The sequence below is a fragment of the Microcella alkalica genome (assembly GCF_014137945.1).
GTDB lineage: Bacteria > Actinomycetota > Actinomycetes > Actinomycetales > Microbacteriaceae > Microcella > Microcella alkalica.
This window is the reverse complement of record NZ_JACGWX010000002.1, coordinates 1-57,671: the sequence shown is the minus strand read 5'-3', so window position 1 is coordinate 57,671 and position 57,671 is coordinate 1. Positions and strand designations below refer to the sequence as shown.

Genomic DNA, 57,671 nt, shown 5'->3' with positions numbered 1-57,671 from the left:
CTTCTTGGTACTCGTTGTCCACGCAGACCGTCACGTTTTCAGCGGTCACAATCTGGTAGGGAACTTCGATGTCAAACGGGATACCGTCGGGACCTTCGAGCAAGACGGCGAGCGCCACCTTCATTCCGATTCCACCCTGAGCAGGAGGCGAACCGATGCTCACACCCGGCCAGCCGTCGAGGAGCCGCTCCCTGAAGTACTGAGAGGTCTCACCGGAGATAGGAACCTGCAACCCGGCGGCCTCGAGTGCCTTCACACAGCCCGACTCGCCGTACCCGCACCACAGCCCATCAACATTTGGGAAGGATCCCAAAGCCGCAGCTGTTTCCGTCTGCGTTACAGGACTGGACCACATGCCTTCGTACTCGGTCAGAACATTCATGTCGGGGTAGTTCTGCAGTGCGGCCATGGCCGACAAATAGTGAACGTTATCCGTCGACGTGCCGACGATGCCACGGGAGAAGAAGATGTCGCCCGTCCCTCCCATGAGCTCAGCGAGCAAAGTCATGGAGTTGAACCCCATGAACGGCTCCTCAGCACCAGTGGGAACGGTGGTGATGTACGACACGTTGTACGCGCAGGGCTCAGTGACCGTCGCGTCATACGAGACGAACGTGACGCCCTGCGAGCAGGCTTCCCTGATGGCCGAGTTGAGCGCAGTCGGCGACAAGGCGTACATGACAACTGCGTCCGCACCCGCAGCCACCATCGACTGTAGTTGCGAGATCTGCCCCTGCGGAGTCGCGTCATCCGTGAGCTCCGTGCGAACCTCAACACAGTCGCTGTAAGGTGCCATCTTCGCGACCGCCGAACCGAGGTTTGCGGCTTCCTCTTGCCACGCGTTTCCAATGTTCAGCGCGTTCATGTAGACGATGTACTTGTCACCCCCGGCGCGAGGCGCGTTCGCACCTTCCGCTACACAGTCGGACCCGCCCCCACCGGCGTCGCCTCCACCCGAATCGACTCCTGTCGCGCACGCAGAGAGAGTGAGCATTGCTGCGCTCATCACTGCGACGATACTGATTCCAGCTCTCTTGGTGAATCGCATTTGTATTCCCTTCATCTTTGAAGAGCGCGCCATCGAAACCGCAGCGCGCCGTCTAAGGTGCCGACTGAACGGCAGGCCGTTCTTGGGTTTTCCTCAATCCAGCGAAGACGCGCTTGAGGGCTCCGCCATCGCGACGCATGAAGCTCAACGCGATCAGAATGATGACCCCGTATAGGACGTCTTTCCATCCCTGGGAAAGCCCTGTAGCGCCTATCACCACGGTGATCGTCGTCAGCAGTACCGTCGCCATCAATGTCGACTGCCAGAAGCCGAAACCGCTTCCGATGATCGTCCCGCCAACCAGTACAGCGGCGATCGCTGGCATGAGCCAGGCGTCGCCCAGACTCAGGCGAGCGTTCCCTGAGAAACCCAGGAGCATGATCCCGCCGACTCCGGAGGCTAATGCGCCGACCACGTAGACGCTCACCTCGATACGGCGAACTGGCATACCGGCGATGCGCGCCGCAGCTGGGGAACTGCCGAACAGGTGCACACTCCGGCCGAATCTGCTGCGGGCTTGAATGACATATCCAAGCGCCCCCACGATCAGGAAGACGACGATGGGAATACCGATGCCGAAGATCTTTCCGCTGCCGCTGAATAGTTCAATCAGGATCGGTGGCGCAGAGGGTGCCTGACGCCCGAAGGTGAATCCGATTGTGAGGCCGATCAAAATTCCGCCCATCGCAAGGGTGACGATGAACGCAGGAATCTTGAACCTCGAGATCAGGTAGCCGTCGAGGAGCCCGACCAGGGCGGATGCGATCAGTGCCAGGAGGACCGCGAGCCACGTCTCCACCCCATACACGCTCGTCGAGAGAGCCACGATGGTCGCCGATAGGGCGACGACGCCGGGGATGGACAGGTCCAGCCCGCCAATCAGCATGATGAGGCCCTGCCCGAAAGCGAGCACCGCGACGAAAAGACTCTGCGTGAGGATCGCTTCCGCCGCCGTCCAGGACGGCAGGCCCGCGCTGAAGAGTCTGCCCGCGAACAGCGCCACGACAGCCAGGAGTATCAAAGTGATGGGCCGGGCGACGCCTGGTGAACTCCACACGGAGAGCCGCTCCCGGGAAATCGTAGCGAGTGATTCAGTAGGTGTTAGGGTCATGGTCGCTCTCCTCCCGAAACGCTTACCGTCGGCGCCTCCACTTTCGGTGTGGTTTTCACTGCTTGGACTTTTCGTTGCTCGCTCTGCGTAGCGACAGCACCGACGAGTACGGCAGCAATAATCAGCATTCCCTCGAACACTCTCTGTACCCATCCGCTGATGCCCAGCACGAATAGCACTTTTGGGATGACCGTGAGGGTCAGGGCGCCCAGCATTGTGCCGAGGACAGAGCCGCTACCGCCGGTGAATGCCGCGCCACCGATAGCGACAGCGGCGAAAGTCGCCAAAAGGTAAGACGATCCGATTGTCGCGTCGCCGGTTTGGACCACGGCCGCAAGCACGGCGCCGGCGAGCCCGTAGAGGGTTCCGGCCAAGGCGAACACCCCGAATTTCACGCGGTCGACAGCGACCCCCGACAGCCGCAACGCCTCCGCGTCCTGACCGACGCCATACGCGTGAACCCCCATCCTCGTGTTTCGGTACAGCAACCACAGGAGCGCAATCACCATGAGGAAGATGATGCTGCGCGGCACCACCAGTTGCCCGGTGAAGAAGTCGATGATGCCCGGATCAATCCGTCCGCCCGGGGTGGGCAGAATGACGAGCGCCAGCCCGCCAAGGATGATGAACGTGGCCAGCGTGACCGCGATCGCCGGTAGCCGCATCACCACAACGAGGAATCCGTTGAACAGACCGACAACGGCGCCAACGAGCACGGCGAGGGGAAGCCCGAGCCAGCCAAGCTCACTCAACCAGGTCGCCATGAGGACGTTGGTCACTGCGACGACACCCGCGGCCGATAGGTCGAATTCGCCCGTGAATATCACGAGCGTGACGCCGCTCGCCGCGAGAACCAGCGGCAAGGAGAGCAACAGCCAGCTATTGATGAGGAAGACGCTCAGCCCGCCGAGCTGCAACACCGACCACGCGATCAGAAAGACCGCAAGCACCAGTGCCGCACGGACCGTTCCGTTTCGTAGCACTCTGGCAACGAATCCACGTCTCTCCATCAGATGCTCTCCGCTTCCTGCAGTGTCTTGCCGACGGCATGGCGCATGACCGCGTCTTCCGTCATGGCTGATCCGGTCAACTCAGCAACGATGCTGCCCCCGTAAACGACGAGCACGCGGTCGCACATCCCGATCAACTCGGGGATCTCTGTGGAGTAGAAAAGGATCGCGGCACCACCAGCCGACGCTTCCCGCAGCGTCTTGTAAACCTCGAGCTTTGCGGCCGGGTCGATGCCGCGAGTCGGGTCAAACATCAGCATGATGCTCGACCCGGTCAGCGCAGTCCGAGCGAGGATGGCCTTCTGCTGGTTGCCGCCCGAGAGGCTGCCGATCTGCCGCGCAAGATAGTCGGGCCGAATGTAGTGCTCCTCCGCAGCCTGCCCGCTCCGGCTCTGCTCGGCGCGACGACGCACAAGTCCAAAGCGCGTCAGGGACTTCAGGATAGGTACGGAGATGTTCTGCGTGGTGGACATGTCTGCGAAGAGCCCCTCGCGCTTGCGCTCCTCTGGAACGAGTGCCACACCGGGGCCTGACCGCATTGCGGAGCGCGGTGATGCGAGGTCGGCGGGCTGGCCGTCGAGGGACACTCGGCCGGAGGTCAACCCTGTCGCGCCCGCGAGAGCATAGAAGATTTCCCGTTGCCCCTGGCCTTCTAGGCCCGCCACACCGACTATCTCGCCGGGACGAACGTCCAGAGAGACATCGACCACCTGCTCACCGACGGCGAGGCTCTCAACATGCAAGGCCGGCGCTGCAGACGTGTCGACGCGGTTGAGGGGGGGCGGGAAAGCGATGTCGATCGACCGACCGATCATCTGAGAGATCACGTCGTCATGGTCGAACGCGCCTCGCGTGAACTGTCCGACAATGCGGCCGTTGCGCATGATGCTTCCTAGATCGCAGAGCTCTTCGATCTCTGCCAGCTTGTGAGAGATGTAAAGCACCGCTGCGCCTCGCTCCGCAGCCGCCCGCACGTGCTTGAAGATCCACGCGGTGTCAGGGAGCGCGGCGGTCGGCTCATCAAGAATGAGGAGTCGCGGGTCCCCGTTGAGGGCCCGTACGATTTCCAGACGCTGCTGCGCGCTGAGCGGCAGCTGCCACGCGGGGGTGGACGGATCGATGTCAGTCACGTCCCACTCTTGCAGGATGTCCGCCGCGCGAGACTGCAGTGCCCGACGCCGCAGCATACCCAGCTGCGTCGGTAACTCATCCACGAGGAGGTTTTCTGCAACGGTGAACCGCGGAAGAAGCGTGAGCTCCTGGAAGGCGGTTCGAATCCCCACATTTCTCGAAGCCCTCAGGTGCCCCAGCCTGAGCTGCTCTCCCCCGATGGTGACGTCCCCGGCATCGGGCTTGACCATTCCAGAGAGTACTTTGACGAGCGTGGACTTTCCCGCACCATTTTCTCCGATAAGACCATGTATTTCGCCAGCCTCAACCTCAATATCGGCACCGCTCAACGCGATGGCGTCACCATACTTCTTGGCTAATCCTGACACTTGTAGTAGGGACACCATTGTTCCTTAAAGTTTGTGGGATAACTGAATACACGCGATTTGCCGCCAAAGATGACTGCCGCCTGTGAATCTGCGAGGGGCGCCTGGCTTGCGCACCCCCCGGCATCGCGCATTACCCGCCGACTGGGAGCGCCTCATTATCAGAATTCAGGTGCTCCACTGTGGTGAATACCAACTCGGAACTCCCTACATTCTCGATATCATGCAGGAGATACTCGCCTACTCCGAAATGGAAGTGTCGAGTCTCACCCGCTTCGTACGACACATCGCGAGTGGTGCCGTCGAAGGTGTGCTGTCGACTCGTACCGGCGTTCACTGCCGTCCAGAAGTAGTCGAGAACGTGCCGATGCGCGTGCCACCGTTCGCCTGGGGCGAGACGGATTTCCCAGACACGCACGCGATCGTTCTCGCTGAGAAGTCGAGATCCCACGTGCCCATCGAAGGCATGTGTCTCGAACTCCTCCTTAAGGTCATCGGACCATCCCTCGAAATCGACGCCGATGACGGTGCCGGCGAGGGGCAGGTCACTCAAGAACTTGACGTCGTTAGCCATTGGTCAGCACCACCTTCAGAGCGTTTGTCTTGGCTGCATTCTTGAACGTGTCGTAACCCTTCACGGTCTCCGAGAGCGGCATGCGGTGGCTGATCAGCGCAGTGGCGTCCAGGGAGCCGGTCTCAATCGCTCGCATCAACTGGGGAATCTTGAGGGTTGACGGTATGCCCGTGGTGATAGTCACCTGCTTCGCCCATAGAGTCTCGAGGTGGAGCGTCACGGGCTCCTCGTGAACGCCGATGTTGGCGATACGTCCCCCCGACCGAACAAGGTCGGCTGCCAGCTCGAAAGGCGCCGGGAAGCCGGCTGCCTCGATCGTGACGTCTGCGCCGAGTCCGCCCGTCAGCTCCATCACGAGCTCTTTCGCGTCTTCCGGAGCAACTGCGTGCGTGGCTCCGAGCTCGAGTGCCTTCTTGCGCCGAGATTCGACGAGATCCACGACAACTAAATTCGCAGGGGAGAACAGCCGCCCCGTGAGCACGGTCGACAGACCGACCGGGCCTGCCCCCACTATGACGACGGTGTCGCCCGGGGCGACCTGGCCCGCCAGCACACCAGTCTCGAATCCGGTCGAGAGGATGTCGGTCAAGAAGACGACCTGCTCATCGCTCAGCGAGTCAGGGATGCGATACATGGAGTTCTGCGCGAATGGTACCCGCGCGAACTCGGCCTGCACACCGTCGATCAGGTGACCCAGCGCCCAGCCGCCGTTCAGGCACTGCCCGTACTGGCCGGAAGTGCAGAACCGGCAATGCCCACAGGCCGACACGCACGTGGCGAGAACGCGATCACCCGGCACCACGTTGTGCACAGCCGGCCCCACCTCTTCGACGATTCCTACACCTTCGTGACCGAGGATCGTGCCGAGGGGAGTGTCGGGGACGCCACCCTTCAGAATATGGGTGTCGGAGCCGCAAATCGTGGTCGTAGTCACCTTCATGATGACGTCCGTGTCCTGCTCGATCTTCGGATCAGGGCGTTCCGTCCACTCAATGCTGTCGGGACCGTTGTAAACAAGCGCTTTCATTTCTTACCTCCTACATCAGTGCACGGCATGACGCCGCACGGTTCTAGTACGCGGGCTGAAGAGCGCCTTCGAGCAAGCCGAAGCGCAACCTGCGGTCGTGGGGCGTCCAGGTGTTGTCGATCTGAGCGGCGCGGCCCATGATCTTGATGCGATCAAGCAAGGCATTTCCTACCTCTAGCTGTCGGGGCTCCCAGGCTCGCAACGCACCGTCGATGTCCCCCTTCGCGGCCAACAGGGCGTCGGCGAGTGCCCAGGCCTCCGCAGCGGCCTTCGCTGTGCCTGCGGCGGCGTGCGGCCGCGCGACGAATGCCGAGTCGCCGATGGTAACGGCCCGACCGAACACCATTCGTGGCGGGCGGAAATCCATGATTGGTTGGATGTAGGGTTGCGCCGTTGATCGCACTAACTCCGTCGCCGCCGGCGCGAGTGTGGATGCAGCATCTTTCATTTCCTCGACGTACCGCTCTTGCACTTTGCCAGGGTGCACAGATACCTCGCCCCGAAACCCGAAGGTGTCGGTCATGATTTCATCGAGTTCAGTTGTGCCCGGAATATTGCGATACCAGACATAGTTCAGGAGACGCCCGCCGACCTCCACCGCATCACCGGGTCCGGGAATGGGGTACATGCAGATGTGGGTCTGGTCGGCGAATGAGTAGGTGAGGGAATCGCCCAGAACCGCCCGTGTTTCTGAACTCAGCTGCGTCTCGGGCACCGTCCCACGCCACCCGATGTACCCTACGTAGTCGAGCTGGTGGTCTGGCAGAAGACGTTTCCGACCCACCGACGTGATGCCGTCAGCAAAGATAGCGAGGTCTGCGTCTGCGCTGCGGCCGTTGGCGAACCTCACGGACACCGAGTCGGAACTCTGGTCGAGACCGACGAAAGTGTGCCCGAGGTGGTAGTTCTCGCGACCAAAGTCTGACAGGAGCGCGCGGTAGAGAGTTCCCCAGGAGGTGAAGCGCCACTCGACCTCTTCCTCGAACTCAACGCTGTTGCCGTCCCCGATGACGCGCATGACGCGGGAGTGAGTGGAGATCTGCCCCGGGGTGAGCTCGCTGCGCTCCTTAAACCAGCGGAGCACCTCCGGCTGCAACACGATCCCTCCCCCGCGACCATCGAGCTCGCCGGGGGTGCGCTCATACACATCGACCTCGAACCCCAAATCGCGAAGGAGAAGGCCTGTCGTGAGGCCTCCGATAGATCCGCCGATTACGGCGACTCGCTTCCCGGTGTAATTCACCGTGACACCTCTCCAGTGATCGTCGTTGATCCCACGTCACACACGACGTGAACTGTTGACGGTCAGTATTCGAGTGTTCCACCTTGCGAGTCCATGTGGGCCAACATCATCTTGTCTGGATGACACTGTGTTGAAACACAAAAGGGCCTTGATTCCGCAGTACTTGGGAAGGCCGCCCGTCACCAATAAGTCACGGCCGGGTCACGATTGTGCGTTGATGCGCCGAATCGCGAGGGCCATCTGAAGATCGACGAGGAAGGAGTTGTCGTGGAGAGAGTTCTCGAGCCGGTCTTCCAGAGCCCTCAGCCGGTACCCGACGGTATTGACGTGCACCAACAGTCGCTCAGCCGCCCGACTCGTTGACCGGTCCTCCCTCAGCCACACGGTCAGCGTGTCAACAAGCTCCTCCGCCCTGCGAGGATCAATGTCGTCCAGTGGGCCTAGCAGGCGGTCAGCGAATTGACTGAGGGCTTTCGGATCACCATGCGAGAGAAGGAGTGCGGCAACACCCAGATCACCGATTCGGGAGACCGTGTCCGGTTTGCGACGAGCGAGGAGATCGAATGCGCCGTGGGCGGCTCGATAGGCCGCAGCGACTTCCGCAATATGGCTCACGTCCCCCCAGACGAGGGCGGAGGCTGAGCGATCAGGATTCCGTCGTCGATGGTCTGCACGGATGACCTCCACCACCTCTTCGGCGGAGAGCGAGCCCTCAGATGGCACCAACAAGACCACGTCGTCGCCCGTTGTGCCTACTAGGGTGCCAGGAGAGATCTCCCTAACAACCCCGGCGGCGGTGTCGCCCAGTCCGTGCCGCAGACCATCGGCCCCCGCCGATGGGTCCTGTCTGAGGACCACGATGGTGTGATTGGCAGCCAAGTCGTACCCGAGCGCTGCGGCGCGCTTGAGGAGGGCCGCGCGATCGGCGGGGGTAGTTTCCACCAGCATGTCGGCCACGAGATCTTTGGACAGGCGGAACGATCTCTGCGCAACGTTTCGCTGATTCGAGATCTCGAGCGCGACGGCCAGCGCGAATCCCTCGAGACCGAGCCGTCCGACGTCATCAAGCTGGAACCTGGGGCGTCCCACCCAGAGAAGTGCGACGACCTCATTTTGGAGCGTCACCGGGGTCACCCAGAACGAAGCGCCCTCACCATCGAGAGACGGGAACTCTGCAGCGCCAGACCGCTTCGACAAGACGTTCGCCAGTAATTCTGCGGCCGTTGGTACCTCCCGTTCGGCGCGGTGCGGAGGTGAGACGTAGATTCCGCTTGTTGCCGTTGCGACTACTTTCCCGTCCGTGTCTTCCACGGTGACTGAACAGTTCAACAATTCGGCGAGCATGGAGACAACGCCCGAGATGCCTACGTCGTTCGCCATAACCTGAAGTAGCCGACGGTGCTGGTGATCCACGAGTTCGAGATTTCGACGCTGCCGACGCAGCACTGCGTTGGCCGCATGTAGTTTGTCGATGGTGGCCTGTAGTTCCTCGCGGGTGTGAGCGGCCTTGATCGTTGCTCCCGCGTGGACGGCGAACATCTCGAGCAAGTTCACCTGCTCGTCAGGGAAGTGCCGTGGCGCGCGCGAATAGCCCACCAGGACACCGTTTGTGCGATCGCCCTCTCGGAGTGGGGTGGCAATAAGAGAGGCATAGCCCTCGGCGAGTGCCAGCTCACGCCAGTTGACCATCCCCTCAGACCGTGAAATGTCGGGGACATCGACGGTGCGGCCGGAGACAAAGGCCTCCACCGAGGGACTCGGGGTCGAGGTGCCGCTCCGGTCGACAGTGAGCGGGTGGTCGGCGTGTAGGTGTTCAATGTATTGACCAGAGAGACCGGCAGAACCGGCGACCATCAAGCGTGACTGCGTGGAGTCGGGCAGCATCACCGCGCACATGTCCATGCCGAGAAGCTTGCGGGCGCGCTCCGCGACTTGGCTCACGACGCTAGGGATGGAGTTCTCGAGATACCCAGACCTCGCGACTTCGACGCCGGCGATCGCCCACTCACGCCCGCCTTCGGCATTCGGCAAGGCACCCTGGACAGCAACAGGGCCGTTGGTGTTCATTCTGTCCACCTACCGACTTGAGGTCAGGCGAGGGCCTTTTCGGCCGAACCGCGCCCGCTCGTGCTCTCCCAGTGCTCCACCACTGGCGCACCGGCGATGAGCCCGTCCGTGAGCTCGACCCAGCGTATGAAGAGTTCCGACTTCACGAACCCCTCAGTGTGGTCCTCCAGCCGCTCCCACTCAAGGAGCAACACGAAAGTGTCCGGGCGCTCTACCCCGCGACGACACTCGCCGCGGATGAACCCGGGTGCCTGGGGGAAGATGTCCGTGAGCGCAACGGTTGCGGCTTGAGCGAAACGGTCGGCATGAGCGCCGTTGACCGGAATGAAGGCGATCTCTAGTGGCACTTGTCCTCCTTGACAGTAGCCTTGCGCATACTCTGAGCGCGATCATACTGGCGTTGGGACGTCGATGAGACGCTCGACCGAAAAACGAGGAGTGGGCCATGGGCGTTCCCCATCGAGTGGGAGTCATCGGGGGAGGTCGAATGGGTGCGGGGATCGCTCACGCGTTCCTCAGTTCCGGAGCCCACGTCACAATCAGCGAGGCAACCGATCATGCCGCTCGCGCGGCTCGCGAGCGTGTCTCGGCGAGCCTGCGGCGGGCCCAGGAGCGCGGTACTCTGCGCGACTCGGTGGATCACGTGACCACTCGATTCAGGACTGTCACCACCATCGAGGCGCTGAGCCAATGTGAGCTCATCGTGGAAGCGGTGCCGGAGACCGTGGCTCTGAAGCAAGAGGTCCTGGCGGCCGCGGAGGCAGTCGCACCCACCGGAGTATTAGCGACCAATACAAGTTCGCTCTCGGTCAGCCTGATTGCTTCTGCGCTCCGGCGTCCGCACAACCTGGTAGGGCTTCACTTCTTCAACCCGGTACCCGCGAGTGAACTGGTGGAGATCGTCGTTGGATCGACCACCCCGGACTCGCTCGTGAACTTGGCGGTGACGTGGGTCGCGGGGCTCGGCAAGACTTCGATCGTCGTCAAAGACCTGCCCGGATTCGCCTCATCCCGCCTGGGCGTTGCCCTAGCACTGGAAGCGATGCGGATGGTGGAGCAAAACGTGGCGAGCGCGGCCGACATCGATACCGCAATGACGCTCGGCTACCGGCATCCAATGGGTCCGCTGCGCACAACAGATATTGTCGGTCTCGATGTCCGCCTCGCGATCGCCGAGCACCTCACTCTTGAGCTGGGGCCGCGCTTTGCACCGCCCGAGATACTGCGGGCGAAGATTGCCGCGGGCGAACTCGGTCGCAAGACAGGTAAGGGGTTCTTTGAGTGGAAATAGTGCGAATAATGCTCTTGGAAAGAGTATGCGCCATCGCGGCGGACAATACCTGACCTGCGCGGCGCGCTTTCATATCACCTGGCAGGAGGGGAATTTTCCCGACTTAAGGGTTACGCTCAGGGACACCCATTATCGAACTTCGCTGTTCAGATTAAGTGTGTCGAATGTGCCCGTTATGCGGCTCATCGCATTTGGGGGTGTAGCAACGGTCTAAAGCCTCCGGCCTCGAGCAGGGATCGGGCGATGTAGTTGGTGAGGTTGCGGAAGCCGAGGGCGGAGCCGCGGAGGTGCTCGAGACGGCCATTGATCGCCTCGGTCGGCCCGTTCGAGGTGCCGGGCCGGTCGAAGTAGGCGAGCACGTCGGCGGCGCGCTGTTTCAGCGTCCGGCCGAGGGCGATGACCTCGCGGAGCGCCCCGGGGACGCCGACGCTGACCGTGTCGATCAGCTCGATCATCAGCTGCTTGCCCGCGGCTCGGTCGGGGTCGCGGTAGGAGGCGACCATGTGCTGGTAGATGCCCCAGGTGACCTCGACGGCGGCATGCCGCTCGTCGGCGAAGAGCGCGTCGAGCCGCTGCTGCTGGCGCGGCGTGTGGAACGCGGCACCGGTGTGGAGGGTGCGGCGGGCGGCGTAGAGCGGATCGCCCTTGCGGCCGCGGTGGCCGTGGATCTGCTGCTGGACGCGCCGCCGGCAGCTGTCGAGCGCGTTGCCGGCGAGGCGGACGACGTGGAACGGATCCATGACGGCCACCGCCTCGGGCAGCTCCTCGACGGTGGCGGTCTTGAAGCCGGAGAAGCCGTCCATCGCGACAACTTCGACGCCGTCTCGCCACGCCTGAGGTCGGGCGGCGAGCCACTGCTGGAACGCGTGCTTGGAGCGGCCCTCGACCATGTCCAGCAGCCTGGCTGGCCCCGTCTTGTCGCGGATCGGGGTGAGGTCGATGATGACGGTCACGTAGCGGTCGCCGCGGCGCGTGTGACGCCAGACGTGCTCGTCCACGCCCAGCACCGCGACCCCCTCGAACCGTGCCGGGTCGTCGAGCAGGCGGCGCCTGCCCTCCTCGAGCACGGCGGTGTTGGCGGTGTGCCAGGCGACGCCCAGGCCGGCCGCGACGCGCGAGACGGTGAGATGGTCGAGCACCAGCGCGTCCAGCGCCCAGCGCAGTCCCGCGCGAGAGATCTTCGCACGCGGCTCCGCCGCCGCGGCCGTGTCCTGCCGCCAGACGCGGCCGCATCCGCTGCAGCGATACCGGCGCAGGCGCAGCAGCAAGGTCGTCGGCCGATGCCCGAACGGCGCATGCGCCAACCTACGCGTGACCGTGTCGCGCGGCACGCCCCGGCAGCCGCAGGCGCGGCACCAGTCGTCGGCCTCGATGACCCGGCAGGCGAGCACCGCCCGGTCGCGCTCAAGCCGTTGACCCGTCACCTCCAGACCGAGCTCGTCGAGCCGGCAGAACGTGGTGAGGCAGGGCGCGTCGAAGGTAGCGTTGAGCACGTCGAGGTCTTTCGGACGGTGAGCGTAGGAACTCCCATCCTGGAAGACCTCGACCTCTACCCCGGCAACGACGCGGCACGGAGGTCTACACCCTCAACTGCGAAGAGCCCGTTATGCTGAGTTCTCTTTGCAGAGAAAAGTTAGGGTGACCTCTTCAACGAAAAAAGCGATACGACAACTCGCTGTCCAGGCGTATGCTCGGGGACTGTGACGGAGCTCGAATATACCCCGACGCCTTCCGCGATATCTCGTGCGCTGAGACGCGCTGAAAATGGGGTGGCGCTCGACGCGACCGAGGCTGAAACCCTGCTGCACGTGCGCGGCGACGACCTCGACCGGCTGCTCGCCGTCGCCTCCCGCGTGCGCGATGCCGGGCTCGACCGGTCGGGGCGACCCGGCGTCATCACGTACTCGCGGAAAGTATTCATTCCGCTCACGCACCTGTGCCGCGACCGCTGCCACTATTGCGTCTTCGTGCAGACTCCGAACCAGCTCGCCGCGCAGGGCAAGGCGCCCTACCTCAGCCCCGACGAGGTGCTCGAGATCGCCCGGGAGGGGGCCGCGCTCGGCTGCAAGGAAGCGCTCTTCACGCTCGGCGACCGCCCCGAGGATCGCTGGCCCGCCGCCCGCGAGTGGCTAGACGCGCACGGCTACGACTCGACGATCGACTACCTGCGGGCGATGGCGATCCGCGTGCTCGAGGAGACCGGTCTGCTTCCGCACCTCAACCCCGGCGTCATGACGTGGGAGGAGATCCAGCGCCTCAAGCCCGTCGCGCCCTCGATGGGCATGATGCTCGAGACGACCTCGCGGCGCCTGTTCGCCACGCGCGGCCTCGCGCACTTCGGCAGCCCCGACAAGGACCCGGATGTCCGCCTGCGCGTCCTCGAGGACGCCGGCCGCTCCTCCGTGCCGTTCACCTCCGGGCTCCTGCTCGGCATCGGCGAGACCTACGCCGAGCGCGTCGACGGCCTGTTCGCGCTGCGCGCGACCTCGCGCCGCTTCGGGGCGATCCAGGAGGTCATCATCCAGAACTTCCGCGCGAAGCCGCGGACGGCGATGCGCGCGGCCGATGACCTCGACCTGCAGGAGTACATCGCCGCGGTCGCCCTCTCGCGCCTCGTGCTCGGGCCGGGTGCTCGCCTCCAGGCGCCGCCCAACCTCACCGACGCCGAGGAGCTCGGCCTGCTGATCCGCGCGGGCATCGACGACTGGGGCGGCGTGAGCCCGCTCACGCCCGACCACGTCAACCCCGAGCGCCCGTGGCCGCAGATCGACGAGCTCGCGCGCCTCACCGCGGTCTCGGGCTTCACGCTGCGCGAGCGGCTCACCGCGCACCCCCACTACGTGCGCGCCGAGGAGCCCTGGCTCGACCCGCGCGTGCTGCCGCACGTGCGCGCGCTCGCCGGGCCCGACGGCCTCGCCGACGAGTCGGTGCTGCCCGTCGGCCTGCCGTGGCAGGAGCCCGACCCCGACTGGGCCGGCTCCGGCCGCGTCGACCTGCACACCGCGATCGACACCGAGGGGCGCCGCACGGCGGCTCGCGGCGACGTCGACGCCGTGTACGGCGACTGGGACGAGCTGCGCGAGGCCGTCGGCGACACGACCAGGGTGCCCACGGCATCCCCCGCCCTGTCGGCGGGCGTGCGCGCAGCGCTGCGCCGCGCCGAGACCGACCCGGCCGGCCTCACCGATGCCGAGTACCTGACGCTGCTCGAGGCCGACGGCGACGACCTCGACGCCCTCGCCTCGCTCGCCGACGACGTGCGGCGCGATACGGTCGGCGACCCCATCGGCTACGTCGTCAACCGCAACATCAACTTCACCAACGTCTGCTACACCGGCTGCCGCTTCTGCGCCTTCGCGCAGCGGCGCACCGACGCGGATGCGTACACGCTGTCGATGACGCAGGTCGGCGACCGCGTCGACGAGGCCTGGGCCCTCGGCGCGACCGAGATCTGCATGCAGGGCGGGATCCACCCCGACCTGCCCGGCACCGCCTACTTCGACCTCGCGCGCGAGGTCAAGCGCCGGCAGCCCGAGATCCACCTGCACGCCTTCAGCCCCATGGAGATCGTCAACGGCGCGACCCGCACGGGGCTGTCGTTCGCCGAGTTCCTCACGGCCGCGAAGGAGGCCGGGCTCGACACGATCCCCGGCACGGCCGCCGAGATCCTCGACGACGAGGTGCGCTGGGTGCTCACGAAGGGCAAGCTGCCCGCCGCGACGTGGGCCGAGATCGTCTCGACCGCGCACCGGCTCGGCATCCGCTCATCGAGCACGATGATGTACGGGCACGTCGACAACCCCACGCACTGGGTCGGCCACCTGCGCACGCTCGCCGCGCTGCAGGACGACACGGGCGGCTTCACGGAGTTCGTGCTGCTGCCCTTCGTGCACGCGAGCTCGCCCGTCTACCTCGCGGGCGTCGCGCGCCCCGGCCCGACCGCGCAGGAGAACCGCGCCGTGCACGCCGTCGCGCGCCTCATGCTGCACGGCCGCATCGACCGCATCCAGACCTCGTGGGTCAAGCTCGGCACCGCCGGCACGCAGCTCATGCTGCAGGGCGGGGCGGACGACGTCGGCGGCACCCTCATGGAGGAGACCATCAGCCGCATGGCGGGCGCCGACAACGGCTCGGAGAAGACCGTCGCCGAGCTCGAGGAGCTCGCCGCCGCGATCGGCCGACCCGCCCGGCAGCGCACGACGACCTACGGCACCCCGAGCGACGAGCGCCTCGCGGCCGCGCGCGCCCACCGCACCGAGGGCTACGCGGCGACCGGTCGGCGGCTCGCGCTCACGATCGCCGAGGTGCGCGCGGGCGCATAGGCGGGCCATCGGCGTGACCGGCGGCGAGCCGCGCGCACGGCGTCGACGGGGGTGCAGTGCTCGCGCCCGGGACGGGCCGGTGTCCGCGGCGAGTCAGTCGTCGAGGAGGGCGCGCGTTCGCGGCCCGAGAGCGAGGGATGCCACGGCCCGCAGCTGATCGAGCGTGTCGACGTCGTGGCGCAGACCCGACCCCGCCGGGAGCGCGAGCTCGACGTAGCCGGCCGCGCGGTGGCGCGCGGCTGAATCGGGGCCGAACCGCGGGGCATGCGGCACGCCGACCCGCGCGACGATGAGCGAGGTTCCCGAGCCCTCGGCGTCGGGCACGAACGCCCGCTCGTGCAGCGCGGCCGCGGCGAGGGCGTCGTCGAGCTCGACCGGGCGGAGCGCCGGGAGGTCTCCGAGGAGCACGGCCGTCGGCGCGGGGCCCGCACCGGCTCCCGCGTCAGCACCCGCGCCCGCCTGCGCGGTCGACATGCGCAGCGCCCCGAGCCCCGCGAGCACCGCCGCGAGCAGCCCGCCACCCGGATCGGCGATCACCCGCACGCCGTCGACCGGCTCGGCGAGGGCGCCGACGACGACGACCTCCCCCACGAGCGACGCGGCCCGCGCCGCCGCGACCGTGTCGAGCGCGAACGCCGCGGCGAGCGCGGAACGCCGCGCCTGCTCCACGTCGAGGCGGGTCTTGCCGCGGTCGCCGCCTCGCACGGGGATGACGAGACCGACGCGGACGGCGCCGCCGCGGGCATCCCTGCCCGCCGGCGGCGCCGACGACGGCACGCGGTCGACCGGTCGCTAGTGGGCGACGGCGACGAGGCCGAGCTCGGCCGGCGAGGCCAGCAGCTCGTGCCGCGGCGTCACGCGCACCGTGTAGCCGAACGAGCCCGAGCGCGACAGGCGCACGGTGCCCGCGAAGGTCGCCGGCTGGCCGAGGTCGTGCGAGACGAGCTCGAGCCGCTGGCGCTGCACGTCGACGAGGTCGTCGCCGTTGCGGGCGCGGCCGTGGACGACCTCGACGAGCACGTCGTCGGGCGTGAGGTTCGCGAGCTCGATGTACGCGCGCACCTCGAGCTCGTCGCCGAGCTGCGGCGACTCGACGCCGCCCGACTCGACGTGGGCGACCGACACGCTCGGCCACTCGGCCCGCACGCGCTCCTTCCAGGCCGACAGGTGCTTGGCCGGGTAGTGGTCCTCCTGAGAGATGATGCGCTGCGCCTCGGCGGCGGGCATGTAGAGGCGCTCGACGTACTCGCGCACCATGCGGTCGGCCGAGAGCTCCGGCGAGAGCGTCGAGAGCGTGTGGCGGATGCTCTGCACCCAGCGGCGCGGGACCCCGTGCTCGTCGCGCTCGTAGAAGCGCGGCGCGATCTGGTGCTCGATGAGGTCGTACATCGCGTCGGCCTCGAGCTTGTCGCGCTCGGCGCCGTCGCCCGCAGCGTCGGCGGTCGGGATCGCCCAGCCGTTCTCACCGTCGTAGTACTCGTTCCACCAGCCGTCGAGGATCGACAGGTTGAGCGAGCCGTTGAGGGCGGCCTTCATGCCCGAGGTGCCGCACGCCTCGAGCGGGCGGAGCGGGTTGTTCAGCCAGATGTCGGTGCCGGGGTAGAGCAGTCGCGCCATGGCGATGTCGTAGTTCGGCAGGAAGACGATGCGCTCGCGCAGCTCGGGCGCGCTCGCGAACTGCACGAGGCGCTGGATGAGCGCTTTGCCGCCGTCGTCGGCCGGGTGCGACTTGCCGGCGATCACGAGCTGCACGGGGCGCTCGGGGTCGGTCAGGAGCGCCCGCAGGCGATCCTCGTCGTGGAGCATGAGCGTCAGGCGCTTGTAGGTCGGCACGCGCCGTGCGAACCCGATCGTCAGGACGTCGGGGTCGAGGAGCGAGTCCATCCACGCCGGAGCGGCGATGCCGGGGTTCTCCTCCTCCCACGCGGCCTTGACGCGGCAGCGGGCATCGGCGACGAGCTGCTCGCGCATCGCGCGGCGCACGGCCCACAGGTCGCCGTCGGTGATCGCGGGGCCCGCGAAGTCGGCGGCCGAGGTCTCGAAGTGGCCGAGCTTCTCGTGGACGAGCCCGACCATGAGCGGGTCTGTCCAGGTGGGTGCGTGCACGCCGTTGGTGACCGAGGTGATCGGCACGTCCGCCTGGTCGAAGCCGGGCCAGAGGGCGCCGAACATGCCGCGCGAGACCTCGCCGTGCAGCTGCGACACGCCGTTCGCGCGCTGCGCGAGACGCAGGCCCATGACGGCCATGTTGAAGACCCCCGAGTCGCCGCCCTCGTAGTCCTCCGCGCCGAGCGCGAGCACGTCGGCGACGTCGACCCCGCGCAGGAGCTCGGTCGAGAAGTAGCGCTCGATCAGGCCGAGGTCGAAGCGGTCGATGCCCGCGGGAACGGGCGTGTGGGTCGTGAAGAGGGTGCCGGCGCGCACGACCTGCAGCGCCTCGTCGAAGCTGAGCCCCTGGGCGATGAGGTCGCTGATGCGCTCGAGGCCGAGGAAGCCGGCGTGGCCCTCGTTGGTGTGGAAGACCTCGGGCGCGGGCGTGCCGCTGACCTCGACGTAGCGCTTGATCGCGCGGACGCCTCCCACGCCGAGCAGGAGCTCCTGAAGGAGGCGGTGCTCGCCGCCGCCGCCGTAGAGGCGGTCGGTCACGCCGCGCAGCGCTTCGCTGTTCTCGTGGATGTCGGTGTCGAGCAGGAGGAGGACGACGCGCCCCACGGTCATCTGCCACACGTGCGCGTGCATCGCCTCGCCGCCCGGCAGGGCGAGGGTGACGAGAGCGGCGGCGCCGTCGGCGTCGCGGAGCAGCTGCATCGGCAGGCCGTCGGGGTCGAGGACGGGGTAGCTCTCCTTCTGCCAGCCGTCGCGGTCGATCGCCTGGCGGAAGTAGCCCGCCTTGTAGAACAGGCCGACGCCGATGAGCGGAAGCCCGAGGTCCGATGCGCTCTTGAGGTGGTCGCCTGCGAGGATTCCGAGGCCGCCGGAGTACTGGGGGATCGCCGAGGCGATGCCGAACTCGGGCGAGAAGTAGGCGATGCGCTCTGGCGCGTTCTGCAGCGACTGGTACCAGCGCGGCTCGCCGAGGTAGCAGCGCAGATCGTCGCGCAGCGCCTCCGCGTCGGCCACGAACGCGGAGTCGTTCGCGAGCTCGTCGAGTCGAGCCGGGTCGATGCCGCCGAGAAGGGCGATCGGATCGTGCCCGAGCTCGTCCCACCGCTCCGGGTCCATCCGCTCGAAGAGCTGCCGCGTCGGCTCGTGCCACGACCAGCGGAGGTTGGCGGCGAGGTCGCCCACTGCGGCCAGCGCGGTCGGCAGAACGGTACGAACGGTGAAACGGCGGATGGCCTTCACGACATCACTCCTCGAGCGCGGGCAGGGTGGCGGATGCCCACGAAGGGACAGCCTAAGCGAGGGGATGCCGGTGGCCGCAATCGCGCGGGCTCGAATCTGCAATCGGTTCCAGGCGAGACGGCCTCGTGCGGGGCTGCGTCCGCGCCCCGGCCTGCGGCGCCGTTAACGAGGAGCAGGACCGGTCTCCGTCATGGGCGACGGATCTCGGTCCTGCATCTCATCCGCCGCGTTCGGGTCGCTTCGGATGCTGCGCTCGACGTCGGGAGCTTCGGGAGGCCTCCGACGCGATGAGCGCCTCCTATGACAGTACGCATCTGCGCGCCGCGCGCAAGAGAAGTGACGCGGATTCGCGTACCCCTGCCGGGGTACATTTCTGTCCCCCCTATTGCCGACATGCGCGGCCAGCCTCGAAGAATCCTCCGCGGGTTCTGGCAGAGACCTGCACATCCGCCCTCCTCCGACCGCCCACCGGGGGTAGCGTCGAGGGGTGGCCCAGAGAGAGCACTTCCCCTTCAGCCCGAGGATCGGCCGGATCCCCATCCGCCACCTCTCCCCCCAGCAGCCCGAGAACCTCTGGCCGAGCAAGGCGTACGCCGGCGAGGTCGTCCCGTTCGCTGCGACGATCTTCCGCGAGGGGCATGACGTCCTCGGCGGGGACCTCGTCCTGCTCTCCCCCGACGGCGAGACCAGCGAGCATCCCCTCGCGATGCGCGTCAAGGGAACCGACCGCTGGGAGACCGAGGCGCTCATCGACCACGAGGGCCTCTGGCGCTGGCACGTGCGCGCCTACACCGACGACTGGGCGACCTGGCTGCACAACGCGACCGTGAAGATCGGAGCGGGCGTCGACGTCGACGTCATGCTCCTGGCCGGTGCGCAGCTGCTCGATCGCGCCCGCATCATGGCGAAGGGCACCCCGGATGCGACCGTGCTGACCCAGGCCCGCAAGGCCATGCAGAACGCGAAGCAGACGCCCGCCGCCCGCCTCGCCGTCGCCACCGACGCGCGCGTCGTCGCCGCCGTCGCGCGGCACCGACTCATGAGCCACGAGACGCTGAGCGACGAGCAGCTGCTCCGCGTCGAGCGCTCGCGCGCCGGGCTCGGAAGCTGGTACGAGTTCTTCCCGCGCAGCGAGGGCGCGAAGCGGAAGAAGGACGGCTCGTTCACCTCCGGCACCTTCCGCACGGCGACCCGACGCCTCCCCGCCGTGGCCCAGATGGGCTTCGACGTGCTGTACCTCCCCCCGATCCACCCGATCGGGCGCGTCAACCGCAAGGGGCCCAACAACACGCTCACCCCCGGCCCGAAGGATCCGGGCAGCCCGTGGGCGATCGGGGCCGCGGAGGGCGGCCACGACGCCGTCCACCCCGACCTGGGCACCGTCGACGACTTCACCGCCTTCCTCGCCGCCGCGAAGAAGAACGGCCTCGAGGTCGCGCTCGACCTCGCCCTGCAGTGCGCGCCCGACCACCCCTGGGTCACCGAGCACCCCGAGTGGTTCACGACGCTCCCGGACGGCTCGATCGCCTACGCCGAGAACCCTCCGAAGAAGTACCAGGACATCTACCCGCTCAACTTCGACAACGATCCCGAGGGCCTGCGCGAGGAGATCCTGCGCATCGTGCGGTACTGGATCGACCTCGGCGTCACGATCTTCCGCGTCGACAACCCGCACACGAAGCCCCTGCAGTTCTGGGAGTGGCTGCTCGGCATCATCAACACCGAGCGCCCCGACATCGTCTTCCTCGCCGAGGCCTTCACGCGCCCCCCGATGATGCAGTCGCTCGCCGCCGTCGGGTTCCAGCAGTCGTACACCTACTTCACGTGGCGCAACACCAAGAAGGAGCTCGAGACCTACCTCACCGAGCTCAGCCACGAGACGAGCGCCTTCCTGCGCCCCAACCTCTTCGTCAACACGCCCGACATCCTCACCGAGTACCTGCAGTTCGGCGGGGTGCCCGCGTACCGCATCCGCGCCGCGATCGCCGCGACGGCGAGCCCGACCTGGGGCGTCTACGCCGGCTACGAGCTCATCGAGAACGTCGCGCGCCCCGGCAGCGAGGAGAACATCGACAACGAGAAATACGAGTACAAAGCGCGCGACTGGGCAGCCGTGGCGAAGAGCGGCTCGACGATCGCGCCGTACCTCACGCAGCTCAACACCGTCCGCGCCCAGCATCCGGCGCTGCGCCAGCTGCGCAACCTGCGCGTGCACTGGAGCGACGACGATGCGATCCTCGTCTACTCGAAGGTCCTGCCAGGCCGCTTCGTGCGCTCGGGTCGCCCCGACGGCATCATCGTCGTCGCGAACGTCGACCCGCACTCGGTGCGCGAGACGACCGTGCACCTCGACCTCGAGGCGCTCGGGCTCGAGCCCGGCAGCACGTTCGAGGTCAAGGACCTCATCACGGGTGCGCGGTACCGCTGGGGAACCGACAACTACGTGCGCCTCGACGCATTCACCGAGCCCGTGCACATCCTCCGCATCGACTACCCGAAGGGCCTCTGATGGCGATCGAGAAGAAGACGCACACCTCCGTGCCCGGCACCGCCGGTCCGAGCGGGGATGCCGTGGCCGCCCCATCGACGGCCGCCGCCTCCGCAGGGCCCGCACCCCTGCATCCCGACCACCGCCGCGCGCTCGTCGAGGGCCGTCACCCCCGCCCCCACGACGCGCTCGGCCAGCACTTCGGCGACGAGGGATGGGTCGTGCGCATCGTGCGACCGCTCGCCGCGACCGTGACGGTCGTCCGCGCCGACGGCTCGGAGCACGCTCTCGAGCACGACGCCGACGGCCTGTGGCACGGCCTCCTTCCTGGCGGTCCTGCCGACGGGCAGGCCTACACCGTGCGCACCACGTACGACGGCGGCCCCGACTGGAACGCCGACGACCCCTACCGGTTCGTGCCGAGCGTCGGCGAGGTCGACCTCCACCTGTGGGGCGAGGGCCGGCACGAGCAGCTCTGGCACGTGCTCGGCGCCCACCGGCGCGCTCACGAGAGCGTCGACGGCACCGCCTTCGCCGTCTGGGCCCCGCACGCGAAGGCCGCACGGGTCATCGGCGACTTCAACGGCTGGAACGGCGAGCTGCACGCGATGCGCCGCCTCGACGACAACGGCGTGTGGGAGCTCTTCGTGCCGGGTCTCGGCGCGGGCTCGGCCTACAAGTTCGAGCTGCTCACCGCCGAGGGGGCGTGGGTGACGCGCGCCGACCCCATGGCCCGCTTCACCGAGACGCCGCCGGCGACCGCCTCCGTCGTGGGCGAGTCGCACTACGAGTGGGGTGACGGCGACTGGATGGCCCGCCGCGCCGCGAGCGATCCGCACTCGGGCGCGATGAGCGTCTACGAGATGCACCTCGGCTCGTGGCGGCCCGGGCTCGGCTATCGCGAGATCGCCGATCCGCTCATCGAGTACGTGACCGAGCTCGGGTTCACGCACATCGAGTTCATGCCGCTCGCCGAGCACCCGTACGGACCGTCGTGGGGCTACCAGGTGACCGGCTACTTCGCGCCGACGGCCCGATTCGGGCACCCGGACGACCTGCGCTACCTCATCGACCGCCTCCACCAGGCCGGCATCGGCGTGATCATGGACTGGGTCCCCGCCCACTTCCCCAAGGACGAGTGGGCGCTCGGCCGATTCGACGGCGCGGCCCTGTACGAGCATCCCGACCCGCGACGCGGTGAGCACCCCGACTGGGGCACCTACATCTTCGACCTCGGCCGCAGCCAGGTGCGCAACTTCCTCGTCGCGAACGCCCTGTACTGGCTCGAGGAGTTCCACATCGACGGCCTCCGCGTCGACGCCGTCGCGAGCATGCTCTACCTCGACTACTCGCGCGAGGAGGGGCAGTGGCTGCCCAACCAGCACGGCGGGCGGGAGAACCTCGAGGCGATCAGCTTCCTGCAGGAGGCCACCGCGACCGCGTACAAGCGCGTGCCCGGCATCGTCATGATCGCCGAGGAGTCGACCTCGTGGCCGGGCGTCACGCGCGCGACGAGCGACGGCGGCCTCGGCTTCGGCATGAAGTGGAACATGGGCTGGATGCACGACACGCTGTCGTACTTCCAGCGCGACCCGATGTGGCGCTCGCACCACCACAACGAGATCACTTTCAGCTTCCTCTACGCCTTCAGCGAGAACTTCATGCTGCCGATCAGCCACGACGAGGTCGTGCACGGCAAGGGCTCGCTGCTCGGCAAGATGCCGGGCGATCAGTGGCAGAAGCTCGCCAACGTGCGCGCCTACCTCGCCTTCATGTGGGCGCACCCCGGCAAGCAGCTGCTGTTCATGGGGCAGGAGTTCGGCCAGCCGAGCGAGTGGAGCGAGGAGCGCGGCCTCGACTGGTGGATCCTCGACCAGCCCGTCCACCGCGGTCTGCACTCGCTCGTCTCGCGCCTCAACGCCGTCTACCGCGAGAACCCCGCGCTGTGGGAGCTCGACAACGAGCCCGGCGGCTTCTCGTGGCTCGAGGGAGGCGACGCGGGCAACAACGTGATCGCCTTCGAGCGCCGCGCCGCCGACGGAAGCCCCGTCGTGGGCGTCTTCAACTTCAGCGGCAACACCGTCGGCCCCTACCGCCTGCCACTCCCCCACGCGGGGGCGTGGCGGGAGGTCGTCAACACCGACGCGCACGAGTACGGCGGGTCGGGAGTCGGCAACCTGGGCTCGGTCACGGGCGACGACACCCCGTGGGGCGGCCGTCCGGCCTCGGCGGAGCTCACCCTCCCGCCGCTCGCGGGCCTGTGGCTCGCCCCCGAGCGGTAGCAGGGCGGGTCAGTACAGCAGCGCGGTGAGGCGCCGACGGGCCGCGATCGTGCGCGGGTCATCGGCGCCGACGATCTCGAAGTAGTCGAGGAGCCGCGTGCGGATTGCCGTGCGGCCGTCCGCATCGAGCGCGGGGAACACGTCGAGCAGTCGCACGAACGCGTCATCCACGTGCCCCCCGCTGAGGTCGAGGTCGGCGACCGCGAGCTGGGCATCCGCATCGTCCGGGTTCGCCGCGGCGGCCGCGCGGATCTCGGAGGCGACCGCACCCTCGAGGCGCAGCAGGAGGTTCACCTGCGCGAGGCCCGCGACGGCCTCCTGATCGCGCGGGCTCTGCGCGATCGCGCTGCGATAGGCGGATGCCGCGGCCGCGTAGTCGCCGCGGGCGATCGCATCGTAGGCCTCCTGATGCAGCGGCGGCAGAGGCTCCTCGGCGGGCTCGGTGGGCGCCTCGCCCTGCTCCAGGACTCCCGTGACGCCCTGCTGGTGCGCGAGCTCGAGCACCTGGTCGAGCACCTGCCGCACCTCGATCTCCGCGGGCATCCCGACGAACAACTGGAACCGCCGGCCGCCGATGACCGCAGCGACGGCGGGAACCTGCTGCACCTGGAACGCCTGGGCGAGCTGCGGAGAGCGATCCCCGTCGACGGTGACGAGAGCGATCCGGCCGCCGTAGGTCGCGACGATCGACTCGAGCGCCGGCTCGATGCTGCTCGCGTAGAACTCGACGATGACGGGCACGCGCTGGGAGAGCTCGAGCACGTCGCCGAAGGACGCGTCGTCGGCCTCGCGCACGATGCCCTCCGCTCGCGCACTCGCACCGGTCGAAGCAGGCGCCGGACGGCCGGGCGCGGCCTCCGGGGCGCTCGCACGGCTGACGAGACCCGACAGGTCGACGGCGCCGCGCATCGCGGACGGGTTGAACGGTTCCATCACTGCACCTCCGAAGCGGCGATGAGCCCCTGCGTGTAGCCGAGCAGGACGACGGGGTCATCGGGGTTCTCGAGCGACGGCACGTAGAAGAGCACCTGCACGCCGTAGGTCGCGGTGATGCCGCGCTCGCTCGACTCCACGCCCGCGAGAGCCGCGACCGTGCCGCTCGCGTTCACCGTGGCCCCCGACTGGGTCGGCGTGACCGTCTCGGTCTCGGTGAGATAGCCGATCACGAGCGCGCCGGCGTCGAGCGTGCTCATCGTGATCACGTCGGAGTCTCCGAACTCGTTCGTGAAGTCGATCGCCGCCGTGGAGGGGATCGCGGCGCGGCGCTCCTCTTTCTTCTCGAACCCGATCTGCGATCGGAGGCTGTCGCCCTCGGCCTGGAAGAGCGAGAAGCCCTCCGCACCCGCCTCGCCGAGGAGGAGCACCTCGGCGTACGACTGAACGACCGTCGCCGGCTGCACCGGCAGGAACGGCGTGTCCGCTCCGAGGAACGCCGTTCCGAGGGATGCCGGCGGCACCTCGGGGAGCGCGGCCTGCGGCTCGAGGGTGATCAGGTGGGTCGCGCGATACTGATCCCGCGCGGTCGCCTGCGTCAGCACGATCGCGAGCGGCGGCACCGTCTCGTCCTCCGGGTCGGAGACGATCGCGAACACCTGCCGCGGCCAGATGTCGGTCTGCTGCGGCAGCACGAGGTCCACGGAGCCGGTGGGGATCGGCAGCAGGGCGCCGACCTCCCCGTCGGTGGCGCGAGCCGCGTAGTTGGCCTGTCGCAGCGCGAGAGCGGGCCCCGCGAGCCGAGCGGAGGCGAGGTCGCCGTTCGCCGCCTCATCCGCCTCGGCGACCGTCGCCGAGAGTCGGCCGAGGATGCGCTCGGCCTGCCGAGCGGTCACCGCGACGGGCGGGAGCTCCTCCTCGGGCTCGGCGGACGACGAGGCAGTCGCAGCCTCTGTGGGCTCCGAGATGCTCATGCCCTCTCCGATCCCGCACGCGCTGAGCAGCAGCGCTGCCGCGAGCATGCCGGGGAGCAGCGCGATGCGTCGGACGGCGCGTCGGCCCTTGGGCCGCCCGATGAGCGTGCTCTTCTTGACCGGGCGGTAGCGCGAAGGCTTGGGCACGCGCGGCATCTTCGGACCCTTCGGGGACTTGCGTCGGGGCCCGCGCTGCTTGCGCATGTGCATGAGCGCCCAGATGAGCGCGAGAAGGCCGAGAAGCAGTGCCGCGAAGCCCGCGAGGGTGAGCGGCGTCGCGATCGGGGACGAGACGTCGAGAGGCCACGTGATGGAGAACTCCTGCGGCGCGGGGAGGGTGCCGTCGGAGACCATGAGGAGCGAGACGGTGCGGGGCACGTTGACGGTGAGCCCCAGCTCGCCCGAGCCCTCGAACTCGCCGTACCAGAGGTCGCTGCCGATCGGACTGGGCACGGTCGATTCGGTGCCGACGACCTCCTCCGCGACGAGCGACTGCGATTCCGCGTCCCAGGTGACGAGCGTGTGCGAGGACTCCCCCACCCAGCCCAGGACATCCGTCGTCGTGCCGTAGACGGCGGCGATCGCGTCGGATTCGGTGGCGGAAGCGCCGGCAGCATCCTCCGACGCGGCGGGCGACGGGCTCGCCGGCGTGGCGGGCGAGCCGCTCGGAGTCGGAACCGGCACTGAGCCGACGCCCGCCTCGACGCCGCCGAGGATGGCGAGCGTCTGCCGCCCGTCGAAGGCGTTGAGCGCCGAGCCGTCGATGACGGTCACCGGCGCGGTCGAGTCGAGCGAGACCGACTCGGTCACTCGATCCGCCTCGGCGAAGACGGTGCGCTCGGCGATGCCCAGTCCTATGCCCGCGAAGGCGACGACGAACAGAACGATCGCGATGATGAATCGCACGGGTTCACTCCTCTCATGCTGGCCCGGCGTGCTTGGGTACGCGCGTCCCGACCATCCGCTACGGGCGGCGGTCACGCGCCCTCAAGCAACGGATCTCGGACGGAGGCTCGGGGTTCGAGATCTCCGGCCAGCAGAACAAAGACGTTCCAGCTTACCGGAATCGCTCTCACTCGCCGATTCGCGCTCAGCCGCCGCGCAGGAGGCGCGGTCTCGCGCGCCGATTACACTCGAACCCGTTCGCCTCATCGGACAGGGAGACCACACGTGGCAGCGATCGACAGCGACTTCGGGACCGAGATGCGCGGCTACAAGCGCGACGAGGTCGACAAGGCGATCCAGGAGCTCCGCCGGCACGTCATCAAGGCGAACGCCGACCGGGCGGAGACTGCGAAAGAGCTCAAGCGTCTCCAGGCGGTCGTGGACGACCTCCAGGCCGAGCTCGACGAGGTCGGCCGCCCCACCTACGCGGGACTGGGCACGAAGCTCGAGCAGACGCTGCGCCTCGCGGAGGAGCAGTCGACGCGCCTCATCAGCCAGGCGGACATCGACGCCGAGCGCGTCCGCACGTCCGCCCAGTCCGACGTCGATCGCTTGCAGACCGAGGCCGCGGAGCGCATAGAGCGCATGGTCGCCGAGGCCTCGCAGCGCGCCGCCGCGACGAGCGAGAACGCCGCCCGCGAGGCCGAGGAGCTCCTCGAACGAGCCCGCGACGACGCCGACCAGCTCGTGCAGGAGGCGACGAGAGAGGCCGCGACCATCCGGGGCGCCGTCGCGACCGAGGCGGCGGAGACCCGCTCGATGGCCAAGCGGGAGTCCGGCGCCATTCGTGCCGAGGCCGAGCGCGACGTCGCCGAGCTGCGCGTGGTCGCCGACCGCGAAGTCGCCGACGCCCGCGCGTCGGCCGGTGCGCTCGCCCGGGAGACGGCGGAGGAGCGCGCTCGATTCGAGAGCGAGAGCGGCACGCGCCGCGCGCAGCTCGAGGCCGACATCGAGGCGGGTCGCGCCGAGCTCGACCACGAGCTCTCGACCGCGCGCGCGGCCGTGATGAGCGATCTCGAGCGCGAGCGCGCCGAATGGGATGCCGAGGAGGCGCGCCGCCGCGACGAGGTCGCGACGCTCGAGGAGCGCACGCGCCGCGAGATCGCGGAGCTGCAGGAGCGCACCCGCGCCTCGCTCGACGCCGAGCTCTCGACCGCTCGGGCCGAGCTCCACAGGGAGATCGATGCGGCCCGCGGGGAGGCCGACCGCTACGTGCAGGAGGTCCGCGGCGACGCCGACCGCTACGCCGATCAGGCCAGGGGAGACGCCGAAGCCTACGCCGAGCAGGTGAGAGCGGAGACCGACGCCTACGCAGAGCAGACGCGCACGGCCGCCGACGCGTACTCCTTCGACACCCGCAGCGCTGCCGACGCGCACGGCACGAGCGTGCGCGCGGACGCTGAGGCGCGAGCAGGCGAGCTGCGCCAGGCCGCCGAATCCGACGCCGCGACTGCGCGCGAAGGCGCTGAGTCGTATGTCCAGGAGGTGCGGCAGGCGGCTGATGCCTACGCCGCCGAGACACGCGCCGCTGCTGTCGCCGCAGCCGCCGAGGTGCGGCAGGCCGCCGACGCCTACGCCGCCGATCTGCGGGCCGAGGCCGCCGCCGCCGCCGAGGAGCTGCAGCGCGCCGCCGAGGCCGCGGCGCTCGAGCTGAGGGCGAGCGCCGACGCCTACGCGTTCGACACGCGCGCCGAGGTGGATGCGTACGCGGCGGATGCTCGTGCTGCCGCCGAGGCGCACGCGGCCGAGCAGCGGGCGAGCGGCGACGCGGCGATCGCCGAGAAGCAGGCGGCCCTCCAGGCTCGGCTCAGCATGGCAGCGGCCGACCTCGAGCGCGAGACGACGACCGCGCGCGCCGAGCTGCAGCGCGAGGCCGCGGCGACGCGCGCCGACCTCGCGCGCGAGCTCACCGCCGCGCGCAACGACCTGGCGCTCGAGCTCGCAGCGGCCCGCGAGGAGCTCGAGCGCGAGACGACGAGCGCCCGCGCGTCTCTCGATGCCGAGCTGTCCGAGCGGCACGCGACCGCGGAGCGCGAGCAGACCACGGCACTGGAGTCCGTCGAGCGCGACCTTGCGACCCGCACCGCGGCTCTGGAGGCCGACGAGAAGGCGCGCCGGGCCGCGCTCGCCCGTGCGTCATCCGATCAGGAGCGCGCCCTCGCCGACGAGGCCGCGCAGTCACGTGCCACGCTTGCCCGCGAGATCGAGGAGCAGCGGGCCGAGCTCGCGCGCGCGGCCGAGCAGGCGCGCATCGATCTCGATGTCGAGCTCGCGGCGCGGCGGGATGAGGCCGAGCGCGAGTACCTCGCCCGGCAGCAGGAGGCGAGTGCGCAGACGCAGAAGTACCTCGACGAGGCCACTGCGCAGCTCACCGCCGCGCAGCAGGCGGCCGCCGAGGCCCGCGCGGTGACGGAGGAGCTGACGCGCGCGGCGCGCGCCGAGACCGAGAGCCTGCGCAGCGAGGCCGATGCCACCGCCCGCGCCGTGCTGGAGAACGCCGAGCAACGTGCGGCCGCGCTCGTCGCCGACGCGGAGGAGCGCACCGCAGCGCTCGTGTCGGAGGCGGAGGAGCGCCTGGCGCGGCTCCGCGTCGAGCGCGACGCCGTGGCTGGCTACCTCGAGGGCCTGCGCGGGGTACTGTCGCAGGCAGAGAAGATCTCGGGCTCGATCAGCGACGAGTGACGCGGCCCGACGAACTGATCCGCGCGATCCTCTGGATCCGCGGACATCCCGCCGCTGAAGAGAGGTACCCTCAATGAGGATCCAGAACGCGTTCCGGTTCGGGCTCTTCGGCGGACTCGGCGTTCTCGTCGCTCTGCTCATCGGCGGCGCGATCAGCTCTCTTGCGACGATCATCACCTACATCGGCGCCGCGCTGTTCATCGCGCTGGGTCTCGACCCGATCGTCTCGTGGCTCGAGGACCGCAAGTGGCCGAGATGGGCCGCCATCCTCACGGTGCTCGTGGGCGTGCTGGGGCTCTTCACCGGTCTGATCTTCGCGATCGTCCCCGTCATCGTCGAGCAGGTCAGTCGCCTCGTGAAGCAGATCGCTGACTTCCTGGGATCCGTGGAGTCGCTCGAGGAGCTCGTGGCGACGGCCCAGACCTTCGTGCCGGTGGAGGTCCTCGACGTCCAGCAGGCCGTCGACGGCGCGATCACCTTCCTCCAGGATCCGGCGAATCTCGCCGAGATCGGCGGCGGAGTGCTCGGCGTCGGCATCGCGGTCGCCTCCGGCGTGTTCGGCGGCCTCATCATCCTCATCCTGACCCTCTACTTCGTCGCGTCGCTCTCGAGCATGAAGAGCGCGCTCTACCGCCTCGTGCCGGCGTCGCGCCGCACGACCTTCGTCGGCATCGCCGAGCAGGTCGCCTCCGCCGTCGGTCGCTTCGTCGTGGGCCAGGCGAGCCTCGCGCTCGTGAACGGCGTCCTGAGCTTCCTGTTCCTGTCGTTCATCGGCGCCGAGTACCCGGCGCTGTTCGCCTTCGTGGCTTTCCTCTTCTCGCTCGTGCCGCTCGTCGGCACGCTCTCCGGCTCGGTGCTCATCGTATTCACGCAGTTCATCACGAACCCCGAGTCGATATCCACCGTCGTCACGGTGGGCATCTACTACCTCATCTACATGCAGGTCGAGGCATACCTGCTGAGCCCGAACATCATGAACCGCGCCGTGAAGGTCCCCGGCTCGGTCGTGGTGATCGCCGCGCTCATCGGCGGGACCCTCCTGGGCGTCCTGGGCGCACTCATCGCCATCCCCGTGGCGGCGTCCATCCTCATCATCATCGACCAGGTGGTCGTGCCCAGGCAGGAGCGCCTGTAGGGGATACCCCTGGCTGCGTGTGCGCCGCTTGCGGCGGCATCGCCCGCATCCTCGATCGCGCCTACGCCTCCGGCCACGAGGTCGGCAGCGGGAGCGCTGCCGGGTTGAGCCGCTCGACGATCTCGGTCAGCACACGATACGTCTGGTTCTCGCCCACCCACAGATGCTTGCCTCCCTCGACGGCGACGAGCTCGCGCTCGGGCACGACGGCGAAGCGCTCCTCGGCCTCCGCAGGGCGCAGGTAGTCGTCCAGCTCAGGGACGACGACGACGAGGCGCTTGCCGCTGCCCTCCCACGCGGCGAGCTCGTCCTCGCTCGTGCGATGCAGGGGCGGCGAGAGCAGGATCGCCCCGACGACATCGTGCTGAAGCCCGTGCTTGAGCGCGACCTCCGTGCCGAAGGACCACCCGAGAAGCCACCGCAGCGGGAGGCCGCGGTCCTCGGCGAACGCGACGGCAGCGTCGAGATCGAATCCTTCGGCGTCGCCGTGGCCGAACTCGCCCTGCGAGCGGCCGCGCGGACTCGAAACGCCGCGGAAGTTGAAGCGCAGCACCGCGATGTCGGCGAGAGCGGGAAGACGCGCTGCCGCCTTGCGGATAATGTGCGAATCCATGAAGCCGCCGGCCGTGGGCAGCGGGTGGAGGCAGACGAGCGTGGCGATCGGGTCGCGCTCGGCCGGGAGGCTGAGCTCGCCGACGAGGGTGAGGCCGTCGGGTGTGAGCAGCTCGATGTTCTCGCGACGGGCGGGCAGGAGTGATCCTCCGCGGATGATGTCGGTCACGGTTCGATCCTCTCGCATCGCGGCGCCCTCGCGCCGATCAGGGCGCGATGCGCCAGCAGTGCTCGTGCCAGTGGCGGCGGTCGGCGAGCGCCGCCTGGTCACCCAGCAGCGCGTCAGCCCGCCAGGTCACGAGGTGCGCTACGCCGACGCTCACCTCGCCGCGACAGCCCGGGCAGACGTACGGCTTTCTGGCGCCCGCGGCGGTCACGGGCTGGACGTTCCACTCCCCCGAGCGCTTCGACTCGACCCGCTTGAGTCCGCGACGAACCCGGTCGAGGTCGAGGCCGTCGTCGTCAGCCGCGGTACGCCGGTGGCGCGGCCGATTGGAGCGCGGCACAGCAGCGCTTGCTAGTACCAGCCGACCGACTGGCTGTAAGCCCAGGCGCCGCACGGCGTGCCGTAGCGGCCCTCGATGTAGCCCAGGCCCCAGGTGATCTGCGTCGCGGGGTTCGTCTGCCAGTCGGACCCGGCGGTCGCCATCTTGTTGCCGGGAAGCGACTGCGGGATCCCGTACGCGCCCGAGCTCGGGTTCGTCGCGTACACGTTCCAACCGGACTCCTTGTTCCAGAGGGCGACGAGGCAGTCGAACTCGCCCGAGCCCCAGCCGCGCGCGGCCACCATGTCGGCGGCGATGGCCTTGGCCGAGCCGGGGTCGGGGGGCCCGGCAGCAGGGGCGCTGAATGACCGCGCCTCGGACGCGGGCGCGGGAGCCGGCTCCGGCTCCGGCTCCGGCGGCGGCTCCACGATCTCGTAACTCGCGACTGACGCGCCGATAGAGTGCGCGGCGGTCGCGGTGAACTCCTGGCCGACGATCGGGAACGATGGGGCCATCGTCTCGATCGCCGTGGCCGGTGCGGAGGTGTCGGAGATCGACACGAGCGCGAGCGAGACCACGGCGATGGAGCTGAAGACGGGAAGCGACCATGGCGAGCGGACGTGCCGCTCGAGCGAGAGGGGTCGCGTGGGGGCGGCGCCTCCTGGCCGGGTCGACACGCGCTGCGAGGAGCGACGAGCCGAAGCGGCGGGGCGCAAAGAATGCGCGATGTGCTTACCCACGATCACATGAGTCTACCCGAGTGCGGGCTCCAGCGCTCAGCGAACAGCCAGCATGACCCGGACGACCGCGTCCAGGACGACATCGACCTGCGTCTCGTCGTACCCTCCGAAGCGGCTCCGGAAGGCGATCGTGCGCACCGCGTCGACGGAGAGGGGGTCATCGTTCTGGAAGTACCCCGCGATCCGATCGGCGAAGGCATCGACGTCCGCGGGGTGGTAGCCGCGCGCGAGCGCGCTCGCGCGGCGGAAGCGCTGGCCGGGCGGTCGAGCGAACCGGTCGACGAGCTCCTGGGCGGTCTGACGGATCTCGGCGTAGAACGCCTCCTCGCCGCGCTCGGCGACCGCGCGGTCGCGCTCGCGCGCGGCGAAGGCCTCCTCGAGCCGCTCGAGAGCGGCATCCACGTGCCGCACCGAGTAGCCGCCGCGGCGGACGACGCGGAACGCGGTGTGCCGGATGGCGTCGCTCGAGAGGCCGCCTCCGTCGATCGCGGAGTACGCGCGCCTGGCATCCGCCAGGAAGGACTCGACCTCGTCGACGTCGTAGCCCGGCTTGCCCTTGCGCGCGAGCGGGAACGTCGAGGTCACTCGACCATTCTGCCCGAGAGTGGGGACCGCGCTCATCACCCCAGCAGGGTGAAGAGCACGTAGGCGACGATCGTCGACGGGAGGATCGAGTCGAGCCGGTCGAGGAAGCCGCCGTGCCCGGGGAGCCAGGTCGAGATGTCCTTGATGCCGAGGTCTCGCTTGATGAGCGACTCGGTCAGGTCGCCGAGCGTGGCCGTTCCCACGAGCGCAAGACCCAGGACGAGCCCGACCCACCACACCTCGCCGAGCATGAGGAGGGCCAGCAGGATGCCCGCGGTGATCGCGGCGACGACGGAGCCGGCGAAGCCCTCCCACGTCTTCTTCGGGCTGATGCGCGGCGCCATCGGGTGCTTGCCAAACGCGAGCCCGGATGCGTACGCGCCCGTGTCGATCGAGATCACAATGATGAGGTAGGCGAGCGTCCACCACTGGCCGCCCTCCTCTGCCGTCATGACGATCGAGAAGCCGCCGAGCAGTGCGACGTACGCGAGCACGAACACGCCCGCCCCGAGGTCGGTCGGCAGCGAGACGCCCGGCCCGCGCATCGAGGGTCTCGCCGACTCGGCGATCCGCCACAGGCTCACGAACGCGAGGCCTGCGAGGAACGACCACCACAGGCCCTCGGCGCCGAGGTAGAACGCCGAGGGGACGACCGCGAGCGACGCGATGACGAGAGGGATGCGCGGGATGTCGCGGCCCGCGAACCGCAGTGCGCTCGCGAGCTCATAGACGGTGAAGACCATGAGCGCCGCACCGAAGAGCATGAACAGCTCTTTCACCACGATCAGGCTGAAGAGCAGCGACAGGCCGAGGATGAGACCGAAGAAGATGGCCTTGGGCAGGTTGCGGCCGGCGCGCGCCTCGATGCGGGCATCCATCTCGCGCGCCCGCGCCTCGAGGTCCATCAGCGCGCTCTCGACGTCATGGATGCGCGCCTCGACGTCGGCGCGCGCGGCAGCGCCGCGGCGCCGGCGCACGGCGGCCGCGGGGACGGGGTCGAGGGGGCTCGAGGCGTCGGGGGCGCCGGAGGATGAGTCGGTCATCTAGACCTCGAGGAGCTCGGCTTCCTTCTTCTTGAGCGCCTCGTCGACACCGTCGGTGTGCTTCTTCGTGAGGGCCTCGAGCTCCTTCTCGGCACGAGCCACCTCGTCGTCGCCGACCTCGCTCTTGAGCTTGTCGAGGTCCTCCTTCGCCTTGCGGCGGATGTTGCGGATCGCGACCTTGGCGTCCTCCGCCTTCCCCTTGACGATCTTCACGTACTCCTTGCGGCGGTCCTCGGTGAGCTCGGGCATCGTCACCCGCACGATCGTGCCGTCGTTGCTGGGGTTCGCGCCGAGGTTCGGGAAGTTGACGATCGCCTTCTCGATCTCCTTCAGCGCGCTCTTGTCGTACGGCGTGATGACGAGGGTGCGGGCGTCCTGGTTCTGCAGGCTCGCGAGCTGGCCGAGCGGCGTCGGAGTGCCGTAGTAGTCGACGAGGATCTTCTGGAAGAGCTGCGGATTCGCACGGCCCGTTCGGACGGTCGCGTAGTCCTCTTTCGCGACCTCGACGGCCTTGGTCATCTTCTCAGTGGCTTCGGCGAGCACATCGGCAATCACGGGCAACTCCTTCGTGGGTCGCTGACGAGTGTAGTGGGCGGTCGCTCAGCCGGAGGCGAGGAGAGCCACCCCCGCCACGACGACAGCGCTCCCGATGAGCCGCTGGACGGGGTGAGGCTCGCGGAACAGCAGCCACCCCGCGAGCGCGATCAGGACGACGCTGACCTCCCGAGCGGGCGCGACGATCGCGACCGGCGCGTGGGCGTAGGCGGCGAGCACGAGCACGTACGCGATCGGCGAGAGAATGCCCACCGCCGCGATCGCGCGCGGGTGCCGTCGCGCGGTCGCGACCGTCTCGCCCGGGTTCGCGATGAGCAAGGGGGCCAGGATCATGAGCTGCACGACGAGGGATCCCCAGAAGTAGCCGACGGGGCTCAGACCCGCAGCGGTCACCGCGACGGCGTCGAGCACCGTGTAGCCCGCGATGAGGATGCCGACGCCCGCACCGAGCACGATGCCCAGGCGACGGCGGCGGCGGCGGGCATCCGTCGCCGCATCCGAGGTCGACGGCGCACTCGACGGGCGGGCACCCGCGAGCCCGATGACGACGACGCCGGCGACCACGACGCCACCCCCGAGAAGGGCGACGGACGCGGGACGCTCGCCGAGCAGGACGACCGCCGCGACGACGCTCAGGAAAGGGCCGGTGCCGCGAGCGAGCGGGTAGACGACCGAGACGTCGGCGACCGCGTACGACCGCTGCAGGAGCAGGAAGTAGCCGCAGTGCAGGGCCCCGCTCGCGAGCAGCAGGCCGGCGACGGACGGGTGCTCGACGAGGACCGGCAGCAGCGCCGGTGCGCCGACCGGGGCGAGCAGCGCCGTCGCGAGCACCACGGTGAGCGCGACGAAGCGGATTCCGCCGGCCGTCGAGGCCTTGAGGGCGATGTTCCAGGCGGCGTGGGCGAGCGCTCCCCCGGCGATGAGGAGCGCGGCGATCACGCGGAGACGCGCGTGCCGATGCGCTCGCCGCGAATGGCGCGCGCGATGTTTCCCTGGGGCTCCATGCCGAAGACGATCATCGGCATGCGGTTGTCCATGCAGAGGCTGAAGGCGGTCGAGTCGACGACCTTGAGGCCCTTCACGAGCGCATCCTGGTAGCTGACCTCGTCGAGCTTGTGGGCGCCGGGGTTGCGGCGCGGGTCGTCGGAGTAGACGCCGTCGACGCCGTTCTTCGCGACGAGCACCTCGTCGGCGCTGATCTCGAGCGCGCGCTGAGCGGCGACCGTGTCGGTCGAGAAGTAGGGCAGGCCCGCGCCGGCACCGAAGATGACGACGCGGCCCTTCTCGAGGTGGCGCTCGGCGCGCAGCGGGATGTACGGCTCGGCGACCTGCGTCATCTGGATGGCCGACTGCACCCGCACCTGCGCCCCGGCCTGCTCGAGGAAGTCCTGCAGGGCGAGAGCGTTCATGACCGTGCCGAGCATGCCCATGTAGTCGGCGCGCCCGCGGTCCATGCCGCGCTGGCTGAGCTCGGCGCCGCGGAAGAAGTTGCCGCCGCCGACGACGATCGCGACCTCGACGTCCTTCGCCGCCTCGGCGATCTCGCGCGCGATCGCGCCCACGACATCCGGGTTCACGCCGAGGGAGCCACCACCGAACGCCTCACCCGAGAGCTTGAGCATCACACGTCGGCGGCGTTCGGTCATGAGTTCCTCTGTTTCCGTGGGGGATGTCGTTTTCAGGGTAGTGAAGATCGGCTCACGCATGGGAACGGGGTCCGGATCGCTCTCGCGACCCGGACCCCGTCTCATCAGTGCTAGGCGCCGACCTTGAAGCGGGCGAAGCCCGTCACGGTCAGTCCGGCGTCCTTGAGGACCTGCGCGACCGACTGCTTGTTGTCGCGGGCATAGTCCTGCTCGAGGAGCGCGACCTGCTTGAAGAACGCGCCGACGCGGCCCTCGACGATCTTCGGCAGGGCTGCCTCGGGCTTGCCCTCGTTGCGCGAGATCTCCTCGACGATGCGGCGCTCGGTCTCGACGGCCTCGCTCGGGACCTCGTCGCGCGACAGATACTGCGGGTCGGCGAACGAGATGTGCTGCGCGATGCTGCGCGCGGTCTCGGCGTCGTCGCCCGTGTAGGCGACGACCACGCCGACCTGCGGCGGGAGGTCCTTGTTCGTGCGGTGCAGGTAGACGGCGAACTTCTCGCCCTCCACGCGCGCCACGCGACGCAATTCCATCTTCTCGCCGATGATCGCGGCCTCGTCGTCGATCGCGGCGGCGACGGTCGTGCCGTCGACGGGGGCGGCGAGGGCCTCCTCGACGGTCGACGCGCTGGCTCCGGCGACGGCGGCGAGCACCTTGTCGCCGAGGGCGACGAACTTGTCGCCCTTCGCGACGAAGTCGGTCTCGCACGCGAGCTCGATGAGCGTCGCGGCGCCGGCCGACTCGTGAGCGGCGATGAGACCCTCGCTCGTGGAGCGGTCGGCGCGCTTGGCGTTGCCCTTCGCTCCCTTGAGGCGCAGGATCTCGACGGCCTTCTCGACGTCGCCGTCGGCCTCGACGAGAGCGTTCTTGGTGTCGACCATGCCGGTGCCGAGGCGCTCGCGCAGGTTCTTGACGTCTTCCAGGCTGAAATTGGCCATGGAGGGACTCCTTCTCGTGGTTCTGGTCGGGTTACGGAGCGGGCGTCGCGGCGGGGGCTTCGGCGTCGTCGGCCGGCGCCTCCTCCGCTGCGGGCTCCTCGGCGGCGGCCTCGGCGGGCGCCTCCTCAGCGGCGGGCTCCTCGGCTGCGGGCTCCTCGGCCGGGACTGCGTCGGCGGCGGCCGACTCCTCGGCGGCAGCATTGCCCTGCTCGAGAAGCTCGCGCTCCCACTCGGCGAGCGGTTCGACGGCCGAGACGTTGCCCTCGGCCTCGGGCTTCTGGTGCTTGCGGATGAGGCCCTCGGCGGCGGCGTCGGCGATGATGCGCGTGAGCAACGCGACCGAGCGGATGGCGTCGTCATTGCCCGGGATCGGGTACGCGAGCTCGTCCGGGTCGGCGTTCGTGTCGAGGATGCCGATGACGGGGATGCCGAGCTTCTTGGCCTCGTCGATCGCGAGGTGCTCGCGCTTGGGGTCGACGACCCACATGGCGCTCGGGGTCTTGGTGAGGTTGCGGATACCGCCGAGCGACTTGTGCAGCTTGTCGAGCTCGCGCTTCTTGATCAGCAGTTCCTTCTTGGTGAAGCCCTTGGTGGTGTCGTCGAAGTCGAGCTCCTCGAGCTCCTTCATGCGCGCAAGGCGCTTCGACACGGTCTGGAAGTTGGTCAGCAGACCACCCAGCCAGCGCTGGTTGACGTAGGGCTGGCCGACGCGCGTGGCCTGCTCGGCGATCGACTCCTGCGCCTGCTTCTTGGTGCCGACGAAGAGGATGGTGCCACCGTGCGCGACCGTCTCGGTCACGAAGTCGTACGCCTTGTCGATGTAGGCGAGCGACTGCTGCAGGTCGATGATGTGGATGCCGCTGCGCTCGGTGAGGATGAAGCGCTTGACTTTCGGGTTCCAGCGGCGGGTCTGGTGCCCGAAGTGAACGCCGCTGTCGAGCAGCTGGCGAATGGTGACGACGGCCATGGCCGTACTCCTTCTGTTCTCAGTTGTCGCCCCGCCCGACGGGAGGGGCCCTGGTGCCCGGCGCTGCCCCCGACCCGCGCGACTGTCCTCCCGTTTCCGGGAGCCGTACGGGACTGATGGGGGTGTGCGCCGTGATGGGCACGCGAAGTCAGCCGGACATGCCGACTGCGTGGACCAGCATATCACCGCTCCCCCGCACCGGTCGCGGCCGTCGCTCTCTCCCCCGATCGCCTCGGCGACGGCGCGCGGGATGCCCGCATCGCCCACGATCGTCGGCATGCGCTACCGATCGCTCGCTCCTCTCGCCGTGCTCGCGCTCGTCCTCGCGAGCGGCCCCTCGGCCGCTGCCGCGGCTCCCCCGCTCGCGCGCGACGCCGCGGTCTCCGCCCCCGCTCCGGGCTGGGAGTGGCCCGTCGCCGGGCCGCGCGTGGTCGAGCGCCCCTTCGCCGCCCCGCCCACTCCGTACGGCGCCGGTCATCGCGGCGTCGATTTGCGCGCCGAGAGCGCCGTCGCGGTCGTGCGCGCCGCGACGGGCGGAAGCATCCACTTCGCCGGTCGCGTCGTCGATCGCGGCGTCGTGACGATCCGGTCGGGCTCGCTGCTCGTGACGGTCGAGCCCGTCGCGGCGACGGTCGCGATGGGTGAGGCCGTGAGGGCGGGCGACCCGATCGGAGTGCTCGAGCCGGGGCACTGCGCCGCCCCGTGCGTGCACCTCGGCGTGAGGGAGGCGGGGGCGTACGTGTCGCCCCTGCGCTGGCTCGGCGGTCTGGGGCGAGCGGTGCTCCTGCCGCTCGAGGGATGAGCGCCGGTCCGGCCGTCAGGCCCGCGGGTGCGCGGTGCGGTACGCCTCCACGAGCCGCTCGGCGCCCACATGCGTGTAGATCTGGGTCGTGCCGAGGCTCGCGTGGCCGAGGATCTCCTGCACGGCGCGCAGGTCTGCCCCTCCGTCAAGCAGGTGGGTCGCCGCCGTATGTCGCAGAGCGTGCGGGCCGGCAGGGCCGCTGCCGGGCAGATCGGCGAGGAGGCCAGCGACAAGGGAGTAGACCCCGCGCGTCGACTCGCGCCCCCCCCGGGCGCCGAGGAACAGCGCGGCTCCCGAGCGGGGCGCCGCGATCGCGGGGCGCCCGCGCTCGCGGTAGGCGCCGAGGGCGCGCTGGGCGGGCATCCCGAATGGCACGATGCGCTCCTTCGCCCCCTTGCCCATGACCCGCACGGTGCGGCGGGCGTCGTCGACGTCGCCGAGGTCGAGCCCGACGAGCTCGCTCACGCGCAGCGCGCTCGCGTACAGGAGCTCGATGATGGCCCGGTCGCGCAGCGCCAGCGGTTCGTCCGCCGCGGCGCGCGCGTCGAGGCCGTCGAGGATCCCGTCGATCTGCGCGCGCGTGAGGACGCGCGGGAGGTGCCGGTCGGCTCGCGGAGCGCGCAGGCGCACGCCGGCATCGGCGGGAGCGCGGCCGGTGCGCGCTAGCCAGGCCGTGAACCCGCGCACGGTGGAGGTTCGACGGGCGAGCGTCGAGGCACCGAGGCCCGCGGAGTTCTGCTGCCACACCCACTCGCGCAGGAGCTCGAGGTCGAGCAGGGCCGGATCGGGCTCGGCGCCGCGCGTCTCGACGAATGCGGCAAGAGTCTCGAGGTCACCGCGGTAGGCCCGCACGGTGTGCGGGGAGGCTCCGCGCTCGAGCTCGACGGCGCGCACGTATGCGTCGATCGTTGCTCTCAGCGCGCTCACCTGCTCGTGCACTCCCCCAGCATGCGCCCTCGCCAGGGCCCTCGCGCTGGCGACAGGCCGGGACGAGGGCCCGAGACGACGGGCGGGGTTCAGAGGCTCGCGACGGCCTCGCGCGACGCAGGCGGCGCGGCGTCGACGACGTCGTCGGGCATCCGCTCGGCCTGCCCGTTCGCGCCGCGTGCGGCGGCCTCGGCGTCGGTGAGCTCGGGGCGGCGCGGCCACCAGAAGCGGTCCTTGGCGATGAAGGTCATCGCGGGCACGATCACGGTGCGCACGAGGAGGGTGTCGATGAGGACGCCGATGCAGACGATGACGCCGACCTGGGTGAGCGTGATGAGCGGGAGCACGCCTAGCACCGCGAAGACCGCGGCGAGCAGGACGCCCGCGCTCGTGATGACGCCGCCCGTCGCGGCGAGCGCGCGCACCATGCCCTCGGAGGTTCCGAGCCTCGGGACCTCCTCCTGGGCGCGGGTGACGAGGAAGATCGAGTAGTCGACGCCGAGCGCCACGAGGAACAGGAAGCTGAACAGCAGCACGTTCGTGTCGACGCCGGGGAACCCGAATACCGTCTCGAACAGGATCGATCCGATGCCGACCGCGCTGAAGAAGCTCGCGACGACCGCGAGCAGCAGGAGGACCGGCGCGAGCAGCGAGCGCAGGAGCACGATGAGCACGGCCAGCACGAGCACGAGGATGAGCGGGATCACGAGGTTCTGATCGCGCTGCTGGGCGTCGCGCAGATCGAGACCCTCCGCGTCGATGCCGCCGACGAGCCCGGAGCCGTCGCCGAGATCGTCGAGCGCGAGCCGCACGTCGGAGACGATCGCGAACGCCTCCTGGCTCTCGGGGTCGGCGTCGAGCACGATGTCGAGCTGCGCGATGTCGTCGTCGGAGGGCCCCGGCCTCACCTCGACGACGCCGTCGACCTCGGCGAGTCCGTCGCTCACCTCGGCGGCGTCGGCGGCGGGCACGATCACAGCGGCGGGCGCGGTGCTGCCGGCCGAGAAGGCCTCCGCGAGGCGCTCCTGGCCGAGGACGGCCTCGGGCTTGACGATGAAGCGGTCGTTCTGCGAGAGCCCGACGGTGAGCGTCGTGAGCCCCGAGGCGAAGGCGGCGAGCACCGCGAAGCCCGCGATCGCGACGATCACCGGGCGCGTGCTCACGGACCGGCCGAGCCTGCCCCACGGGCTACGCGAGATCGTGTCCGGGGTGCCGTAGCGAGGCACGAGGGGCCAGAAGAGCCAGCGGCCGAAGACGACGAGCGCGGCGGGGAGGACGAGCAGGGCGTACGCCATCGCGACGACGATTCCGACGGCACCCGCGAGGCCCAGCGAGCGGTTGCCCGACAGCTCGCCGAAGAGCAGCGTGGCGAGGGCGAGCGCGACGGTCGATCCGCTCGCGATGATCGCGGGGCCGGCGCCGCGCAGCGCGATCGCCATGGCCTCACGGCGATCCGCGTGCAGTCGCAGCTCGTCCCGGTACCGGGCGATGAGCAGGAGTGCGTAGTTCGTGCCCGCTCCGAACACGAGCACCGAGAGTATGCCTGTCACCGAGCCGTCGAGCGTGATGCCCGCGGCGTCCGCGACCAGGCGCGCGGCGATGCCGGCGATGACATCCGCGACGCCGACGACGCCGAGGGGGACGATCCAGAGGATCGGACTGCGGTAGGTGATGATCAGAAGCACCGCGACGACGAGCGCGGTGACGCCGAGGAGCACGAAGTTGGCGCCCTCGAACACGGCCGAGATGTCGACGAGGAAGCCCTCCGCGCCTGTGAACCAGACCTCGATGCCGTCGGGGAGCCCGTCCGCGGCGATCGATCGGATCTCGTCCGCGCGCTCGGCCTGGACGGAGACTCTTTCCTCGATCTCGAGCGGCACCGCGACGAGCGCGGTCGTGCCGTCCTCCGAGACGGTGGTTGGCGGCACGAATCCGTCGAGAGCGATGTCGCCGAGCTCGCCCGCTCGCACCGTGATCGCGGCGACGTCGTCCGCGCTGAGCTCGCCGCTCTCGCGCCCGAACACGAGGATGCCGCTCGTGGAGTCGTCGTCGCGGAACTGCTCCTGAAGGTTCGCCGCCTGGATCGACTCGGCCGAGTCGGGAAGGCCTACGGGAGGAGCCGAGTCGGCCGACTGGTATCCGGCGACGACGAAGAGGGCGGCGGTCGCGGCGATGCCGGCGACGAGCACGATCCAAGACGTTCGTGCGGCGGCGATGAAGCGCGAGATCGCGATCATGATGAGGCTCCTCAGGACGACCCGCGACCGCGGGCGGCAGACAGGTATATCTCGATAGTCGAAATACTAACCTATCGAGGCAGTTGGTCGTACACTGGCCAGGTGAGCGAATCGACCCAGGGGGCGCCGCGTTTCGGGACGTCGCACGCGGCGACGCTTCTGCTGCGCGAGCTCCTGGACGTGACGGAGGATTTCGAGCGCTCCCTCGGCGGCGAGCTCGCGGTCAATCCGACCGATCTCACGGCGATGCAGCATCTGATCGTCGCGGGGTCGCTGAGCCCGACCGCTCTCGCCGAGCGTCTCGACCTGTCGTCCGCGGCCGTCACGACGGTGATCGACCGGCTCGAGAGACTCGGGCACGTGCGCCGAACGCCGAATCCCGACGACCGCCGAGGCACGCTCGTTGTGCCGGAGCCAGCCTCGGTGGGGCGCGCGATGAGCCGCATCATCCCGATGGTGACCGAGGTCGACAGCGCCATCCACGACTTCGACGATGACGAGCAGATGATCATAACGCGATACCTGCAGCGCGTCGTCGACACCTATCGCGAGCATGCCGGCCCCGCCGAGCGCCCCCGCGCCTGGCGGGCGGATGCTCCGCCGCGCCGACCCTCGGGCTCCGGCTCACCCGCCCGGCCGCCGGAGGCCTAGCTCCCGGAGCTCGCGGCCTCGTTGAGGTTCAGGTGCGAGGACTTGCTGGAGAGCTGCTCGAGGCGGACGTCCGCCGGCATGCCCTCGATCATCGGGCGGTAGTCGCTCGAGAAGCCCGTCGCCTCGGGATGCGAGGCGAGCGGGACGGTCGAGCTGACGACGACGTCCTCGTACACGTGCACGAGGTCGAACGACTGCCCGCCGTCGACGCCGGAGAGCAGTCGGCTCGCGTCGGCGCCGAGGTCGAGCGTGTAGCACGTGGCCGAGGCGACATGCACGGGGATCCCGGCGAAGGTCGAGTGGGTCGAGTAGTGCAGATGGCCGCCGAGGATCCCGCGGATGTCGGAGCCGCGCACGACATCGGCGAGCTCGTCCTGACGATGGAGCTCGAGCACGGCCATGACCTCGAGCGGCGTCGGGATGGGCGGGTGGTGGAGGGCGAGGATGCTGCCGAGGGGGGCGGGTTCGGCGAGGACCGCGCGGAGCCATTCGAGCTGCGCGGGGTCGAGCTCGCCGTGATGGTAGCCGGGCACGGTGGTGTCGAGCGAGATGATGCGCAGCCCGCCGATGTCGTGCACTCTGTCCTGCGGCTTCTCGCTGGGCTCCTCGTCGAACAGGAGCGAGGAGTACGCCGCTCGGTCGTCGTGGTTCCCCATGACCCAGACGAGCTGCGCGCCCATCCGCCGCACGACCGGTTCGACGTCGTCCCGGAGGCGGCGGTATGCATCGGGCTCGCCGATGTCGGTGAGATCGCCGGTGAACACGATCGCATCCGGCTCGACGGGCGAGGCCTCGAGCCGCTCGAGCGCGACGCGTAGCCGGTCCTGGACGGGGACCCTCCCGTAGAGCGGTCGCCCTTCGCCGAGCAGGTGGGTGTCGGAGAGGTGCGCGATGACACGCGACGCGGGGGGATGCTGACCCATCTGAATCACGCGAGCAGGCTACTCCTTTGCGGTGAACGAGGTTCGCGTTCTCCCCGGGCGCGCGGTCGATCACGCTCCGGGCCCTCGACGCACCCACCCATCGGCCTTCGAGACGACGCGATCCTCGAGGGAGAGCGCCCCGAGAACGCCTCGGATGCGCGCGGGCGACTCCCCCACGGAACGCGCGATCTCCTCGACGGATTGCGCGCGTCTCGGCCGCAGCGCGTCGAGCACGCGAGTGACCATGCCATCGGGGTCGCGCGGGCCGACGACGTCGTCATTCGCGCCCGAGACACGGCGCCCGTCGCCGTCGCAGTCGCCGATCGTCGACACCCCGCCTCGGAGAAGCTCCATCTGCTCGGCGACGCTTGTGACGCAGACCACCGGGTAGTCCCGCAGCATCGCATGGCATCCCGCGCTCGATGCACTCGTCACGGGGCCGGGCACGATGCCGACGGGGCGACCGAGGTCGAGCGCGTGACGCGCCGTGTTGAGCGCCCCCGACCGCCGCCCGGCCTCGACGACGATCGTCGCCCCGGCGAGCGCGGCGATGCACCTGTTGCGCTGCAGGAACCGCCATCGGGTGGGAGCCGTGCCGCCGGGCGCCTCGCTCACGACGACGCCCTGCTGGGCGATCCGCGTCAGGAGGGCCTCATGACCGGCCGGGTAGAAGCGATCGACGCCGCCCGCCAGAACTGCGATCGTGTCGCCGCCGGACGCGAGAGCTGCGCGATGCGCCATGCCGTCGATCCCGTACGCGCCGCCGGACACGACGGCAGACCCGTTGCTCACGGCGCCCGCCGCGAGCTCCATGGCGACGTGCTCGCCGTACCCCGTCGCCGCCCGTGCGCCCACGAGCGCGACGCTCGGGCGCGAGAGCAGAGTGACGTCGCCGCGGCACCACAGCGCCAACGGCGCGTGCGCGCCGAGATCGTCGAGGGCTGCGGGCCATTCCGGGTCGCTCGGGACGAGAAGACGAGCACGGGTGCGTGCGGCGGACTCGAACGCTCGCACCACGTCCGCCTGCCTCCGCCGCGGCAGCCATCGGCCGAGCGCACGCTCCGCCGCCGACCCGGTGAGCTCGCCGTCCGTCGCGGTCGCGAGCGAGATCGGTGCGGGATGCTCCAGAAGAGTTCGCGCCGCCTCGATCGCGCCGACGGCCCCCACCAGCACGCCGGCGTCGCCGTCGCCCGGCTCCACGACGACGCTCCACAGCGCACGCGCGACCGCCTCGTCGCGTTCGGCGACGGACTCGCCAGCGCGACCCGCTCCGCGCACGAGAGCCGCGACGGTGCTCTCGGGCAGTCCCCAGTCGATCATCAGATCCCCTTCCGCAGGTACAGCGCGCGGCCCACGTGGTCGGCGCGCGGGCGGTCGTCGCCCTCAAGGTCGGCGATGCTCCACGCCACGCGGAGCACGCGGTCGTAACCGCGCATGGTGAGCCCGCCGCGCTCGAGCGCACGGTCGAGCGACGCGCGATCGGCGGGAGCGAGGCGCCAACGCGGGCTGCGGAGCGGCGTGCCGGGCACGTGCGCGTTGAGCGTCCAGCCGTGCTCGCCCCAGCGCGCGCGGGTGCGCTCCCGCGCCGCGACCACTCGCGCGCGCGCCTCGGCCGTCGTGATCGCGCCGCCCTCCGCCCCGGTGAGCTGCACGGTTCCGACGCGCCGCACCGTGAGCCGCAGGTCGACGCGGTCGAGCAGGGGGCCCGAGAGCCGCGCGAGGTACCGCCGCCTGGCGTTCGGGGTGCACGTGCACTCCGCGTCCCCGGTGCCCGCCTGCCCGCACGGGCACGGGTTCGCCGCGAGGACGAGTTGGAACCGCGCGGGGAATCGCGCGACCGACCGCGCTCGATGGATGGTGATCTCTCCGGTCTCGAGCGGCTGTCGCAGAGCATCCAGCACCGCCGACGGGAACTCGGGCGCCTCGTCGAGGAAGAGCACGCCGTGGGCGGCGCGGGAGATCGCGCCGGGTCTGACCAGTCCGCTTCCTCCTCCGACGAGCGATGCGGTCGTGGCGCTGTGGTGCGGCGCTTCGAGCGGCGGTCGCGTGACGAGCCCCTCCCCCACGCCGAGCCCGGCCAGCGAGCGCACCGATGACACCTCGACCGCAGCATCGGCGTCCAGGTCGGGCAGCAGCCCGGGCAGCCGCGACGCGAGCAGCGTCTTTCCCGCCCCTGGCGGCCCGAGCATCATGAGATGGTGGCCGCCGACCGCGGCGACCTGCAACGCCTCGACGGCCTCGGGGTGTCCGATGACGTCGGAGAGGTCGCCGTCGCTCGTCCGCGACTCGACGACCGGCGGCGAGTGGATCGGCTCGACCGGCTCGGCGGGCGGCTCGATCTCAGCGCCGTGGACGGCGAGGACGTCGCGCAGCGTCGCCGCGGCGATGATTCGGATGCCCGGCACGAGCTCGGCCTCGGCACGATTGCCCCATGGCACGACGACGAGCCGCGCGCCCGCCCGTCGCGCGGCGAGCACCGCGGGCAGGACGCCGGCGACGGGCCGCAGTCGGCCGTCGAGCCCGAGCTCGCCGATGTGGACGGTCTCGGCGACGTGGTCGAGCGCGAGCGCCCCCGTCGTCGCGAGAGCCGCCACGGCAATGCCGACGTCGAAGGCCGAGCCGTGCTTGGGCAGTGACGCTGGCGACAGGTTCACCGTCACGCGCCGGGACGGCAGCTCGAGCCCCGAGTTGGAGGCCGCCGATCGCACCCTGTCTTTCGCCTCGCCGAGGGCGGTGTCGGGGAGGCCGATGATGGTGAACGCGGGGAGTCCGTTGGCGAGATCCGCCTCGATCTCTACGAGCGAGCCGTCGACGCCGCTCAGGGCGACGGCGCGCGTGCGGGCGACGGGCATCAGCACACCTGCCGCACGTGCTCGATCGCGATGCCGTGGCGGCCCGCGATGACGGCGACCGCGTCGATGCGCACGCGCCCGCCCGGCGAGTTCTCGGCGCACCACGCGCCCGCGAGCCGTCTCAGCCGGGCGAGCTTGACGGGCGTGATCGCATCGAGCGGATGCCCGAATCCGAGCCCTGCGCGCGTCTTCACCTCGACGACGACGGTCGTCCCGGCATCCAGCGCCACAATGTCGATCTCGCCGGCCGCGCATCGCCAGTTGCGGGCGATGATCTCGAAGCCCTCGTCGATCAGGTGGTCGACCGCGAGCTGCTCGCCCGTGCGACCCAGTACGTCCTTGCGTGCCATGGGTTCCTCCTGGCAAGGAGGATGGCGGGGCATCCGAGCCCCTCAGCAGGGAGGAGGGGAATCGGGGGCGAAAGCACCGCGCGACTCCGATGGGGACGAGCGGTGAGCGCTACTCGTCGAGCGCGAGCTCCTTCGGCAGCTTGAGCTCCTTCTTGCCGAGCTCCTCGACGTTGACGTCCTTGAAGGTGAGCACCTTGACGCTCTTGACGAAGCGGTCGCTGCGGTAGACGTCCCACACCCACACGTCGGTGAGGGTCAGCTCGAAGAAGAAGTCGCCCGCGACCTCGCGCACGACCTGCGTCACCTCATTGGCGAGGTAGAAGCGCCGCTCGGTCTCCACCACGTACTGGAACTGCGAGACCACGTCGCGGTACTCCCGGTACAGGGCGAGCTCGACCTCGCGGTCGTAGTCCTCGAATTCGTCGTCGTCCATCCCACGCAGTCTAGACCGAGATCGGCAGGGTCTCCGCGGCGGCCGACGCCGACCTCAGCCAGGTGCGACGGTGGCGCTCGGTCGCGCCGTGCTCGGCGATCGCCGCGAAGTGGCCGGCGCTACCGTAGCCCTTGTTGCCCGACCACTCGTAGGGCGGCCACAGCTCGTGGTCGGCGACCATGAGGGCGTCGCGGTGCTGCTTCGCGACGACGGATGCTCCCGCCACGGCGGCGCAGTCGCGATCGGCCTTGACGCGCGCGATCACCCGCGGCGGCGAGACCAGCGCGGGGGTGAGCCAGTCATGGCTTCCGTCGAGGAGCACGCAGGAGGCTGCCACGTCGACGCCCTGCTCGAACAGCTGGATGAGCGCCCGGCGACCCGCGAGCCCGAGAGCGGCGATGATCCCGAGCGCGTCGACCTCGGCCGGCTCGGCCTCGCCGACGGCGACTGCGAGGGCCCACGAGCGGACGAGCGGCTCGACCGCGGCCCGGCGGGGAGCGGAGAGAAGCTTGGAGTCGCGCAGCCCCGCGGGCGCGGCATCCGACACCGACACGATCGCGCACGCGCCCACCGCGACGACGCCGGCGATCGCCCCGCGCCCGACCTCGTCGATTCCGATCACGACGGGCGCCCCCGATCTGAACAGCGAGCGCTCGACGTCGAGCGTGGGGTCGGCGGGAGGCACGGTCAGTCTGCCGGCACCTGCGCGGCACCAACGCCGTCGAACACGAGCGGGTAGTTGTCGAGCCAGCTCCAGCGGTCGATCGGCCAGCTGATCACGACGGCGCGCCCCACGACGTCGTCGAGGGGCACGAAGCCCTCGGTGAAGGTGCTGCGGTTGTACCGCGAGTCGGAGGAATCGTAGCGATTGTCACCCATGACCCACAGGGACTCCGCCGGCACCTGGACCTGGAAGTCGTCGGCGCTCACCGCGGTCGCCCCGGCAGGCAGACGGACGTACGGCTCGTCGAGCGGGACTCCGTTGACGCTCATCTGCCCGAGGTCGTTGCAGCACACCACGCGGTCGCCCGGCAGTCCGATGACGCGCTTGACGAGGTGCTCGTCACTGTCGGGCGCAGAGATGCCGACGACCGAGCCGATCCAGTCGAGCGCAGCCTGCACGGGCGGCTGCGGCGGCTCGGGCGTGGACGCCAGCCACCCTCCTGGGTCTCGGAACACGACGATGTCGCCCCGCTCGATCGGCACGGCCTCGGGCACGAGCTGGTTCACGATGATGCGGTCGTTGACCTCGAGCGTCGACCGCATCGACTCGCTCGGGATGTAGAACGACCGGATCAGAAAGGTCTTGATGAGGAAGGAGATGAGGAGCGCGACGCCGACGATGATCACGACGTCACGCAGGAAGAGGAGGAGGGTGCGCCGCCGGCTGGTGCGGGCCTCCGTCGGCAGAGACGCCGCACCGGAGGACGGGGATGCCACGTCCGTCGATTGCGCTGCGTTCTCTGTCATGACTCCCCTGTGCCTCGCGTCCAGTCTAGGCGGCGCTCGGCTCGCGGTTCGGCCGGGGGCGCGCCGAGCATCCGCCCGGATACGACGACGGGCCCCGTCGGATGCCGACGGAGCCCGTGTCGAAGAATCGATCGACAGACTAGCTGTCGCGCTTCTCCTTGATCTTGGCCTTCTTGCCGCGCAGGGCGCGCAGGTAGTAGAGCTTGGCGCGGCGCACGTCACCGCGGGTGACGACCTCGATGTGGTCGATGACCGGGGAGTGCACGGGGAAGGTGCGCTCGACGCCGACCTGGAAGCTCACCTTGCGGACGGTGAAGGTCTCGCGGACGCCCTCGTTCGAGCGGCCGATGACGACGCCCTGGAAGACCTGGATGCGCGAGCGGTTGCCCTCGACGATGTTCACGTGCACCTTGACGGTGTCGCCGGCGCGGAAGTCGGGGATGTCGGTGCGCAGGCTGGCTGCGTCGACGTGGTCGAGGATGTGCATGGCTGTTCGCTCTCTGCCACCGCCACAGGTCGATCGCGGTAGGAAGGGGTTTCGAAGAGTGGTTCTCGCCTCGAGAGTCGACGGCTCCCCTGTGGCAGAACCGTGCCGAGGCACAAAGTGAAATGATGCCATACTGGGCGCCGTCCGGCCAATCCGCGAGATCCGCATGCGCCGCGACCCGCCGCGACCCGCCGCGACCGCTTCTGAGGGGGAGATGTCGTCGATGATCGACGAAACGACGCAGGAACCGACTCTCGCGACTGACAAGGTCGTCATGCGCACGGAGCCCATCCAGCGGCGCAGCGCCGAGCGCATCGAGGCTCTCCTCGATGCGGCCGCCGAGCTGATCGACGAGGGCGGCATCGACGGAGTCACGACGAGCGCCGTGGCCAAGAAGTCGAAGAGCTCTGTGGGAGTCGTCTACCGCTACTTCCCCAACATCCAGACGCTGCTGCGCGCCCTCGCCGTTCGCAACATGGAGCGCTACGTCGAGCGCGTCCAGGAGAACGTGGCCTCCTCGCCTCCCGGCCCGTGGAGCTCGTTCGACCGCACGCTCGACATCTTCATCGAGATGAATCGCGACGAGCCGGGGTTCCGCGCACTGCGGTTCGGCGATGTGATCGACCAGCGCTTCCTGAACCCGGAGCTCAGCAACAACTCGATCCTCGCCCGCGAGTTCACCAGGCAGATCGGCGACACGTACGACTTCGAGCCCGGCGAGGATGTCGTCTTCCACGTCGAGGTCGCGATCGAGATGGCGAGCGGGCTCCTGGGCCGGGCCTTCCAGCTCGACAAGTCCGGCGACGAGCGCTTCATAGAGGCGACGCGGCGGCTCTGCACCGACTACCTGACGACGAACATCCCGCTGCCCGCCGAGCAGCCTCACCCGAGGACCCGATGATCGAACTGAGAACCCCCGCCGAGATCGAGAAGATGCGGCCAGCGGGGCGCTTCGTCGCGAGCGTGATCGAGGCGACGAGCCGCGCCGCCGCGGTCGGCGTCAACCTGCTCGAGCTCGATGCGCTCGCGCACGAGATGATCCGCGCCGAGGGTGCCGAGAGCTGCTACATCGACTACCACCCCTCGTTCGGTGGCTCGCCGTTCGGCAAGGTCATCTGCACCTCCGTCAACGACGCCGCCCTCCACGGGCTTCCCTTCGACTACGTCCTCCGCGATGGCGACGTCCTCTCCGTCGACTTCGCGGCCTCCGTCGACGGCTGGGTGTGCGACTCCGCGACGACCGTGATCGTGGGCACGCCCCGCGATGAGGATGCCCGGCTCATCGCCACGACGGAGCGCGCGCTCGCGGCGGGCATCGCCGCCGCTCGAGCGGGCAATCGCATGGGCGACGTGTCCGCCGCGATCGGCGACGTCGCGCACGATGCCGGCCTGCTGGTCAACCTCGACTTCGGCGGTCACGGCGTCGGTCGCACGATGCACGGCGACCCGCATGTGCCGAACGATGGCCGTGCCGGCCGAGGGCTCAAGCTCAAGGCCGGTCTCGTGATCGCGATCGAGCCGTGGTTCATCCACGACACCGACGAGATCTACACCGACACCGACGGCTGGACTCTGAAGAGCCGTACCGGCGCACGCGCCGCGCACGCCGAGCACACGGTCGCGATCACGGCCGACGGGCCGCTCGTCCTCACCGCGCGCGGCTGAGCGGTCAGGTCCGCGGTCCGACGCCGACGATCTCCCCGGTGCCGGGGTGATCGTCCAGATCGCGACGAGCCTCGTCGTCGTCGAGCTCGCGCCGCATCCGCTGGGCTCTACGGCTGCGCACCGTGGTGCCCGTCATCGTCCAGCATGCCGTGACGGCGGCGGCGATGAGGAGCGGCCAGAGCAGGAACCCCAGCAGGAGGGCCCCCGGCTCGAGCGAAGTGACGGCGAGCAGGCCGGCGATCAGCAGCTGACCGACGACCAGGATCTTCTCGACGGTCGTGAGGCGTCGTGGGCGGCGGGCCATCACGATCGAGTGGTTGACGATCATCGACAGCGCGAGCCCCGGGTAGACGAACGACGCGGTGATGAGGGCCTGCACGGAGGGGATGAGATCCGTCCGGTCGGCGGCCTGGAAGACGGCCGCCGCGACGGAGCCTGCGATCGCGAGCGCCGCGATGAGGGGTTGCGCGAGCATCCACATCCGCTCGCCCATGATCACTCGCCGCCGATCAGATCGGGTCGGACCCGACGCGTGCGCTCGAGCCGCTGCTCGCGCCTCCAAGCGTCGACCGCGCCGTGATGGCCGCTCAGCAGCACGGCGGGCACGGCCCGGTCGCGCCAGACCGCGGGCTTGGTGTAGCTGGGGTACTCCAGGAGGCCGGCCTCGTGGCTCTCCTCGTCGAGACTCGCCGGGTTGCCGATGACGCCGGGCACGAGTCGGCCCACAGCCTCGATGATCGCCATCGCCGCCACCTCCCCGCCATTGAGCACGTAATCCCCGAGGCTCACCTCGCGAACCTCGATGCGGTCAGCGTAATGCTCGATCACGCGCTGGTCGATGCCCTCGTAGCGTCCGCAGGCGAACACGAGATGCTCGCGCCCGGCGAGCTCGCGCGCCGTCGCCTGCGTGAAGGGATGCCCGGCCGGGCTCGGCACGATGAGCGTCGTCGTCTCCGTCACGATCCCGTCGAGCATCTCACCCCAGGGCTCGGGTTTCATGACCATGCCGGCGCCTCCGCCGTACGGAGTGTCGTCGACCGTGCGGTGGCGATCGTGGGCCGCGTCGCGCAGGTCGTGCACATTGACGTCGATAAGCCCGCTCTGGCGGGCCTTCCCGAGCAGCGACACGTCGAGCACCCCGAAGAACTCGGGGAAGATCGTGACGATGTCGACGCGCACGGCTCGAGCCTAGAGCTCGCGCTCTTCGATGTCGGGGGCCGGCTCGGCCTCCGTAGTCGGCTCCTCAGAGAGCTCCTCCAGGAGCCCGGGCGGCGGCGTGATGGTGACCACGCCCGCGGCGATGTCGACGGCGGGAACGATCGCGGAGACGAACGGCACGAGCACCTCGCGCTCGCCCGTGTCGATCACGAGGAGATCCTGCGCGGGGAAGTGCTCGACGCGAACGATGCGGCCCACCTCCTCGCCGTCCCGCTGCGCGCGGAGGCCGACGAGCTGGAAGTCGTACCAGGCGTCCTCCTCCGGCTCCTCCTCGGCGTCCTGGTCGATCCAGAGGATCGCTTTGACGAGCGACTCGGCGGCCGTGCGATCGGCGACGCCCTCGAAGAAGCCGACGGGCTGGCCGTTGTACCAGCGCAGCTCCGCGAGCGTGAGGGTCGCGCCGTGCCACGGCGAGCTCGTCGGCACCTGGAGCGTGAAGACGGCCCCCGGCGTGAAGCGCCGGTCGGGATCGTCGGTGTAGAGCTCGAGCTTGAGCGCGCCCTTGAGCCCGTGCGCCTTGACGAGGCGGCCGACCCGGAGCTGCTGGGTCGACGCGTCGGGGCGCGGGATCTTCACCTCGGCCACGATCGCCTAGGCGTCGGTGTCGACGACGTCGACGCGCACCCGGCGACCGTCGGCGAGCGACGAGATCACGGTGCGCAGGGCCTTGGCGGTGCGTCCGCCGCGGCCGATGACGCGGCCGAGGTCCTCGGGGTGCACGCGCACCTCGAGGACCTCGCCGCGACCCGTGCTCTGCGCGACGACAGCGACATCGTCAGGGTGATCGACGATCCCCTTGACCAGATGTTCCAGCGTGTCAGCGAGCACGATGCATTAGGCCTTATCGGCCTCGGCGGCGTCGGCCGCGGGGGCCTCCGCCTCAGCGGCCTCGGGAGCCTCGACGACCTCGGCCTCGGCCGACTCGCTCTCGGCGGGGGCCTCGGCGGCGGGCGCCTCCTCGGCCTTCTTCTCGGCCTTGGGCTTCAGGACGGGCTTCTTGGCGGCGTCGAACTGGAACGCCTCCTTCGGCTCGGCGACGCGAACGGTGCTCTTGGCACCCTTCTCGCCCTTGAAGGTGCCCCAGTCGCCGGTGAGCTTGAGCAGAACGGCGACCTGCTCGGTCGGCTGCGCGCCGACGCTGAGCCAGTACTGCGCGCGAGCCGAGTCGACCTCGATGACCGAGGGCTCCTCGGTGGGGTGGTACTTGCCGATCTCCTCGATCACGCGACCATCGCGCTTGGTGCGCGAGTCGGCGACGACGATGCGGTAGTAGGGCGCACGGATCTTGCCCATGCGCTTGAGACGGATCTTGACAGCCACGATTCTCCAGAGTGTGAACGGGGTGAGTCGTCGCCGGTTGCGTGGGGCACACTCGGCGCGAAAGCTCGTAAGGGTTGCTCGCTGGCCTGATTAGAGGGTCGGGCGCGCGGGCACTCGACCGCCTATTCTTGCAGATTCCGCGAGCCGTCGCCTACCGTCCGCATCCGGCCTGGATCAGGTGTCGGCGTGCGGCGGATGCTCAGCGCGAGCCGTCGCGCCAGGCGAGCCATTCCCGCACCGGGGCGAGGTCGTACTCCGGGCCGGTGAGTCCGATCGTGAACAGGCTCGCACCCAGGGCCCGCAGCTCGTCGGCCTCCCCCGCCGACTTGCGCCCGAGCTCGACCGAGATCTCGATCGTGCCGGTGTCGCGGCCGACGTCGGAGCAGTGACCGGCGAGGATTCCGAGCTTGCGCTCGAGGGTCTCGGCATCGCTGAAGCTGTGCCAGATGCTCGCGTGCTCGGCGACCAGGCGGAGGGTCTTCTTCTCTCCCCCTCCGCCGATCAGGACGGGGATATCGCGCGTGGGCGGCGGATTGAGCTTCGTCCAGCGGTCGCGGATGATCGGCAGCTCCCGCGCAAGGTCGTTGAGCCGTGAGCCGACGGTGCCGAACTCGTAGCCGTACTCGGCGTAGTCGCGCTGGAACCAGCCGGAGCCCGTTCCGAAGATGAAGCGCCCGGTTCCGGTTCCCTTCGCGCTGATGCGGTCGATCGTGCGGGCCATGTCGGCCTGCAGGTTGGGGTTGCGGTACGAGTTGCAGTTGACGAGCGCGCCGAGCTCGATGCGGCTCGTCTGCTCGGCGATCGCCGCGAGCATCGTCCATGACTCGAAGTGGAGGCCGTCGGGCTCTCCGTACAGCGGGTAGAAGTGGTCCCAGTTGAAGACGATGTCGGCGCCGAGCTCCTCGAGCTCTGTGACGCGATCGCGGATGAGCTCGTACGGAGCGTGCTGGGGCTGCAGCTGAACCCCGATGCGGATGGGTCGCATGGTCATGTTCTCAGACTAGGGTCGTCGCCGTCCCCGGGGCCGTGCGCTCCCACGGGGCGAGGAGCTCGAGCTGGGCGGCGATCGCGAGCAGGAGCGCCTCTCCCGCGCCGTCGGCGGCCGGCCTGGCGACGAGCTGCACGGCGAGCGGCACCGCGGCGGCATCGTGCCAGCCAGCGGGCACGACCGCGGCGGGCCAGCCGAGCAGGTTCCAGAGGGCGGCGTAGGGCGCGTAGGAGATGTTGGAGCGCAGGTTCGCGATCCAGCCGCGACGGTGCCAGCCGTCGGCCTCCGGCCCGGGCTGCGCGAGCGCCGGGGTCAGGAGGACGTCGACGCGGGCGGTCGCGGCGTCGATGCGGGCACGCAGCCGGTCGACCGGGCCGGGCCGCAGCGCCCCGAGCCGGGAGAGCGCGCGCCCGGCGCGGACGTGCGCGCGCACCCGCGGCTCGAGCAGGCGGTCGTCGAGACCGAGGTGGTTGGCGTCCGCGGCGGCTCCCGCGAACCATCGTGCGAGCACCGGCAGCGGGTCGGCCGGGTACGGGAGGGCGAGCTCGACGATCTCGTGGCCGGCATCCGCGAGCGTCGCGGCCGTCCGCCGCGCCGCCGCCTCCCAGCGCGGATCGAGTCGCGCGAGGGGGGTGGGGATGCCCGGCGCGAGCCCGATGCGCAGGCGACGGCCGGCCGGCGCGACGTCGGCGAGGGCGGGGCGGCCCGCCATGACCGCGAGCAGGAGAGCAGCATCCGCCACCGTCGTGGAGAGGGGGCCGTTCTCGCTCATCCCGAACCAGCTGTGGGCGCCCATGTCGGCGGGGACGAGCCCCGCGCCGGGCTTGAGACCCACGATGCCGCAGTTCGCGGCGGGGATGCGGATCGATCCCATACCGTCGGCGGCGTGCGCGATCGCGACCATCCCGCTCGCGACGGCGGCCGCAGACCCGCCGGAGGACCCGCCCGCGGTGCGGTCGGGATTCCACGGGCTGCGGGTCGTGCCGTAGGAGGAGTCGGTCGTGCCGAAGACGCACAGCTCGGGCACGCGCGTGAGGCCGATGGGGACCGCGCCCGCCGCGCGAACCCGCGCCACGACCTCGTGGTCGGCGGGACTCGGGGTCGTGCTCGTCGCCGCGCTGCCCTCGCGCATAGGCTCGCCCGCGACGGGGATGTTGTCCTTGATCGCGATGGGCACGCCCGCGAGCGGGAGGTCCTCGCCCGCGGCGATACGGGAATCCACCGCCGCAGCCTCGGCGAGGGCGCGCTCGCCGCGCACGAGCTGGAAGGCGCCGAGCGGCGGGTCGAGGGCCGCGATGCGGTCGAGGGCGACGCGGGTCTCGACGACCGCGGTCGTCCGGCCGGCGCGCACGGCGGCGGCGGTCGCGACGGCGGTCTCCGCGGCGGCGGCGGGGAGGCTCATGGCCACACCCTACGACGCGGTGCCCGACCGATGCGCCGGGTCGGGCGCGCTAGCGGCCGAGGAACTTCTGCAGCGCGGCGAGCTCCTCGGGCGTCGGCTCGGTGCCGCCCGCTGCGCCCGCTCCGCCGAGACCGCCGAGCCCGAAGCCCGATCCGCCCGCGGCACCGCCGGGCCGCACGCCCTCGGCGCGCGCCGCCTGCTCGGCAGCCCGCTTGGCGGGGTTGCCCGATTTCGAGCCGCCCTTGCCCTTCTTCTTCGCCGCGGCCTTGCGCGCGGACGCGGCGCCGCCGCCCCCGCCCATGCCGGGGATGGGCCCCATGCCGGGAACGTTCGGCACGCCGCCCTTGGCGACGGTCTTCATCATCTTCGCAGCCTGCTCGAACCGGTTGACGAGCGCGTTGACCTCGGTCACCGTCGTCCCGGAACCGCGGGCGATGCGCAGGCGGCGCGAGCCGTTGAGGAGCTTCGGCATGCGGCGCTCGGCGGGCGTCATCGACTGGATGATCGCCTCGGTGCGGGTGATCTCGCTCTCGTCGAAGTTGTCGAGCTGCTCGCGCATCCCGCGGGCGCCGGGGAGCATGCCGAGCATGCCCTTGATCGAGCCCATCTTCTTGAGCTGCTGCATCTGGGCGAGGAAATCCTCGAGGGTGAAGGTGTCGGTTGCGAACTTCTCCGCGACCTTCTGCGCCTCGTCCTGGTCGAAGGCCTTCTGCGCCTGCTCGATGAGGCTGAGGATGTCGCCGAGGTCGAGGATGCGGCTCGCCATGCGGTCGGGGTGGAACGGCTCGAAGTCGTCGAGCCCCTCGCCCGTGGAGGCGAACATGATGGGGCGGCCGGTCACCGAGGCGACGGAGAGCGCGGCGCCGCCGCGCGCGTCGCCATCCAGCTTCGACAGGACGACGCCGGTGAAGTCGACGCCCTCCTGGAAGGCCTGCGCGGTCGCGACCGCGTCCTGGCCGATCATCGCGTCGATGACGAAGAGCACCTCGTCGGGGTCGACGGCCTTGCGGATGTTCGAGGCCTGCTTCATGAGCTCGGCGTCGACGCCGAGACGGCCGGCCGTGTCGACGATCACGACGTCGTGCAGGCGCGTGCGGGCGAACTGCACCGCGTCCTTCGCGACGCGCACCGGGTCGCCGATGCCGTTGCCGGGCTCCGGCGCGAAGACGGCGGCGCCCGCCTGCTCGCCGACCACCTGCAGCTGCGTGACGGCGTTCGGCCGCTGGAGGTCGGCGGCGACGAGAAGGGGCGTGTGCCCCTGAGCCTTGAGCCACTTCGCGAGCTTGCCCGCGAGGGTCGTCTTCCCCGCACCCTGAAGACCGGCGAGCATGATGACCGTCGGCGGGTTCTTCGCGAACTCCAGCCTGCGCTGCTCGCCGCCGAGGATGGCCACGAGCTCCTCGTTGACGATCTGCACGACCTGCTGCGCGGGGTTGAGCGCCTTGTTCACCTCGTCGCCGAGGGCGCGCTCGCGCACCGTGCTCGTGAAGTCCTTCACGACGGGCAGCGCGACGTCGGCGTCGAGCAGCGCGCGGCGGATCTCGCGCACCGTCTTGTCGACGTCGGCGGGGCTGAGCTTGCCCTTGGTGCGGAGGGCGCTGAAGGTCTGAGTCAGCCGGTCGGAGAGGGTGCCGAAGGTCGCCATGATCCGCCCATTCTAGAAGAGGCGGTCTGGTTGACTGGAGCCGAGAGCGAGGAGACGGGATGCGACGACGCATTTTCGGCAAGGAGCCCGCGGTCGATGATCGGGCGTGGATCGCCCCGACGGCCGTGCTCATCGGCGATGTCTCGGTTAACGCCGGGGCGAGCGTCTTTTACGGCGCCGTGCTGCGCGGCGACCGCGCCGCGATCGTGCTCGGCGAGGACTCGAATCTGCAGGACTCGGTGACCGTCCACTGCGATCCCGGAACGCCCACGATCGTCGGCCGGCGGGTGAGCGTGGGCCACGGCGCCGTCCTGCACGGCTGCACGATCGAGGACGACTGCCTCATCGGCATGAGCGCGACGGTGCTCAACCGCGCGGTGATCGGCAGCGAGTCTCTCGTCGCCGCCGGCGCGGTCGTGCTCGAGGACACCGTCGTGCCGCCCCGGTCGCTCGTGGCCGGCGTGCCGGCGAAGGTGCGGCGCGCGCTCACGGACGACGAGGTCGCGGGCATCCGCCGCAATGCCGAGGCGTACCTGATGCTCTCGCGCGAGCACGCCGCGATCGAGGACTGAGCGCCCCGACGCGACGGCTACGGGACGAGCGACGCCGCGAACACGTGCGGCGTGAAGCCCGTGAGATCGCCGATGCCCTCGCCCTGGCCGATGAGCTTGATGGGGATGCCCGTGCGCTCCTGGACGGCGAGGACGAAGCCGCCCTTGGCGGAGCCGTCGAGCTTCGTGATCACGAGCCCGGTGAC

53 protein-coding genes and 1 pseudogene (1 of these 54 running past the window's edge) are annotated in these 57,671 nt (G+C 69.6%); 12 read left to right on the top strand and 42 right to left on the bottom strand.

Features of this window, described 5'->3' with window-relative positions; translation table 11 throughout:
* The 4 genes from FHX53_RS04575 to FHX53_RS04560 form a co-directional block, all read right to left on the bottom strand.
* Positions 1-1,048, bottom strand: partial view of a substrate-binding domain-containing protein gene (locus FHX53_RS04575; RefSeq protein ID WP_182490191.1) — the 5' portion only. The gene continues 260 nt to the left of window position 1, outside the view; 1,048 of the gene's 1,308 nt are visible here — the first part of the coding sequence; it begins with the start codon at positions 1,046-1,048; its stop codon lies off the left edge, out of view.
* A 52-nt stretch (positions 1,049-1,100) separates the two neighbouring features.
* A complete protein-coding gene (locus FHX53_RS04570) occupies positions 1,101-2,051 on the bottom strand; it encodes an ABC transporter permease subunit (protein ID WP_182490190.1) in 951 nt (316 codons plus the stop codon).
* 104 nt (positions 2,052-2,155) lie between these two features.
* Positions 2,156-3,169, bottom strand: coding sequence for an ABC transporter permease (locus tag FHX53_RS04565; RefSeq protein ID WP_182490189.1), 1,014 nt, complete (start codon positions 3,167-3,169; stop codon positions 2,156-2,158).
* On the bottom strand, positions 3,169-4,668 hold the full coding sequence (locus tag FHX53_RS04560; RefSeq protein ID WP_182490188.1) for an ATP-binding cassette domain-containing protein: 1,500 nt from the start codon (positions 4,666-4,668) through the stop codon (positions 3,169-3,171). Before FHX53_RS04560 ends, FHX53_RS04565 begins: the two co-directional genes overlap by 1 nt.
* Before the next feature lie 106 nt (positions 4,669-4,774).
* On the opposite strand from FHX53_RS04560, the gene FHX53_RS04555 reads away from it, so the two are divergent.
* Positions 4,775-5,284: a hypothetical protein gene (locus FHX53_RS04555; protein ID WP_182490187.1), complete on the top strand. Its 510-nt coding sequence runs from the start codon at positions 4,775-4,777 to the stop codon at positions 5,282-5,284.
* Here the strand turns inward: FHX53_RS04555 and FHX53_RS04550 are convergent.
* The 4 genes from FHX53_RS04550 to FHX53_RS04535 form a co-directional block, all read right to left on the bottom strand.
* A complete protein-coding gene (locus FHX53_RS04550; protein WP_182490186.1) occupies positions 5,232-6,266 on the bottom strand; it encodes an alcohol dehydrogenase catalytic domain-containing protein in 1,035 nt (344 codons plus the stop codon). The genes FHX53_RS04555 and FHX53_RS04550 overlap by 53 nt on opposite strands.
* Positions 6,267-6,309: 43 nt before the next feature.
* Complete coding sequence (locus tag FHX53_RS04545) at positions 6,310-7,509, bottom strand: FAD binding domain-containing protein (protein WP_182490185.1); 1,200 nt, start codon at positions 7,507-7,509, stop codon at positions 6,310-6,312.
* A gap of 201 nt (positions 7,510-7,710) precedes the next feature.
* On the bottom strand, positions 7,711-9,576 hold the full coding sequence (locus FHX53_RS04540; RefSeq protein ID WP_182490184.1) for a helix-turn-helix domain-containing protein: 1,866 nt from the start codon (positions 9,574-9,576) through the stop codon (positions 7,711-7,713).
* Positions 9,577-9,599: 23 nt separating this feature from the next.
* A complete protein-coding gene (locus FHX53_RS04535) occupies positions 9,600-9,923 on the bottom strand; it encodes an antibiotic biosynthesis monooxygenase (protein WP_182490183.1) in 324 nt (107 codons plus the stop codon).
* Positions 9,924-10,021: 98 nt separating this feature from the next.
* Between FHX53_RS04535 and FHX53_RS04530 the strand changes: the two genes are divergently transcribed.
* Positions 10,022-10,867, top strand: a complete 846-nt coding sequence (locus tag FHX53_RS04530; RefSeq protein ID WP_182490182.1) for a 3-hydroxyacyl-CoA dehydrogenase family protein — start codon at positions 10,022-10,024, stop codon at positions 10,865-10,867.
* Positions 10,868-11,049: 182 nt separating this feature from the next.
* Here the strand turns inward: FHX53_RS04530 and FHX53_RS04525 are convergent, their stop codons facing one another.
* Positions 11,050-12,360, bottom strand: a complete 1,311-nt coding sequence (locus tag FHX53_RS04525) for an ISL3 family transposase (protein ID WP_182490181.1) — start codon at positions 12,358-12,360, stop codon at positions 11,050-11,052.
* A gap of 207 nt (positions 12,361-12,567) precedes the next feature.
* Between FHX53_RS04525 and FHX53_RS04520 the strand changes: the two genes are divergently transcribed.
* The gene (locus tag FHX53_RS04520) at positions 12,568-15,189 is read left to right on the top strand and encodes a bifunctional FO biosynthesis protein CofGH (RefSeq protein WP_182490180.1); all 2,622 of its coding nucleotides are present in this window, start codon (positions 12,568-12,570) and stop codon (positions 15,187-15,189) included.
* 93 nt (positions 15,190-15,282) lie between these two features.
* On the opposite strand, the gene FHX53_RS04515 is transcribed toward FHX53_RS04520, so the two are convergent.
* Together FHX53_RS04515 and glgP are read right to left on the bottom strand one after the other, a co-directional pair.
* Positions 15,283-15,966 (bottom strand): CofC family guanylyltransferase, encoded by a 684-nt coding sequence (locus FHX53_RS04515; protein WP_182490179.1) that lies wholly within the window; start codon positions 15,964-15,966, stop codon positions 15,283-15,285.
* A 15-nt stretch (positions 15,967-15,981) separates the two neighbouring features.
* Positions 15,982-18,534 carry an alpha-glucan family phosphorylase gene (gene glgP, locus FHX53_RS04510; protein WP_182490178.1) on the bottom strand — a complete coding sequence of 851 codons (2,553 nt, stop codon included), beginning with the start codon at positions 18,532-18,534 and terminating at the stop codon, positions 15,982-15,984.
* A 538-nt stretch (positions 18,535-19,072) separates the two neighbouring features.
* Here glgP and FHX53_RS04505 point away from each other — a divergent pair.
* Both FHX53_RS04505 and glgB read left to right on the top strand, forming a co-directional pair.
* Positions 19,073-21,043 (top strand): alpha-1,4-glucan--maltose-1-phosphate maltosyltransferase, encoded by a 1,971-nt coding sequence (locus tag FHX53_RS04505; protein ID WP_343050880.1) that lies wholly within the window; start codon positions 19,073-19,075, stop codon positions 21,041-21,043.
* Positions 21,043-23,304 (top strand): 1,4-alpha-glucan branching protein GlgB, encoded by a 2,262-nt coding sequence (gene glgB / locus FHX53_RS04500; protein WP_182490176.1) that lies wholly within the window; start codon positions 21,043-21,045, stop codon positions 23,302-23,304. The genes FHX53_RS04505 and glgB overlap by 1 nt, the downstream gene beginning before the upstream one ends.
* Before the next feature lie 9 nt (positions 23,305-23,313).
* Here glgB and FHX53_RS04495 read toward each other — a convergent pair whose 3' ends face one another.
* Positions 23,314-24,237 carry a tetratricopeptide repeat protein gene (locus tag FHX53_RS04495; protein WP_182490568.1) on the bottom strand — a complete coding sequence of 308 codons (924 nt, stop codon included), beginning with the start codon at positions 24,235-24,237 and terminating at the stop codon, positions 23,314-23,316.
* Positions 24,237-26,117 carry a DUF8094 domain-containing protein gene (locus FHX53_RS04490; RefSeq protein WP_182490175.1) on the bottom strand — a complete coding sequence of 627 codons (1,881 nt, stop codon included), beginning with the start codon at positions 26,115-26,117 and terminating at the stop codon, positions 24,237-24,239. Before FHX53_RS04490 ends, FHX53_RS04495 begins: the two co-directional genes overlap by 1 nt.
* A 264-nt stretch (positions 26,118-26,381) precedes the next feature.
* Between FHX53_RS04490 and FHX53_RS04485 the strand changes: the two genes are divergently transcribed.
* Both FHX53_RS04485 and FHX53_RS04480 read left to right on the top strand, forming a co-directional pair.
* Positions 26,382-28,838, top strand: a complete 2,457-nt coding sequence (locus tag FHX53_RS04485; RefSeq protein WP_182490174.1) for a hypothetical protein — start codon at positions 26,382-26,384, stop codon at positions 28,836-28,838.
* Positions 28,839-28,911: 73 nt separating this feature from the next.
* Entirely contained in the window at positions 28,912-29,973 is a 1,062-nt protein-coding gene (locus FHX53_RS04480; RefSeq protein WP_182490173.1) for an AI-2E family transporter, read from the top strand.
* Positions 29,974-30,034: 61 nt separating this feature from the next.
* On the opposite strand, the gene FHX53_RS04475 is transcribed toward FHX53_RS04480, so the two are convergent.
* The 10 genes from FHX53_RS04475 to rpsB all read right to left on the bottom strand — a co-directional run bounded on the left by FHX53_RS04475 (position 30,035) and on the right by rpsB (position 37,544).
* The gene (locus FHX53_RS04475; protein ID WP_343050815.1) at positions 30,035-30,754 is read right to left on the bottom strand and encodes an alpha/beta hydrolase; all 720 of its coding nucleotides are present in this window, start codon (positions 30,752-30,754) and stop codon (positions 30,035-30,037) included.
* Positions 30,755-30,791: 37 nt separating this feature from the next.
* On the bottom strand, positions 30,792-31,091 hold the full coding sequence (locus FHX53_RS04470) for a hypothetical protein (protein WP_182490171.1): 300 nt from the start codon (positions 31,089-31,091) through the stop codon (positions 30,792-30,794).
* 11 nt (positions 31,092-31,102) lie between these two features.
* A complete protein-coding gene (locus FHX53_RS13535; protein ID WP_343050814.1) occupies positions 31,103-31,810 on the bottom strand; it encodes an aggregation-promoting factor C-terminal-like domain-containing protein in 708 nt (235 codons plus the stop codon).
* Positions 31,811-31,846: 36 nt separating this feature from the next.
* Positions 31,847-32,395: a DivIVA domain-containing protein gene (locus tag FHX53_RS04460; RefSeq protein WP_182490170.1), complete on the bottom strand. Its 549-nt coding sequence runs from the start codon at positions 32,393-32,395 to the stop codon at positions 31,847-31,849.
* A 35-nt stretch (positions 32,396-32,430) separates the two neighbouring features.
* On the bottom strand, positions 32,431-33,438 hold the full coding sequence (locus FHX53_RS04455; RefSeq protein ID WP_246335488.1) for a phosphatidate cytidylyltransferase: 1,008 nt from the start codon (positions 33,436-33,438) through the stop codon (positions 32,431-32,433).
* Entirely contained in the window at positions 33,439-33,993 is a 555-nt protein-coding gene (gene frr, locus FHX53_RS04450; protein WP_182490169.1) for a ribosome recycling factor, read from the bottom strand.
* A 45-nt stretch (positions 33,994-34,038) separates the two neighbouring features.
* Positions 34,039-34,932, bottom strand: coding sequence for an EamA family transporter (locus FHX53_RS14000; protein WP_220476202.1), 894 nt, complete (start codon positions 34,930-34,932; stop codon positions 34,039-34,041).
* Positions 34,929-35,639: a UMP kinase gene (gene pyrH, locus FHX53_RS04440; RefSeq protein ID WP_182490168.1), complete on the bottom strand. Its 711-nt coding sequence runs from the start codon at positions 35,637-35,639 to the stop codon at positions 34,929-34,931. The genes FHX53_RS14000 and pyrH overlap by 4 nt, the downstream gene beginning before the upstream one ends.
* 110 nt (positions 35,640-35,749) lie before the next feature.
* Complete coding sequence (gene tsf / locus FHX53_RS04435; protein WP_182490167.1) at positions 35,750-36,577, bottom strand: translation elongation factor Ts; 828 nt, start codon at positions 36,575-36,577, stop codon at positions 35,750-35,752.
* A 31-nt stretch (positions 36,578-36,608) separates the two neighbouring features.
* Positions 36,609-37,544, bottom strand: a complete 936-nt coding sequence (gene rpsB, locus FHX53_RS04430; RefSeq protein WP_182490166.1) for a 30S ribosomal protein S2 — start codon at positions 37,542-37,544, stop codon at positions 36,609-36,611.
* 250 nt (positions 37,545-37,794) lie between these two features.
* Between rpsB and FHX53_RS04425 the strand changes: the two genes are divergently transcribed.
* Positions 37,795-38,346, top strand: coding sequence for a peptidoglycan DD-metalloendopeptidase family protein (locus tag FHX53_RS04425; RefSeq protein ID WP_246335487.1), 552 nt, complete (start codon positions 37,795-37,797; stop codon positions 38,344-38,346).
* Between the two features lie 15 nt (positions 38,347-38,361).
* Here FHX53_RS04425 and FHX53_RS04420 read toward each other — a convergent pair whose 3' ends face one another.
* Together FHX53_RS04420 and FHX53_RS04415 are read right to left on the bottom strand one after the other, a co-directional pair.
* A complete protein-coding gene (locus FHX53_RS04420) occupies positions 38,362-39,285 on the bottom strand; it encodes a tyrosine recombinase XerC (RefSeq protein WP_343050813.1) in 924 nt (307 codons plus the stop codon).
* Between the two features lie 77 nt (positions 39,286-39,362).
* Positions 39,363-41,510 (bottom strand): MMPL family transporter, encoded by a 2,148-nt coding sequence (locus FHX53_RS04415; protein WP_182490165.1) that lies wholly within the window; start codon positions 41,508-41,510, stop codon positions 39,363-39,365.
* Between the two features lie 102 nt (positions 41,511-41,612).
* Between FHX53_RS04415 and FHX53_RS04410 the strand changes: the two genes are divergently transcribed.
* Positions 41,613-42,161 (top strand): MarR family winged helix-turn-helix transcriptional regulator, encoded by a 549-nt coding sequence (locus FHX53_RS04410; RefSeq protein WP_343050812.1) that lies wholly within the window; start codon positions 41,613-41,615, stop codon positions 42,159-42,161.
* Here the strand turns inward: FHX53_RS04410 and FHX53_RS04405 are convergent.
* From FHX53_RS04405 to rplS, 8 genes are all read right to left on the bottom strand, one after another.
* The gene (locus FHX53_RS04405; RefSeq protein ID WP_182490561.1) at positions 42,158-43,084 is read right to left on the bottom strand and encodes a phosphodiesterase; all 927 of its coding nucleotides are present in this window, start codon (positions 43,082-43,084) and stop codon (positions 42,158-42,160) included. The two genes, FHX53_RS04410 and FHX53_RS04405, sit on opposite strands and share 4 nt — an antisense overlap.
* A gap of 69 nt (positions 43,085-43,153) precedes the next feature.
* Entirely contained in the window at positions 43,154-44,404 is a 1,251-nt protein-coding gene (gene dprA, locus FHX53_RS04400) for a DNA-processing protein DprA (RefSeq protein WP_182490164.1), read from the bottom strand.
* The gene (locus FHX53_RS04395) at positions 44,404-45,936 is read right to left on the bottom strand and encodes a YifB family Mg chelatase-like AAA ATPase (protein ID WP_182490163.1); all 1,533 of its coding nucleotides are present in this window, start codon (positions 45,934-45,936) and stop codon (positions 44,404-44,406) included. Before FHX53_RS04395 ends, dprA begins: the two co-directional genes overlap by 1 nt.
* Positions 45,936-46,286 (bottom strand): YraN family protein, encoded by a 351-nt coding sequence (locus tag FHX53_RS04390; RefSeq protein WP_182490162.1) that lies wholly within the window; start codon positions 46,284-46,286, stop codon positions 45,936-45,938. Before FHX53_RS04390 ends, FHX53_RS04395 begins: the two co-directional genes overlap by 1 nt.
* Positions 46,287-46,395: 109 nt before the next feature.
* A complete protein-coding gene (locus tag FHX53_RS04385; RefSeq protein ID WP_055856165.1) occupies positions 46,396-46,719 on the bottom strand; it encodes a DUF2469 family protein in 324 nt (107 codons plus the stop codon).
* Positions 46,720-46,729: 10 nt separating this feature from the next.
* A complete protein-coding gene (locus FHX53_RS04380; RefSeq protein WP_182490161.1) occupies positions 46,730-47,404 on the bottom strand; it encodes a ribonuclease HII in 675 nt (224 codons plus the stop codon).
* A 2-nt stretch (positions 47,405-47,406) separates the two neighbouring features.
* Entirely contained in the window at positions 47,407-48,189 is a 783-nt protein-coding gene (lepB, locus tag FHX53_RS04375; RefSeq protein WP_182490160.1) for a signal peptidase I, read from the bottom strand.
* A 139-nt stretch (positions 48,190-48,328) separates the two neighbouring features.
* Positions 48,329-48,676, bottom strand: a complete 348-nt coding sequence (gene rplS / locus FHX53_RS04370) for a 50S ribosomal protein L19 (RefSeq protein WP_182490159.1) — start codon at positions 48,674-48,676, stop codon at positions 48,329-48,331.
* A gap of 223 nt (positions 48,677-48,899) precedes the next feature.
* On the opposite strand from rplS, the gene FHX53_RS04365 reads away from it, so the two are divergent.
* Both FHX53_RS04365 and map read left to right on the top strand, forming a co-directional pair.
* On the top strand, positions 48,900-49,577 hold the full coding sequence (locus tag FHX53_RS04365) for a TetR family transcriptional regulator (protein ID WP_182490158.1): 678 nt from the start codon (positions 48,900-48,902) through the stop codon (positions 49,575-49,577).
* A complete protein-coding gene (gene map / locus FHX53_RS04360) occupies positions 49,574-50,341 on the top strand; it encodes a type I methionyl aminopeptidase (RefSeq protein ID WP_182490157.1) in 768 nt (255 codons plus the stop codon). Before FHX53_RS04365 ends, map begins: the two co-directional genes overlap by 4 nt.
* 4 nt (positions 50,342-50,345) lie before the next feature.
* On the opposite strand, the gene FHX53_RS04355 is transcribed toward map, so the two are convergent.
* The 8 genes from FHX53_RS04355 to ffh all read right to left on the bottom strand — a co-directional run bounded on the left by FHX53_RS04355 (position 50,346) and on the right by ffh (position 56,914).
* On the bottom strand, positions 50,346-50,816 hold the full coding sequence (locus tag FHX53_RS04355; protein WP_182490156.1) for a hypothetical protein: 471 nt from the start codon (positions 50,814-50,816) through the stop codon (positions 50,346-50,348).
* A gap of 20 nt (positions 50,817-50,836) precedes the next feature.
* Positions 50,837-51,520 (bottom strand): tRNA (guanosine(37)-N1)-methyltransferase TrmD, encoded by a 684-nt coding sequence (trmD, locus tag FHX53_RS04350; RefSeq protein WP_182490155.1) that lies wholly within the window; start codon positions 51,518-51,520, stop codon positions 50,837-50,839.
* 9 nt (positions 51,521-51,529) lie between these two features.
* Positions 51,530-52,144: a ribosome maturation factor RimM gene (gene rimM, locus FHX53_RS04345; RefSeq protein ID WP_343050811.1), complete on the bottom strand. Its 615-nt coding sequence runs from the start codon at positions 52,142-52,144 to the stop codon at positions 51,530-51,532.
* Positions 52,145-52,150: 6 nt separating this feature from the next.
* Positions 52,151-52,387, bottom strand: coding sequence for an RNA-binding protein (locus tag FHX53_RS04340; RefSeq protein ID WP_055897472.1), 237 nt, complete (start codon positions 52,385-52,387; stop codon positions 52,151-52,153).
* A gap of 6 nt (positions 52,388-52,393) precedes the next feature.
* Positions 52,394-52,879 (bottom strand): 30S ribosomal protein S16, encoded by a 486-nt coding sequence (rpsP, locus tag FHX53_RS04335; RefSeq protein ID WP_182490154.1) that lies wholly within the window; start codon positions 52,877-52,879, stop codon positions 52,394-52,396.
* Between the two features lie 199 nt (positions 52,880-53,078).
* Positions 53,079-53,870: an LLM class F420-dependent oxidoreductase gene (locus FHX53_RS04330; RefSeq protein WP_182490153.1), complete on the bottom strand. Its 792-nt coding sequence runs from the start codon at positions 53,868-53,870 to the stop codon at positions 53,079-53,081.
* A gap of 4 nt (positions 53,871-53,874) precedes the next feature.
* A complete protein-coding gene (locus FHX53_RS04325; protein ID WP_182490152.1) occupies positions 53,875-55,269 on the bottom strand; it encodes an amidase in 1,395 nt (464 codons plus the stop codon).
* Positions 55,270-55,318: 49 nt separating this feature from the next.
* The gene (ffh, locus tag FHX53_RS04320) at positions 55,319-56,914 is read right to left on the bottom strand and encodes a signal recognition particle protein (RefSeq protein ID WP_182490151.1); all 1,596 of its coding nucleotides are present in this window, start codon (positions 56,912-56,914) and stop codon (positions 55,319-55,321) included.
* 59 nt (positions 56,915-56,973) lie between these two features.
* On the opposite strand from ffh, the gene FHX53_RS04315 reads away from it, so the two are divergent.
* On the top strand, positions 56,974-57,486 hold the full coding sequence (locus tag FHX53_RS04315) for a gamma carbonic anhydrase family protein (protein WP_182490150.1): 513 nt from the start codon (positions 56,974-56,976) through the stop codon (positions 57,484-57,486).
* 17 nt (positions 57,487-57,503) lie between these two features.
* On the opposite strand, the pseudogene FHX53_RS04310 reads toward FHX53_RS04315, so the two are convergent.
* Positions 57,504-57,671 (bottom strand): annotated as a pseudogene (locus FHX53_RS04310) (signal recognition particle-docking protein FtsY); the annotation flags it as partial.

What these genes read in the sequence shown, in the direction of transcription:
- tsf (WP_182490167.1), bottom strand. Translation starts at nt 36,577, where the DNA reads ATGGCCAATTTCAGCCTGGAAGACGTCAAGAACCTGCGCGAGCGCCTC.
- map (WP_182490157.1), top strand. Translation starts at nt 49,574, where the DNA reads ATGATCGAACTGAGAACCCCCGCCGAGATCGAGAAGATGCGGCCAGCG.
- FHX53_RS04455 (WP_246335488.1), bottom strand. Translation starts at nt 33,438, where the DNA reads ATGACCGACTCATCCTCCGGCGCCCCCGACGCCTCGAGCCCCCTCGAC.
- rplS (WP_182490159.1), bottom strand. Translation starts at nt 48,676, where the DNA reads ATGCACATCCTCGACCACGTCGACGCAGCCAGCCTGCGCACCGACATC.
- FHX53_RS04480 (WP_182490173.1), top strand. Translation starts at nt 28,912, where the DNA reads ATGAGGATCCAGAACGCGTTCCGGTTCGGGCTCTTCGGCGGACTCGGC.
- glgB (WP_182490176.1), top strand. Translation starts at nt 21,043, where the DNA reads ATGGCGATCGAGAAGAAGACGCACACCTCCGTGCCCGGCACCGCCGGT.
- rpsB (WP_182490166.1), bottom strand. Translation starts at nt 37,544, where the DNA reads ATGGCCGTCGTCACCATTCGCCAGCTGCTCGACAGCGGCGTTCACTTC.
- dprA (WP_182490164.1), bottom strand. Translation starts at nt 44,404, where the DNA reads ATGATCGACTGGGGACTGCCCGAGAGCACCGTCGCGGCTCTCGTGCGC.
- FHX53_RS04405 (WP_182490561.1), bottom strand. Translation starts at nt 43,084, where the DNA reads ATGGGTCAGCATCCCCCCGCGTCGCGTGTCATCGCGCACCTCTCCGAC.
- FHX53_RS04550 (WP_182490186.1), bottom strand. Translation starts at nt 6,266, where the DNA reads ATGAAAGCGCTTGTTTACAACGGTCCCGACAGCATTGAGTGGACGGAA.
- FHX53_RS04325 (WP_182490152.1), bottom strand. Translation starts at nt 55,269, where the DNA reads ATGAGCCTCCCCGCCGCCGCCGCGGAGACCGCCGTCGCGACCGCCGCC.
- FHX53_RS04395 (WP_182490163.1), bottom strand. Translation starts at nt 45,936, where the DNA reads ATGCCCGTCGCCCGCACGCGCGCCGTCGCCCTGAGCGGCGTCGACGGC.
- pyrH (WP_182490168.1), bottom strand. Translation starts at nt 35,639, where the DNA reads ATGACCGAACGCCGCCGACGTGTGATGCTCAAGCTCTCGGGTGAGGCG.
- FHX53_RS04390 (WP_182490162.1), bottom strand. Translation starts at nt 46,286, where the DNA reads ATGGCACGCAAGGACGTACTGGGTCGCACGGGCGAGCAGCTCGCGGTC.
- lepB (WP_182490160.1), bottom strand. Translation starts at nt 48,189, where the DNA reads ATGACAGAGAACGCAGCGCAATCGACGGACGTGGCATCCCCGTCCTCC.
- FHX53_RS04355 (WP_182490156.1), bottom strand. Translation starts at nt 50,816, where the DNA reads ATGCTCGCGCAACCCCTCATCGCGGCGCTCGCGATCGCAGGCTCCGTC.
- ffh (WP_182490151.1), bottom strand. Translation starts at nt 56,914, where the DNA reads ATGGCGACCTTCGGCACCCTCTCCGACCGGCTGACTCAGACCTTCAGC.
- FHX53_RS04330 (WP_182490153.1), bottom strand. Translation starts at nt 53,870, where the DNA reads ATGACCATGCGACCCATCCGCATCGGGGTTCAGCTGCAGCCCCAGCAC.
- FHX53_RS04425 (WP_246335487.1), top strand. Translation starts at nt 37,795, where the DNA reads ATGCCCGCATCGCCCACGATCGTCGGCATGCGCTACCGATCGCTCGCT.
- FHX53_RS04540 (WP_182490184.1), bottom strand. Translation starts at nt 9,576, where the DNA reads ATGAACACCAACGGCCCTGTTGCTGTCCAGGGTGCCTTGCCGAATGCC.
- FHX53_RS04565 (WP_182490189.1), bottom strand. Translation starts at nt 3,169, where the DNA reads ATGGAGAGACGTGGATTCGTTGCCAGAGTGCTACGAAACGGAACGGTC.
- FHX53_RS04365 (WP_182490158.1), top strand. Translation starts at nt 48,900, where the DNA reads ATGATCGACGAAACGACGCAGGAACCGACTCTCGCGACTGACAAGGTC.
- FHX53_RS04385 (WP_055856165.1), bottom strand. Translation starts at nt 46,719, where the DNA reads ATGGACGACGACGAATTCGAGGACTACGACCGCGAGGTCGAGCTCGCC.
- FHX53_RS04530 (WP_182490182.1), top strand. Translation starts at nt 10,022, where the DNA reads ATGGGCGTTCCCCATCGAGTGGGAGTCATCGGGGGAGGTCGAATGGGT.
- FHX53_RS04495 (WP_182490568.1), bottom strand. Translation starts at nt 24,237, where the DNA reads ATGGAACCGTTCAACCCGTCCGCGATGCGCGGCGCCGTCGACCTGTCG.
- FHX53_RS04415 (WP_182490165.1), bottom strand. Translation starts at nt 41,510, where the DNA reads ATGATCGCGATCTCGCGCTTCATCGCCGCCGCACGAACGTCTTGGATC.
- FHX53_RS04315 (WP_182490150.1), top strand. Translation starts at nt 56,974, where the DNA reads ATGCGACGACGCATTTTCGGCAAGGAGCCCGCGGTCGATGATCGGGCG.